Genomic DNA, 57,671 nt, shown 5'->3' with positions numbered 1-57,671 from the left:
TAAAAAAAGCTTAGGACAAAATTTTTTAATTGATACGAACATTTTACGAACCATAATTGAACAAGCAGGAATAGATCAAGATAGTGGCGTAATCGAAATAGGTCCTGGAATTGGGTCATTGACGGAACAATTGGCGATCCATGCAAATCATGTTATTGCTTATGAAATTGATCAACGTTTAGTACCTATTTTGCAAGATACTTTACAGGCGTACGATAATAAAACAATTATTCATGATGATATTTTAAAAGCTGATGTTGGCGATGCGATAAGCGCTCATTTTAGCGAGAGCCAGTCCATTCATATAGTTGCTAATCTGCCCTATTATATTACAACACCAATTTTAATGAAGCTACTGCAAGACCGACTACCGATTGATCGTTTAACTGTCATGCTCCAAAAGGAAGTAGCTGACCGGATGGCAGCACGTCCGAATAGTAAAAGCTATGGCTCCTTATCGATTGCTGTGCAATATTATACAGAAGCAGAAGTAGTAATGAACGTACCGAGACAAGCGTTTATTCCACCACCAAATGTTACGTCTAGTGTGCTGAAACTAACGATGCGCAAACATCCGCCGGTTTCTGTAAATGATGAAGAACAATTTTTCTCAGTAGTACGTGCCTGTTTCGTTCACCGAAGAAAAACGTTAGTAAACAATTTATCTAATTACGATAAGGAAAAAAGCAAGCAAGAGCTGATAGCTATTCTTGACCGAATTGAAATCTCTCCGAATCGCCGTGGAGAGTCATTGTCAATGGAAGAATTTGCTCGGCTTGCGAACGCACTTTCTGATTCATCTCCGCAAACATAAACGAATTTCATAACGGGTACGACTCGGTTTAACGGTGAAATGACAGCGGTTATTTATTGTGATACGTAACGCTAAATAACGTATAGGCAATCAAATAACCGTTCCTCTTTTTTTATAAACGGTATGCATCGTCAAAACAAGTTCCCTACCCTAAATCATCTCAAAATACACACGATTAAATTCAATAAGTAAAAGGCACAATTTCGCCCATGCTGACATAGTCTATGTTAAGGTGCAACTCCAGCTAATGAGGACGGTGTCGAGGTGGAAGCTGTGAAAGGGGATTACGTCACGCGAAAATCGTACGGTCACGATTTATTATTTACAGTTGTGGAAATAAAAGAGGAGCAAGCGATCATACATGGTGTTCATATTCGATTACAAGCGGATGCGCCAATGGATGACCTTGTTCGAGTAGAGGACCAAGAGCTTCGCAAAATAAAACAAAAGGTAAAAAAACAAGAAGACGTTTCGTATCGATTGTTTTTACAGGATTATCGTTTGTTAAAGGAGAAACGAAATTACGAAGCTACGGATGGGTATACTGAAAAAGCTGCTTGTTTTCAACTTCCTACAAAGGTTTTGCACCTCGATGGAGATCAATCGTATTTACGTAAATGCATGGAACTATATGAGAAGATGGGATTACAGGTGCACAGTGTCCATTTACATGAAAAGGAAATGCCGTATGAAATCGCTGCATTATTAAAAAGTATTCAGCCACAAATTGTAGTTATTACAGGACATGATTCGTATTCAAGAAAAAAAGGCATGAAAAAAGAGCTTCGAGCATATCGGAATTCTAAGTATTTTGTGGATACCGTTCGGGAAGCAAGAAATATAACCCCGAACTTAGATGATTTAGTTATATTCGCAGGTGCATGTCAATCCCATTTTGAATCGCTTATTCGCGCAGGTGCTAACTTTGCGAGCTCGCCATCAAGAATAAATATACATGCGCTTGATCCTGTGTATATAGCGGCAAGAATTGCATATACATCGTTTATGGAAAAAGTAAACGTATGGGATGCACTACGAAACACATTTACGGGAGAAAAAGGGATGGGCGGAGTAGAAACAAGAGGGTTGTTGCGGGTAGGAATGCCATATAAGGAAGATTTAGCCGAGGAGTAACAAGAAGGTATAATTAAATATCACTTTTGCGTATATGGCAACATCGTTAGCTTTTAGATAGCAGTATCCCATTTGTCCACTTTACGGCCTTTTTATTTAAGTTTTGAGTGCAAGCGTACGATGGTATATACGCACGTGTAGGAGTAGAACAGGAATGGAGGTTATGGAAATAACTAGCAGCTATTTTGTCCGTTCCTTTTTATTTTACTGTAAATATGAAAGGGAAACTTTTTGTGCATAATTTGTAAAAAATATGAAAAGATAAGACGAGTGCAAAAAAAGATATTGACATATTTAAAGAGTTATTGGTATAATATTATGTTTTATTTGACGTTTGAACGAGCATGTGGTATAGTAATTACAGTGAGGTGGAGTGCTGGTGAAAACAATAACGGAAATTAAAAGAGGTCTTGAAGGTCAAATCGGTCAACGTTTAAAATTAACTGCCAATGGCGGAAGAAGGAAAACGGTTATTAGATCTGGAGTATTGTCTGAGACCTACCCTTCTGTTTTCGTAGTTGAGCTTGACCAGGATGAAAATGCATTTGAACGTGTGTCATATAGTTATGCGGATGTTTTAACTGAAGCAGTAGAGATAAGCTTTGTAGATGAAAGCAATCAGGCAGTAGCAGTAGAGCGGTGAACATAGTTTACTGCTTTTTATTTTGCTGTTAAACAGGACAAAGATCTTTTCTAGCTAAGACAACGATGAAGTACGAGAATGTTACAATAAATTCACTTTTTCCTACATATAACAGGTGTATTTTAGGCCGAGTATGCAAAAAATATACATGTCGTAATTACTTTAAGCTGGAAAGGAGCTGTCTTTCATGGGTCGTGGTATTATGTCAGACCAGTTGAAAGAAGAGATTGCCAAGGAGTTAGGTTTTTACGACACGGTACAAAAAGAAGGTTGGGGCGGCATCAGAGCGAAAGATGCTGGTAATATGGTAAAGCGAGCAATTGAAAAGGCTGAGCAAAGTATACAACCGCCAATCGATCGTTCATAACCCAACCAATTACGAGCTGCTTCTCGTTTACAGAGAAGCAGCTCGTTTCATTTAGGCAGAAAAAGGGTTCTGCATTGGTTTTTGATCGTTGTTTTAATCTTTGTTCAAAGAAATGTGTAAATCTGTTACTATTAAAAAGAGGATACAATTATTGGAGGTAGTACAGTGAAGCATCGTAATATATCGTTTGGAAAAGGAACGCGTTTCTTTATAGGGTTTTTCTTCTTATTATTAATTGTTGGTTTTATTGTATTTCAGTGGCTAACAGACTATATCTGGATGGAAACATTAGGATATGAAAGTGTATTTATGACGATTTTTACAAGTAAAGTTGCTCTTGGTGTAACCGGGTTTATTTTGTTTTTCATCTGTACATATATTACATTGTTTTGGATCCGCTATTCCTACACAAGTCACTTTGGTCGAGAGCAACTTCCGCCAATTATGCTACACCGAAAGTCCCTCACTTTGATCATGCTAGGAATTGCTACCGTCGTCGGCTTTATTGGCAGTAGTATTATTCAAGGTGTTGGTTGGGAGCCCGCATTAAAGCTGTTAAATCATACGGAATTCGGTATAAAGGATCCATTTTTTAATATGGACGTCTCGTTTTATGTATTTATCCTGCCTTTTGTTGAGTTTATTGCTTATGTGCTGTTTGGACTGACATTTTTCTTTTTAGTTGTGCTCATTAGTGCATACTCTGTCTTTCATATATACCGAATGAATCGTTCGGCACAAATTCATTTAGGCGTAACGATTGGCGCTTTAGGCATTTTACAAGCGGGTATGCATCTGCTGGAGCCGTATGGAACGCTTTTAACGAATCAAGTAAATATATTTCAAAAAAGCGCTGTCTATGGACTTAGCTATACGGATAAATTAATTAATATTCCAAAGGCATACGTACTAGCAGCCGTTGCACTCGTTGCGACAGTATGGATTATTGTTGCACTTAGCCGGAATAAGCTACGTTCTATCATTACACCGGTTGTTATTTATGCCGTTGTGCTCGTTGCAGGTCAAGGAGCGTCAGTTATTGTGCAAAACTTTATCGTTTCCCCTAACGAGTTTTCAAAAGAAAGTCCGTACTTGGAGCATAACCTTTCCTTTACAAGAGCCGCCTACGATTTGGATAAAATTAAGGAAGAGGAACATCCAGGTGACTTTACTTTAACTAGAGATATGGTGGAAAGAAATGAGCTTACAATTAATAACGTTCGATTAAATGATTCTAGACCATTGCTTGATATTTATAATCAGCTGCAAACGTTCCGAACGTACTATAAGTTTAACGATATGGATATTGACCGGTATAAAATTAACGGTAATTATGAGCAAGTCTTTATTGGAGCTAGAGAGCTTAGCACAGCCGATCTACCCTCACAAGCACAAACATGGGTAAATCGAACGTTAAGGTATACACATGGGTATGGCGTTGCAGTGAGTCACGTAAATAAAGTGACAAGTCAGGGACAACCCGAGTACATGATGAAAAATTTGCCTGCTCAAGGTGAATTTGACATTAGTCGAGAGCAAATATACTTTGGGGAAGAACCGTACCCGAACGTTATTGTTAACTCTAAAGTAGACGAATTTGATTATCCGACAGGTGATCAAAACGAGACGAACCGATATGAGGAGCGTACGGGCATCCCTCTTAAAGGATTTAACCGCTTTTTATTCGCTTTAAGTGAAGGGTCGTTTCGAATGCTTGTCTCGGATCAAATTACGAGCGATAGCCAGTTGCTGGACACACGTAATATTATGGATCGAGTGAAAAGGATCGCTCCGTTTTTCCGTTACGATCAGGACCCTTATATCTTTATTCGAGATGATGGAACGTTAGCATGGATGATGGATGCTTACTTAAGCGCAGAAAACTATCCATATTCTGAAGCGTATAAAGGAAATGAAAATTACATTCGTAATTCCGTCAAAGTTGTTTTGGACGCGTATTCGGGCGAGGTTGATTTCTATGTTGCGAATCCGGACGATCCACTGCTTCAAACTTATAAAAATATGTTCCCACAGCTATTTAAAGAGGAAATGCCTGAGGATGTAAAAGCACATATCCGTTACCCGGAAATGCTCTTTAAAATTCAAGCATCAATGTATGGGACGTATCATATGTCTAATCTAGAAGTGTTTTATAACCGAGAGGATTTTTGGCAGTTCCCGACAGAAAAGTACTTTAACAAAGATATTGAAATGGAACCGTACTATATTACAATGAAAATGCCAGAAGAGGCTGAGGAAGAGTTCATTCTAATGATGCCATATACACCAAAAAACCGGCAAAACATGATTTCTTGGATTGGTGTTCGCAACGATGGAGAGCATTACGGAGATATGTTTATTTATCGCTTCCCGAAACAGAAAAACATTTATGGACCACAACAAATTGAAAATCGAATTAATCAGGATAGTTATATATCACAGCAGCTCAATTTATGGTCCCAAGGTGGTTCAGAAGTAATCCGCGGTAATTTATTGGCGATTCCGATTGAGGATACAGTCTTGTATGTCGAACCGATTTACATTGAATCATCCAATGAAACGTCGTTACCGGAAGTAAAGCAAGTTATTATGGCTTATGAAGACCATATTGTTATGGAAGAAACATTTGAAAAAGCGCTCGATAAAATATTAAATCTTATCGATCCAGATAAGGTAGATCAAAAAACAGAGGAAGATAAGGAAGCGCCAGAGCAAAGTGAACAAAAGCCGATCATAGGCGCAGAAGCAATGCTACAGGAATTTGCAAGTCTGTTTGATGCGTATCGCACTGCATTAGCTGAAGGGGATTGGGAAAAAGCAGGCGAAATAATGAAAGAAATTGAAACAAAATTAAATACAGTTGATTAATGAAAAACGAAGCGTTTCTTCCAAGGAGTTTTCCTCTACGGAAGAAACGTCTTTTTGTGTAGCAATTGCTTTAAAAAAAAGGCTCTAAAATATATGTTGGGGTATAGGAAAAATTCAGCAAAATAAAAGCACGCAAACTCCAAAATTTGTTAGACTTGTTTTAACGACAAAACAAACACAAAAGGAGTTGCGTGTAAGTGAATTTTAACATTTCTTTACCAGGTTTAGAAGCATTTCACATCAAAAGTATGTGTCAAGTTATTCTCGGTCGTATTTTAACACCGCTATTCTTGGCACTCCAATTTTGTACGCTTTTTCGACTACCGCGCTATCGCTTGCTGACCCGGTTGTTTCGTTAGGTTCTAAAAAACAAGAACCTAACGAAACAATCGGGATAAAAGGGGATGAACTGGATCCCTTTGGGATCATTTCTTTCTACTTTCCAGTTTTCCGCCTGTTTTTGTTTTTTGATGACCTCGTTTACTTTATTAAATACTTCCCCGACTAAACTGGTGAATGTATCGTACATCAATAGCTGTACCTGTTCTTCAAATTCGATTAAGTTGTTTGTTTCCTTTAATAATTCGTAAATTCTTGTTATAATATATTCCATGAGAAGGCCTCTTTCTAAATGTATTTGCCTGCGAAGCATACATTTTATGATAGAGTGCCTTCTCTTTTTTGGCTAGTAAAATATACCAAAATACCCCCGAGTAAAATTTTACACATATACATCAAAAAATCTATTGAAAATGATGGTGTTTTTCAAATTCACGTGGAACTGGATGTCACTTCGCATCACTGTCCATCGTGTAACTCTCATACAAAGAAAGTGCACGACTATCGCATTCAAAAGATACAACATACGAAATTATTTGTAAGAGAAACACTTATATTTTACCGCAAACGCCGTTATTCATGTCAGCAGCACGGATGTGAAAAACGTTTCTATGAGAATAATTCTTTAGTAGAACGCTATCAAAGACAATCTAAGGAATTGAAAAAGGCTATTGCATTGGAGCTTATTCATGGGAAGAACTTTCAAGATATTGCCTCTAGGTTTAATACTTCTGCGACAACTGTGATGCGTAGGTTTGATGAAGTAGGTTCGACCTTGTTGGAGAAGGCGAAAGAGTTGCCTTCTATAATCGCTATTGATGAATATAAGGGAGACACTAACGGAGAAAAATACCAAACCATTATTGCCGATCCGGTGAATCGGAGACCACTTGAGATTCTGCCAGATCGAAGGAAGGAAACGGTAAAGACGTACTTAGAAAATCACGGGCAGAAAGTTAAAATAGTGGTAATGGATATGAGTCCCTCATTCAAAGCAGCCGTAGATCAAGCATTAGGGAAACCAATTATAGTAGCAGATCGCTTTCATTTTTGCCGGTATATGTATTGGGCCCTTGAGCGCGTTAGAAGAAAAGAACAAAAGCAATTTAGTGACTATGATCGCAAAAAGTGTAAGCGAATGAAGCATGTATTTAATAAAAAGCATGAAACATTAACAGAGAAGCAACGCTGGTATTTAGATCGCTATTTAAAAATGTCGGATACGTTGCAAAGAGCATACCAGTTAAAAGAAGCATATCGGTATTGGTTTGAAGAAGCAAAGGCCCTAGGGCCTTCCAATTTAACGGCGGTCAAGAACGTTTATACGAATTTTACAGTTTAGTAAAAGCATCTGGCCTTGATAAATTCAAAAAGGCAGTAGAACTTTTCAGAAATGGCAGAAGGAAATTTTGAATAGTTTCGCCTTTAATTTGCATAATGGTTATGACGAGGGTATTAATAACCAAACAAAAGTGATAAAGAGAAACGCATTTGGCTACTGGCGCTTTGATCGCTTTCGTTTAAGATTGGCTTGTGGCTGATAATCTAGTGAATTGTAAATTCGAGGCACCTAAACCCAATCAAGCGTAGTTAACAGATGTCACTGTTTAAGGTGAGAGATGCCATACTATATCTATCAGCTGTTTTAGATGTCCTTAATATCGAAGGTTATCAGGCATTCGATTTCACGAAATCCTAATTTCAAACTCGTTCAGAAGTCATTAGAAAAAGCCTTTAAACAAGGATATGTCAAAAGCCAGAGGGTCGATGTACAAATCGTAGTCTATTCAGATCAAGGGTGGTTATATCAAATCAAAAGCTTTGAGCGATTACTCACCCTTTTACAAGATGAGACAAAGCATGTCGCGTAAAGAAAACTGTTTGGATAATGCGCTTATGGGAGGTTCTTCAGCATATTGAAAAATAGAATGTATTTATACCACTTCTTTTTCTTCTGTCGATGATGAGATTGATCAAGTAAATCAATATATTGTATTCTTATCAAGAACGTATTAAAGAAAAACTGGATGGAAAAAGTCCGATTGATTTTAGAAGAACATATGAATTAGCACGAAAATCAACATAAATAAATGTACAACTTTTATGGTTCATGTCACTATTCCGGCTGGAGTCGCCGCCTTCCACTATAATCAATTTGGAGCTACTATTCTCGAAAACTATTAAGCCCATCAAAAGTCAAATATTCAAAGCAGCATGAGCTTAGTCTATAGGGTAAAATTGCCAAACTCAAGGCAGCAGTTAGCTTAACGCAAGGGTGTCTATGGTGACGTGGAATCTGAATGAAGCGAGCGGCAAACGTCCGGCCTACGATTTGATACTAATTCTAAAGAAAGCGCATCTTGAAGGTAAATTAGAGACAAGATTGAAGCATTATTTCAAAGTATAAATTATTACTCATCATCGATGAGATAGGGTATTTACCAATTGATGAAGCTGATGCCAAACTATTTTTTCAATTAATCGATATGCGATATGAGAGAAAAAGCACTATATTTACAACAAACTCTAACTTTAAATCATGGAGTGAAATATTTCAAGATCCTAAAATAGCTAACGCTATTTTAGTTAGAGTATTACATCATGCGTCAGTAATAAATATAGTAGGTGAATCTTATCGTTTAAAAAACCACATTCAAAAGGATGACAAGTCTGAGTCAAGTAATCGATTTTAACCAGCAAGATTATTTTCAACACTTCGAACTAAACTGTACATTCTTAGACAATCGAAATTGTACATACTTATCTTGACATTTATCGGCATTAAAAACCCTGGTATGAAACTAATCCTATCAGGGTTTTTAATGCCGATAATATTACTTATCATACATCTGTCTATCCCTAAGTGTAAGGTTATTTATCATTTAAATCCCATCCTTATCAAAGCAGATAAACCAATTAGTCAACTTATTTTTCAGAATAACTTGATTTATTAGATTTATTAGATTATAATGAATTCAACTTTCCTTAACAAATGTCAAATTTTTAATTAACACTTGTGAATAGGCTTGTTCTCTTTGTTGAAAGCGCTGTTATTTAGGGGGTATTAAATTTGAACTTATCTAATTAATTAACAATATAGGAAAGGAGGGCAAATAAGTTGCTGAAAATTATTTTGACTTAAAAACTTACTTAAGGAGTAGTGATAGGGATGGATTTTAGTAAAAGCGAAGTTCAATATCATGTGCAATTAAAAAAAGGTGATGTAGGAAGATATGTTTTTTTACCGGGTGATCCTGGAAGGGTAGAGCTCATAGCGAGTTTATTTGATGAATCATGGCTAGTTGCAGAGAATAGAGAATACAAAACATATACGGGATATATAGATGGTACTAAAGTATCGGTTTGTTCTACAGGTATAGGGGCTCCTTCATCTGCCATAGCTGTAGAAGAATTGAGTAAAGTTGGGGCAGATACTTTTATTCGTATAGGAACTGCTGGCCCCATGCAAGAATTTATAAATAAGGGAGATGTTGTAATAGGAACTGCTGCAATTAGAGATGAAGGAACAACAGGACAATACATGCCAATTGAATTTCCAGCAGTTGCAGATATTGATGTTACAAGTGCCCTCTGTAAAGCAGCATCAAATCTTAATAAGATTTTTCATAAAGGTGTTATTCAATCAAAAGATTCTTTTTATGGGGAAGTCCTACCCGAGATAATGCCGGTGAGGGATTTGTTAAAATTAAGGTGGCAAGCCTGGATAGAAGGCGGTGCACTTGCCTCAGAAATGGAGGCCGCTGCAATTTATATAGTATCATCTATTAGAAACTTAAGAGCTTCTTGCATTCTGAATATGGAGGGCTCAATGGAAGAAACGATAAAAGTCGGCTTAGAAGCTATAAGAATATTAGAGAATAATAGTTGATTGATAAGGAGGTGTAACTTTGGCAACCCCAATAATTGAATTTTCAGGTTTCTCATACTACTATCCTAATTACGAAAATGCCGCTTTAAATAATATAACTGTTACGATTGAGAGTGGAGATTTCATAGGATTGATTGGGCGAAATAAGGCTGGTAAATCTACTGCATGTCTATCTATGATGGGGTTGGCCCCTCATATCATAGGTGGAGATTGGATTGGTGAGATAAAGGTAAATGGAAATGTTTTATCCGCAGAAAATGCTTCAGACATGACCAAAGTTGCTGGAATAGTATTTCAGGATGCTGAGAGCCAATTTACCCAAGAAACTGTTGAGGATGAAATAGCCTTTTCTATGTGTAACTTAGGCTTAGAAAGAAGTGAAATAATAAAGAGAATAGAAGAAGTTATGGATAGTTGCTATTTACATGAACTTTCAGGAAGATCCCCTTTCCACTTGTCGGGGGGGCAACAACAGAGGCTTGCTGTTGCTTGTTTATTAGCTTTACGCCCAGATATAATTATCTTGGATGAATCGACATCTCAATTAGATCCCATAGGAAGAGATGAAATATTTAATCTTGTATCTAGATTACACCAAGAGGGTAAAACAATAATTATGGCGGATCATAACATAGAAAAAATAGCTGAGTATACTGATAAAGTGATGGTTCTTCATGATGGCGAATTAAAACTGTTTGGAGAAACAAAATATATATTTCAAAAAAAGGAAGAGTTAAATGGGTATGATATCCGATTACCACAAGTAACAGATGCTGTTTTTAAATTGAAAGATATATACAATTTTAAGGAATTGCCTATAAATTTAAATGAAGCAGAACAATTATTTACACATCTTGAGAATAATAAGAGGCGAAATAAATAATGAAACCAATAATAGAAGTAAGTAACCTAGTGTACAGGTATAAAAGAGGAAAACAGGCATTAAATGATGTCAACTTAAAAATTTATGATTCAGAGTTAATTAGTATTGTTGGACAGAATGGTAGTGGTAAGACTACCTTAGTTAAACATTTCAATGGATTATTGAAGCCGACTGAAGGAGTAGTTAAAATAGAGCAGGAATCCACTGCAGAAAAAAGTGTAGGCTATCTATCTGGAAAGGTTGGATATGTATTTCAGAACCCTAACCATCAATTCTTTACTAAAACAGTAGAGGAAGAATTAATGACAGGGCCAAAAAACTTCAAGTTAAGCCATAAAGAAACAAAGGAAAACCTTGATTATGTTATAGAGTTATTAAGAATAGACGACATATTAAAAGAGCATCCAATGAATTTAGATTATACTAGTAAAAAAATAGTTTCTATTGCCTCAGTGCTAACCTTTAATCCAAAGGTTTTTATAATGGATGAACCAACTGGAGGATTAGATGAGGTAGGAAGGCAATTGCTCATAAAAACAATGAATTTACTTCACAAACAAGGGAAGACCGTTATAATCATATCTCATGACATGGATTTTGTGGCCGAAAATTCCAATCGTATAATAGTCATGGCTAACGGTAATATATTACGTGATGGTGATGGTACGTCAGTATTCAACGATAATGATTCTTTGCAAAAAGCATGGATTGAACCACCACAAATAACTCAACTGGGCAAACGATTAAACTTCCAGGAGGAGGTATTTGTTAGCGTAGACCAATTTGTAAATAGTTTTACAAATAAAAAGGAGGATGCTCAAAGTGGGTGAAAAAAAATTAAGACAAACGGCTTCAATTAGTTCAAAAACAAAAACAACATACGCATTAATTCTTATTCCTATAGGAATTGCTATCAATATAGTTGCTGGTATGATTGCTGGTCAATTAAAGTTACCATTTTTTATGGATTCAATTGGTACCGTAATTATGGCGGTGATTATGGGGCCGCTTGTTGGGGGAGCTACAGGGCTATTAACAAACGTAGTAAGTGGATTACTCAGCGGTGACGTTTTGAGTATGGCGTTTGGTTTAGCAAATATGTCATCTGGTATAATAATTGGATTTATGGCGAAGTATAAAAAATTCAGAACATGGCTTCATTTAATTATTGGGGCTATTTTAATAACACTTTCAAATTCGATTATAGGAGCTATAGTAGTTGTTTTGTTATACGGTGGAGTTAATGGTTCAGGCGTAGACTTTGTAGTAGCTGCTACTTTGGCAGCCGGGCAAGATATATTTTCATCAGCATTTATAGGGCGAATACCTGTTAATATTGTTGATAAAGGTATAGCTATTATAATTGCATTTATAATCTTAAAAAGATTACCTGATAATATGAAAAACTTAATACCTGAAACAAAGAAAAAGAATTAATAATTGTATTAAACAGTAAAAATAAGGTTTGAATAAGGATATGATTATATGTTAGATATAAATGATAAAAGTACATTTTTTAGTAAAGTTTATCCTATGACAAAAATATGGCTAGGATTAGGAATAACCATAGGAGTCTTTTGTTTTTCAAATTACTATATTTCAATAATAATTTTTGCTTTATCGTTTATAATAATACTGGAGCATAAAATGCTTAAAGAGTTTGGCATAGTTTTTTTGGCAGTTCTTATTTTAGGGATCAGCCTGTTTTTAATCCAAGGTATATTAAATCCAGAAAACCAAACAGTAGTGTGGCAAATTATACCTGGAACAAGCATTGCTTTTTACGAAGAAGGTTTACTAAAAGCGACGAATGTATATGCTAGAATTGTTCCGATAGTAGCAGTTCTCTTTCTTTTAGTAAGAACAATGAATATAACAGAATTAGGTGTTGCTTTAAATAAAGCAGGTATTAGCTATAGGGCGAGTTTTGTGCTATCATCAACATTTCAAGTTATCCCCGTTTTTAATCGTGAAATGAAAACTATAATAGAGGCACAAAAATCTAGGGGTCTAGATACAGAAGGTGATTTTTTTAGTAGAATAAAGGCGTTTGTTCCTATTATCTTTCCTTTAATATCAAATTCTATAATGAAAGTACAAAGCCAAGTAATTGCATTAGAAAGTAGAGGTTTTAACTCAAGTGCCAAAAAAACATATTACAGGAATCCCAGTAAAACCAAGTATGATCCATTTCTAACAATAGTAGCAATAATATTTGCAAGTTTAGGGGTAGCTTATAGAACATATATAATTATATCCTAACATAGGGTCAGGGTATATTATCATTCAATTAGATTTAGATGGAACATTATCAGTTGTTATGATATTGTTCCATTTAAATTTAAATTCCCCCTTAACAAAAGGAGTTTAATTAAATGGACAAAATGGACAAAATGAACAAAATGGACAGATTGGTTAAAGTGGCAAAGTTATACTATCAATTAAATTATAGTCAACAAAAAATAGCAACGGAGTTAGGCGTTTCTCGATCCCTTGTAGCCAGGCTATTAAAAGAGGCTAAAGAAAAAAAAGTGGTAGAAATAAAAATAAATGATTTTCGCCAACAAAAGGAAAATCACGCAAAATATATTAAAGAGCATTTTGGTTTAAAAAAACTTATGGTTGTAAATGTTCCTAAAAACGATAATACAGTAATTAAAAGATACTTAGGTGAAAAATGTGCTAATTATATAGACGGCCTTGTTAGGGAAGGGGATGTTTTAGGTACAACTTGGGGTACAACCATATACGAAATAGCAAAAAGAATACCCAAAAAGCAAATTCAAGATATAAAGATAGTTCAATTGAATGGAGGAATACCTCATATAGATAGTAATACTTTTGCTTCTGATATATTTAATAGTTTTGGAAGGGCCTATAATACTTCTCCTTACTTTCTTCCACTACCTGCAATTTTTGAGCGTTCAGAAATAAGAGATATGGTGATGTCTGATCGTCATATTTCTTATGTTATTAACTTGGCTATTAAAACAAATATAGCTTTATTTACAGTAGGAGATATACGAAAGAATTCTACATTATTAAAGGCTGGCTATTTAAATGAATATGATATGGAAGTTTTAAAAGAGAATAAAGCAGTAGGTGACATTTGTTCTCGCTTCATAGATATTGACGGAGAAATTTGTAGTGAGGAACTGGATGTTAGAACAATAGGCATTAATTTGCATCATTTAAGAGAAAAAGAGACATCAATATTAGTCGCTGGAGGGGAAAAAAAGACCCAGAGTATAATAGGAGCTTTAAATGGTGGGTATGCAAATGTTTTTATAACGGACCAATTCACATTAGAATCAGTGTTTCAAAGTATTTACAATATATAAACCTTTCCTTGATATAAATATCCTATTATCCAAAAAATAAGATAGTAGGTTTGTTTGTCATGTCCTGATCATGAACTATGCATGAAAACTAAAAGTGGAAGAAACATTCAACGCTGGAGCTTGAGGATATTCTCGAAGAATTTAAAAAAGAGACCAAAGCAAATAATGAATTCTATAAAAAACGGCCGTAAATTGTGGAGGCTCCTTTTGGGACAAATAAGTGATCCTTCGGTTATACTAATTTTTTGCGGCGAGGGTTGGATTCTGTAAAGGCAGAGGCAGCTCTAAAAGTGCTGCCTATAATTTCAAAAGATTATTATGCTTGTTTTTATATTTAAGATTAATCGTCAAGCCAATTATAATAAAAACTAGTACCTCATTTTCCGTCTTTTTCAAGTAATGCTTCAAGCTGTAAATAATTTTGCTTTTGATCTTGGATGGCTTCACTCCCCTCTTTAGAGGATAACTTTTACTGATAAGTAACCAATCATGTTCTTTTCTACTTCATTATGAATTTCACGTAATAAGTTTAATTGTTTTTCGTTGGCGCTGGCTGATGCTAGAAAATTTCTCCTTGTCCATTATTTTCATAAAACCCATCGTATGTTACCTTTTGCTTAAACGATTACGCTTTCCTTCTATTTATTTAACGATTAGATATGATACAATGCTCATACAATAGGTGATTAACCGAAAAAGAACAAATGCTTTTTAGTTAAGTAGGTGACCGAATGGGTGTATTAGAAAAAGCGCCAGCAAAAATAAATTTATCACTAGACGTCTTGGGAAAGCGGGACGACGGCTATCATGAAGTAGAAATGATTATGACAACAATTGATTTATACGACCGTATTGAATTGGAGTCACTTGCGAATGATACGATTCATGTGTCTTTAGCGAGCAGATATGTACCTAGCGATGAGCGTAATTTGGCATATAAGGCAGCACAAGTGCTAAAGGATCACTGTAACATAAATAACGGGGTACATATACGTATGGACAAGAATATTCCTGTTTCAGCAGGTCTCGGTGGCGGAAGCAGTGATGCTGCTGCAGTATTAAGAGGGTTGAATCGTTTGTGGAAGCTAGAATTACCACTAGAGGAGCTTGCTCATATTGGTTCGGCTATCGGTTCGGATGTTCCGTTTTGTGTATATAATAATACTGCATTAGTAAAAGGTCGTGGCGAAAAGGTTTTTCCGTTACCTAAGCCGCCTCCTTGCTGGGTAATTTTAGCTAAGCCAGATATCGGAGTTTCTACTAGTAAAATCTTTCAGCTGCTTAATACGGAAGATGTTGTCCATTTGCGAACAGAAGAAATAGTGAATGCGTTAATAGCCAAGGACTTTCAAAAACTATGCACCTATTCTGCAAATGTCTTAGAAAAGGTCACACTGGAACGATATCCTGAAGTATTGGAATTAAAGAAGAAGATGACAGGGGCAGGCGCACTAGGGGTGCTAATGAGCGGTAGTGGTCCTACAATCTATGGTCTTGTGCAACAAGAGAAAAAGGGAATAAGTATATACAATGGATTACGTGGCTTTTGTGATGAAGTGTACCTCGTTCGGATGTTAGGCTAACTTGAGCACGTTCAATGGCGAAAATAACGCAGCTTTTTCGAATCAAAATATAGACGCTAGAAAAGTAGTTAATGTTGAAGACCTTTTAATTAAGGGTCTTTTTTCATGTTCCAGAAAGATCTGCTCTACAATTCAAACGTTTAATTCCACGCCTGCAATAAAGTGTGTATAATCGTTGTGAGATAACATATTAGGAACTTTTTATTGTACTTTACTTTATTTTATTAAGCTGTTCTTCCTAACCTTCACGTTTATTCCCCCCGATATTAGCTAATGGATATACAAGCCTCTAGTTCATCAATACGTAAGTGAGCGGAGTATATGTCAATGGTGCTAAGCGCAGCACATTAAAGAATTAGAATAACCGATGCAAAAAGCGTTTTTCAAGATTGTAAATATCCGCCCACAAAAACGTAACGTTACCATGCCAAAAGGTATGAGTAAAATGTTTGTTGGGGAACAGATGCACGAATCTAACTAGATAATATGTGATCAACTTTACTTCGAACGATATACACATGAATAACACCGTTGATTTTCACTGCCCACGGAAAGCGTAGTGTATATCTACTGCGGTCGGTAGGAATCAATACTAAAATTGACGAATACAAAGAGAGGTTTTTTAACTTCTTAAAATAACACCCACAAATACGTGACGCAATCTGCTAAAAGGTAGCTATTGCGTAAAACCGTATGAAAATGGTATATTAAGAAGTAAATATTCGGTTTTGGGGTGTAATAATGAAAAGAAGCAACCGGTTAATCGCCTTAACGAACCATTTTCTTGATAATCCAAGAGAACATATTCAATTGCCGTATTTTTCCAATAAATTTAGTGCTTCCAAATCTTCCATAAGCGAAGACTTAGACATAGTCGATGAAATGTTTCAGCATGAAGGAATCGGACACTTGGAAAGAGTATATGGTGCGTCTGGAGGCGTAAAATATATACCAAACTACTCAGAGAAAAATGCACAAGCTTTTATAGATGCATTATGCAACATGTTAGAGGATCCACTCCGTATTTTACCAGGAGGTTATCTCTATATGAGCGATATTTTAGGAGATCCCCATATGGTAAAGCAAATAGGTCGGATTTTTGCCTCTAAATTTTCAGATTTAAATATTGATATAGTAGTGACGGTAGCTACTAAAGGTATCCCACTCGCATATGCAGTAGCTACGCACTTAAATGTGCCCGTTGTTATCGTAAGAAGAGATCCGAAAGTTACAGAAGGGTCTTCTGTAAGCATTAATTATGTTTCGGGTTCTTCAAAAAAAATCCAGACGATGGTGTTGCCAAAACGAAGTCTCCCAGATGGTTCCAATGTTTGTATAATTGACGACTTTATGAAAGCAGGTGGGACAATAACAGGGATGCGCAGTTTATTGGCAGAGTTTCAAGCAAATGTCCAGGCAGTTGGGGTGCTAGCTGAAGCGGACGACGAAGAAGATGAACGAGTTGTAGATGAATATGTTTCCTTACTTAAAATAACGGATGTGGATATTAAGAAAAACTGTATTCATGTACAACCGGGAAATATTTGGGGACCAAGAAAAGGTTAAAAGCGTTCGTAATCTAGCAATAAACAGCTCTATTTTCTAGATATTTCACAGTTTATTGTAAAAATTAAGTATATTTTAAAACTTTTTTATTAAATAAGCAGGACTTTTTTCCTTTTTGTTGAACTATTGTAACTAAGTTCAAATTGGAAAAAGGTGGTGAAACATCATGGAAGTAACTGACGTTAGATTGCGCCGCGTCAATACAGAAGGTAGAATGCGAGCGATTGCATCGATTACTTTTGACCAGGAATTTGTCGTACATGATATTCGTGTAATTGACGGTAACAATGGATTGTTTGTTGCTATGCCTTCAAAACGAACTCCTGATGGCGAATTTCGAGACATAGCACATCCGATAAACTCGACTACACGCGCAAAGATTCAGGAAGCAGTTTTAGAAGAGTATCAGCGAGTTGGTGAAGCAGAGACAGAATCAGAAGTGAATTTTGAAGGAGCAGGAGCTTCTTAAAACTAAATATAAAGATTGCCGGGCTATATGATAGCGAGCCCTTAAAAGTAAAAATGGTTCTAATCATCATACACTGATGATCGGGCCATTTTTTGTTTTTTAAAGGAGTAGAGAATATGCTTACACTGGTAATTAGCTCTAAAGAAAACAATTTTGAATGACGCTTTTAAAAAATACGAACTTTTTATTTTTTTTACAAATGTTTCGCCGAGCCCATGTTTCGAAAATTGTGTGAAGCTAACGAATGGATACGGCATAGGTGCACATTATATTTGTTGAAATGCTGATTCGTTTAAGCTATTATTTTATAATGGGGATAAAAGAATGGAGGGAACTTCATGACTAAGCGTTATGCAATCATTTTGGCTGCAGGCCAAGGGACTCGAATGAAGTCGAAGCTTTATAAAGTGCTTCATCCAATTCTTGGACGTCCAATGATTCAGCACGTCATTGGAAATTTACGACCGTTACAGTTAGATAAACAAATTACAATTGTTGGATTTGGTGCAGATAAAGTTATGGAGGAAGTCGGAAATAAAAGCGACTTTGTTGTTCAAGAAGAACAACTAGGCACTGCGCACGCTGTTCAGCAAGCGGAGCGCCTACTAAAGGATAAAAAGGGTACGACGATCGTTGTTTGTGGTGATACACCTTTAATTACGACAGAAACGTATGAAGAACTGTTTGCTTATCATGAAGCAAACAATGCAAAAGCGACTATTTTGACTACAGAAGTGGAAAATCCTGCTGGCTACGGAAGGATTATTCGCAATGAGAATGGAAAAGTAGAGCGTATTGTAGAACATAAAGACGCAGATAAGAATGAGCTTCTCGTAAAGGAAGTAAATACAGGTACATATTGTTTTGATAACAAGGCATTATTTGCTGCTTTGCAAGAAGTGTCGAATGACAATGCACAGGGTGAATATTACTTGCCAGACGTTATTGAAATTCTACAAAAGTCTGCCGAAAGAGTAGAAGCATTTATGACGACAGATGCAGAAGAAACAATGGGTATAAACGATCGTGTTGCTCTGGCTCAAGCAGAAGCAGCAATGAAACAGCGCATTAATGAGCTGCATATGCAAAATGGTGTTACAATTATGGATCCTGCCAATACGTATATTGGTGCTGAAGTAACCATTGAACCAGACGTCGTTATTTTCCCTGGTTCCGTAATTACAGGGAAGACTGTGATCAAAAGCGATTCTGTAATCGGTCCGCATACGGAAATAACGAACTGTACAATTGGGGAAGGCACCGTTATAAAACAAAGTGTAGTAACGGACAGTGAAATAGGGAATCGAGTTAATATCGGGCCCTTTGCTCATATTCGACCAGCTTCTACAATTGGCAATAACGTCAAGATTGGGAACTTCGTGGAAGTGAAAAAAGCTGTGTTTGGGGATGATAGTAAAGCATCCCACTTAAGTTACATTGGAGATGCAAATGTAGGGAGAAATGTGAACATCGGTTGCGGTACGATTACTGTAAATTATGATGGAAAAAACAAACATTTGACAACCATTGAGGACGATTCATTTATCGGCTGTAATTCAAATCTAGTTGCCCCGGTAACAATCGGGAAAGGCACGTATGTAGCTGCTGGGTCTACAATTACGATGGATGTTCCTGAAGATTCATTAGCAATTGCACGAGCAAGGCAAGAAAATAAAGACGGTTACGCAGCAAAAATTAGAAATCGAAAATAATATTTAATGGAGGGCTTCATTTATGTCATCTGGCTACAAGGATGGAGAGTTAAAGGTTTTTACACTGAATTCCAATCGTGTATTGGCTGAGGAAATTGCAAGCCATATGGGGATTTCACTTGGGAAATGTGCAGTAACAAAATTCAGTGATGGCGAAATTCAAATTAATATTGAAGAAAGTGTTCGAGGTTGCGATGTCTATGTCGTCCAGTCAACATCGGATCCGATTAATGATCACTTAATGGAGCTTCTAATTATGATTGACGCTTTAAAGCGTGCATCGGCTACTTCAATTAATATTGTTATGCCTTATTATGGTTATGCACGACAAGATCGAAAGGCGCGCTCCAGAGAGCCAATAACTGCTAAGCTGGTGGCGAATCTATTAGAAACAGCCGGTGCGGATCGCGTAATTACATTAGATTTGCATGCTCCACAAATCCAAGGCTTTTTCGACAAGCCGATTGATCATTTACAAGGAGTGCCGATTCTGTCTGATTATTTTGAAGGAAAAGACTTACAAGACATTGTCATTGTTTCACCAGATCATGGTGGCGTTACACGAGCACGGAGAATGGCAGACCGCTTAAAAGCTCCTATCGGTATTATTGATAAACGAAGACCTCGTCCAAATGTAGCAGAAGTGATGAACATCATCGGAAATATTGAAGGAAGAACGGCCATTATTATTGACGATATAATTGATACAGCTGGTACGATTACACTTGCGGCCAATGCTTTAATTGACCACGGCGCGACCGGAGTTTATGCTTGCTGTACACATCCAGTCTTGTCAGGTCCGGCAATTGAGCGAATTCAAAATTCAAAAATTAAAGAACTTGTTGTGACGAACTCAATCCGACTTCCAGAAGAAAAACATATAGATAAAATTACGCAGTTGTCTGTAGCACCTCTTATTGGAGAGGCAATTGTTCGTGTGCATGAGTATCAATCGGTAAGTATATTATTTGATTAAATACGCAATATCTTATAGTTATGGAGAAAGTTGCGTTATACTAAAATTAGATAGATGATTTATAAAAAATGGAGGGCAACAAAAATGGCAATTTTATTAAAAGCAGCAAAACGTGAAGATCTTTCAGGTTCTGCAACAAAAAAGATTAGAAAATCAGGTCATGTTCCAGCAGTAGTATATGGTAAAGGGAAAGAAAACAGAACCGTTTCGGTTGATAGTGTTGAACTATTAAAAACGGTTCGTGATGAAGGTCGAAATGCGATTATCACTTTAGATATCGAAGACAGTGCATCTGCAGATGTTATGCTTCATGAATATCAAATGGACCCTGTAAAAGGGGAGCTCGTACACGTTGACTTTTATGTTGTTGATATGTCCGAAGAGATGGATGTAGAAGTGACACTTCGCCTTGAGGGAGACGCAGAAGGGACGAAAGAAGGCGGAATTCTTCAGCAGCCGCTTTTCGAATTGCAAGTACGTGCAAAGCCAGCAGATATTCCGGAAGAGATTTCTGTCGATGTATCAGCGTTACAAATTGGCGACAGTCTTACTGTTATGGACTTACCTACGTCTGATAAATATTCAATTATAGATGAGGACGAAACGACAATAGCTGTTGTTTTACCTCCTGAAGAAGAAAAAGAAGAGACAGAAGCTGCAGATCCAAGTGCAGAACCAGAGCTCGTTGGTGCTGATGAGGATGAAAAAGAAGCATAACATATATGCTTCGAATAAAAAGTAGTTTAAAAGCTGAATGCTTAAAAAAGAGGTATTCGGTTTCGCTTGTGGAAAACCAGAGATGGTCTCCGACACGAACGCATGGAAGGCGCTAGACACTAGCGGGAAGAAAGAGCTCGGTGAGGCTCCACAGTTCACGAGTACAAGAAGGCTCACCACTTTCCCCGTGGAAAGCGAATGTATTTCATGAGAGATAATGACTAGGGAAATTCTCCTTAGCCATCATTTTACGAATATCCTAAAAAAATAACCCTCCTTTAAGAAACACAGCTGTTTCATTTCTTATTAGGAGGGATTATTGTATGCTTAAAAAATTGTCTTTCTACTATTTCATAGCGATGGTTCATATTATTGGATAAAGGGAGAAAAAAATGAAATGTATCGTTGGTTTAGGAAATCCCGGTAAAAAGTATGAAAAAACACGTCATAATATCGGATTTATTACAATAGATGAAATACTCCGACGGCAACAATGGGGGCCTTTAAAAAAAGATAAGTTCGATTCCATGCACACGATCGTACATCATAAAGGAGAAAAGATTTTATTCGTACAACCCCAAACATACATGAACCTGTCGGGAAAAGCTGTTCGCTCAATTATCGATTTTTATGGAGTGAACAGTGAAGATGTAGTAGTCATATATGATGATCTTGATCTCCCCGTCGGAAAAATCCGTTTACGTCAAAAAGGTGGTCACGGAGGTCATAATGGAATTCGCTCAATTATCGACCATCTCGGTACGAAGGAATTTAAACGGCTACGGATAGGAATTGGCAGACCTGCAGAAGCCGTTCCAATTGTTGACTATGTCTTAAACCCTTTCGCAAAAAAAGAACTTGAAGCGGTTTGTAAGAGTGTTACACAAGCTGCACAAGCGTGTGAAGCTTGGATTGAACAACCATTTAACGATGTAATGAATCAGTATAATACAAAAGATTAGAAACATGTTTCAGCAGACCCCGTATAAGAACCCTTTTTTCGGATAAACTTTTAGTATGGCACGTTTATTTGAGGAGGGTTTAGATGTCTATTATTTATACGTGTAGACATTGTGGACATGAGATCGGAAAACTCGATCGAAAAGTAGTGGACACATCAATGCTTGGATGGGATAATTTATCGAATCAGGATAAGAAGGAAATGATTACGTATAAAACGAATGGCGATGTTCATATAAAAACAATCTGTGAAAACTGTGAAACGTCACTCGGGCAGCTTCCACAATACCACGAACTTGATTTTTTTATACAGTGAATACGTTGTACAGGAGCAACGTTGCAAGCAATTCAATCTACTCCTGCAATAAAATAAGCAAGCTAAGCTTTGGTTAATGTACCAAAGCATTTTTGCGCTTATCTTCTAGCGGACATAATCTTGTATATTACATGCGTACAATTTAGCGAGTGACGAAGAACGATCTTTGTTGAGGGAAGTAAAATCGTCTCGCTTTCACATATATATGGGGGTTAAATGATGGATGGAATAAACGAATATTTAAGATCAAAAGAAGATGTGCAATCAATTATAAATGGAGTATCACACGGAATGAAGGAGCAGCTCGTTGCCGGGCTGTCTGGTTCAGCAAGAGGGTTGCTTATCTCCATTATGAGTGAAGCGATAAATAAACGGACATTAGTTGTGACCCACCAACTAATCCAAGCCCAGCAATTGTATGATGATTTATCCGATTTTATCGGCAATGAACGCGTCTTTTTGTACCCTGTAAATGAACTAATTGCTTCTGAAATGGCCTTTGCTAGTCCAGAGCTGAAAAGTCAGCGCATTGAAGCTCTTACAAATTGGCTAAAACTAGACTCAGGCATTTTAATTGCTCCTGTAGCGGCCTTAAAACGTATACTTCCACCGCTTTCCTACTGGGAAAAATACCAGCTGCCATTTAAAGTTGGAGACTCCATTCAAATGGATATGTATTTACAAGCTTTCGTAGATATGGGGTATGAACGAGTTGAAATGGTGACTGCCCCAGGTGAATTTAGTATACGAGGCGGTATTATTGATGTATATCCTGTAACAGAAAAATATCCATTACGTATCGAGCTCTTTGATGATGAGGTCGATTCGATTCGTTACTTTGATGCAGATACACAGCGTTCAAAGGACAAAAGAGCAACAATTGTTGTTGGACCGGCAACGGAGCTGCTTTTGACAAAGGAAGATATGATGTCTGGTGCAGAACGGCTAGAAGCAGCATTGATACACTCGCTGAAAAAAATGAAAGCTTCTGAAGCGAAGGAAAAGCTAATGGAAGTAATGGAATACGATATTAGTCGATTAAAAGAGCTTGAACAATTTCAAGAATTATATAAATACGTTGATTATCTATATGAATCACCTGCTAGTTTATTAGATTATGTGCCTAATAACGGTTTTATTATATTAGACGAAATGAGCCGTATTCAAGAAGCCGCAGCAAATCTAGATACGGAGGAAGCGGAATGGTATAGTAGCTTACTCATATCGAACGAGATGGTGAAAGATAGCCGTTTCTCTTATGATTGGGCAACTATTTGGGATAAAATAACCGATTATTCCCGAATTTATATGTCGGTCTTTTTACGACATATTCCGAACACCCAACCACAAAATATTGTTAACCTATCATCAAGACCGATGCAAGAGTTTCACGGACAGATGAACCTTCTTAAAAATGAATTAGATCGCTGGGAAAAAAGCGACTACTCGGTTATCGTATTCGCACCAAACGAACAACGCGCAAAAAAGATTCATTCCATTTTTACAGATTATCAAATCGAAGCAACGATAGCCGGTCGACTAAGCTTGCCGATAAATACACCTACAATAACAATTGGGAACATTAGTAGTGGAATAGAACTTCCTATGCATAAACTTGTACTCATAACAGAAAACGAGCTTTTTAAGAAGAAAACGAAGCGTGTACGTAAAAAGCAGAATATTTCAAATGCAGAGCGGATTAAGAATTATCAAGAGCTAAAAATCGGGGATTATGTCGTTCATGCAAATCATGGTATTGGTAAATATGTTGGAATTGAAACGTTAAAAGTAAATAAGCTGCATAAAGATTATTTAGTAATTAAATACTCCGGCGATGATACATTGTATGTTCCAATTGACCAAATAGATCTTGTTCAGAAGTTTGTCGGATCGGAAGGAAAAGAACCACGGCTTTATAAGTTAGGCGGGTCGGAATGGGCAAAGGTAAAAAGAAAGGTTCAATCATCGGTTGAGGACATTGCAGATGACTTAATTAAGCTTTATGCAGAAAGGCAAGCGCAAAAAGGACATGCGTTTCAAAAGGATACCGAGCTGCAAGATGAGTTTGAGCATGCGTTCTCTTATCAGGAAACAGAAGATCAATTGCGATGTATAGAGGAAATAAAGCAAGATATGGAAAGAGAACGTCCAATGGATCGATTGCTCTGTGGCGATGTCGGATACGGGAAAACAGAGGTAGCAATCCGAGCGGCTTTCAAAGCAGTCGCTGAAGGGAAGCAGGTTGCTATCCTAGTTCCAACAACAATTCTAGCCCAACAGCACTTTCAAACAATTGAAGAACGTTTCCAGGACCATGCGGTAAGCATCGGGCTATTAAGCAGATTTCGTACAAAAACGCAGCAAAAAGCAACTATTGAAGGGCTTGCAAAAGGTCAAGTAGATATCGTTATAGGAACGCATCGTCTTTTATCAAACGATGTAAAATATCGAGATTTAGGTCTGTTAATCGTAGATGAGGAGCAACGATTCGGTGTTAAACATAAAGAAAAAATTAAGCAATTGAAAACAAATGTGGATGTACTAACCTTAACAGCGACACCGATACCACGGACGCTGCATATGTCTATGCTCGGTGTTCGCGATTTATCCGTAATTGAAACGCCACCCGAAAATCGCTTTCCAATTCAAACATATGTTGTTGAGCACAATCCAATCGTTATTCGCGAGGCGATTGAAAGGGAGATGGCTCGTGGCGGGCAAGTGTTTTTATTATTTAATCGTGTAGAAAACATTGAAAAAGTAGCACGAGATGTAAGTATGCTCGTAGATGATGTTCGTATTGCCGTTGCCCATGGTCGTATGAATGAGACAGAGCTAGAAAATGTTATGTTCGGCTTCCTAGAAGGCGAGTATGATGTATTAGTGAGTACGACAATTATTGAAACAGGTGTAGACATCCCTAATGTGAACACACTTATTGTATATGATGCAGATCGTATGGGGTTAAGCCAGCTCTATCAGCTTAGAGGTAGAGTAGGACGATCAAATCGTGTCGCTTATGCGTATTTTACGTACCAAAAGGATAAAGTATTAACAGAAGTAGCAGAGAAACGATTACAAGCGATAAAAGAGTTTACCGAATTAGGTTCAGGGTTTAAGATTGCCATGCGTGATCTATCGATACGCGGAGCCGGAAACTTACTAGGTGCGCAGCAGCACGGATTTATCGATTCTGTCGGATTTGATATGTATTCACAAATGTTGAAAGAAGCGATCGATGCCCGAAAAGAAGGAAAAGATATTACGGCTACAACACCATTTGAACCAGAGCTCCACTTATCTATTGATGCCTATATTCCTGGCACATACATAAGTGATGAGAAACAAAAAATAGATATGTATAAGCAATTCCAAGCGTTGGAGTCACAGGAAGATGTCGAAGCTTTACGGGAAGAACTAATTGACCGCTTTGGCGACTATCCAGAACAGGTTGAAAATTTATTTGCTGTATCACGATTAAAGAAGCTTGCAAAGAATGAAAAGGTTGAATCGATTACAGAGCAAGCGAGACGAATGGAATTGCTCATAGAAGAAAAAAGAAGCCAAAAAATTGATGGTGCAAAGCTATTTGAACTAGCTAATAATTATCGAAACAGCATTACCTTAGGCACATCTGGCAATAAATTAAAAGTAATTTATAAATGGCGAAAAGAAGATGATGCGAAACGCTACAACGTAATTGCCGAGTTCATTGAAAAGCTGGCCACTGTAAACGAAGCCGAGTAAAAATAACGGACAAGTGAATAGATCTGTTGAGATAGAATCATACTAAAACCAGCACTGGTGATTTTTACAAATCTAGAGAAAGCTCACACCATTTTCTAGGACGTGCTGACGTAAAAAACACACCATAAGAAAATCATCATACGAAAGTGAGGTTTTAACGAAGATGAAAGCAACAGGAATTGTCCGTCGAATTGATGATTTAGGCAGAGTAGTTGTTCCAAAAGAAATTAGACGAACATTACGCATTCGTGAAGGGGATCCTTTAGAAATCTTTGTAGCAAGGGAAGGAGAAGTAATTTTAAAAAAATACTCTCCTATTAATGAACTTGGAAACTTTGCACAAGAATATGCAGAAGCAATTTTCGATTCCTTTCAGTATCCTGTTTTTATTTGTGATCGTGATGAAATTATAGCTATCGCAGGGGAATCAAAAAAAGATTATTTAAACAAAAGTATTGGTACAGAGCTTGAACATACAATAGAGGATCGGACATTAAAGCTTGAACAAGAGAAGCGGACCGTAGAAATTATTAGCGGAAAAGAAGAAGATTTGGATGCGTATTGCATAAGCCCAATTATTGCGAACGGGGATCCTATTGGGTGTGTCATGATGGTATCAAAAAATGGAGATAAATTAAACGATGCGGAGCAAAAAGTTATTGAAACGGCCTCCAGTTTCCTCGCCAAGCAAATGGAATAAAAACGAGAATTGCTCGGGCAAAACACAAGCGTTGTTTTGCCCGATTTTTCATTTACTGAACCAGTTTCGCTTTTGACGGGCAAGAGTATGAGTAACATGTTTGTGGGGGAACAGATGCACGAATCTAACTAGATAATATGTGATCAATTTTACTTCGAACGATATACACATGAATAACACCGTTGATTTTCACTACAGGTGGATGCTTTCCGCGGGCACGGCTTCAGCCTCCACGGAAAGCGTAGTGTATATCTACTGCGGTCGGTAGGAATCAATACTAAAATTAACGAATACAAAGAGAGGTTTTTTAACTTCTTAAAATAACACCCACAAATACGTGACTCAATCCGGGCAAGAATGCGTTTTTTCAAGGAAATAGCCATATGTTATACTACATGTATTACCTCTTTAAGAAAGGCATTATGATGAACGGGAAATTTATAAAGGGCGCTTTTTTGTTAACTGCTGCCGGCCTTATTAGTAAAATATTAAGTGCTGGTTACCGAATCCCATTGCAAAATTTAACTGGGGATATCGGTTTTTATATTTATCAACAAGTTTATCCTATTTTAGGTATTATACTAATCTTATCTTTATATGGATTTCCATCCGCAATTTCAAGAATTATCGTTGATTTAAAAGATCGCAAAACAGCTTTAACGTGGAACTCACTTTACCTTCCAATTCTACTGCTTACCTTTTGTTTGAACGGTATTTTCTTTATCGCTTTGTATTTTGCTGCACCGTATTTAGCATGGGTCATAGGAGATTTTAACTTAATTACCGTCTATCAAACAGCAGCTGTAGCATTCTTATTTGTGCCTGTATTAGCTTTGTTCCGTGGTGTATTTCAAGGATCCGGGGAAATGAAGTACACGGCATATTCACAAGTAGGGGAGCAAACAGTACGGGTAATCCTAATTATAACGGTTGCATATTTCGTCGCGTATAAAGGGTTAGATGTTTATAAAATAGGTACAGGAGCAACGTTTGCTTCTATTTTAGGAGCAAGTGCAGCTACCTGTATCGTTGCAATTCCTTTTATAAAGAAAAGGCATATCGTTAAAACAACAAATCCTATTCCATGGCGGTACTATGCACAAACGCTTGTTGCATTTGGAGTTGTAGCTTCAATGAATCATATGGTATTGTTATTGCTACAACTTGTAGACGTTCTCACACTTGTCCCACAATTAATAAAACATGGATTGACCTCGATGGAAGCAATGGCTGCAAAAGGTATTTTAGATCGAGGACAACCGTTAATACAGCTTGGAACGGTGTTGGGGTCTTCATTTGCATTGGCAAGTATTCCGGTAATTACACGAAAGAAATTAACAGAAAATCGCCGCGATGTGTATGACCATATTGAAACGGCATTAAAGTACAGCTTTTACTTAGCTGCTGGAGCAGCAGTTGGACTAATTGTTCTTTTTCCGGAAACAAATGCACTTTTGTATGAAAACGAAAAAGGAACGTCTAGCTTGCAAGTTCTTGTTGGCACGATCCTTTTCAGCTCAATGTGTGTGACGATTTTAGCGATACTTCAAGGGCTAGGCTATATGAAGCGAACAGCCGCATTTATTCTAATTGTAGTATTTGTTAAAGGTTTTCTTAATTACACGTTCGTGCCTTTGTACGGAATATATGGAAGTGCTCTAGCAACTACATTAAGTATGACGGTCTTATTTTTATTTGTTTATATCGAGCTAAAAAGAAAGCTAGCTAAGCTGACGGTTTTTCGCAATATTACTTGGACTGTTTTTTTACGAGCCATTCTTAGTATGATTATTTATTTATATGTTGGTAAATGTATTGCTTTTTCTTTTTTAGAGATGACACGTTTCGCTCTGCTTATTTATGTGTTATTTATGGTTCTTTCTGGTGGGGGCCTTTATCTTTTATTATTATTAAGAGGAAAGGCTTTTACAGAAAAAGAGCTATCCGTTTTGCCTTTTGCCTCTGTATTTATACGTATACATAAAGGAAGGGATTAAAGATGACAGCTTATATTAAAATTGTCGGACTCGGTGCAGGGGAAATTGATCAACTGCCCTTAGGCATTTACAAGCTTTTAACGGGGGAACAAGACAAAATATTTGTCCGAACATGCCTACACCCTGTAGTAAGTACGTTACAGCAAGAAGGCATCTCGTTTGAGTCGTTTGATTCGTATTACGAAGCAGAAACGGACTTTGCGAACGTTTATGAAAAAATAGTAGAAACGCTAGTAAAAGAGGCGAAAAGCCGTCCTATTATTTATGCCGTTCCCGGACATCCAATGCTTGCCGAACAAACCGTTCAACTATTGTTAGACGAGCCCGACGTAGAGGTCGATGTAGTTGGAGGGCATAGTTATTTAGATGCTTTATTTACCGCGTTAAAAATCGATCCGATCGACGGATTTCAATTTATAGATGGCGCGTCCTTTCACCGAAGTGAGTTGAATTATAAACAGCATACTGTATTTTGCCAAGTGTATGATCGCATGATTGCCTCCGAAGTGAAATTAGTATTATTGGAGGACCTGCCTGCAGATTACGAAGTAACTATCGTCGAAGCAGCTGGGACAAATGAGGAGAAGCTAATTCCAATCCCTTTAAAGGAGCTGGATCATCATGTACAAATGAGTAATTTAACAAGCTTATATGTGCCCCCTGTCCCTGATGAGCTACTCACACATACATTCCATCACTTGCGCAATACAATAGCAACCTTGCGTGGTCCAGAGGGCTGTTCATGGGATAAACAACAAACTCACGAGTCGTTGCGTACATATGTTATAGAAGAAGTGTATGAGTTAATTGATGCTATAAACAACGAAGATGACGAAGGTATTGTTGAAGAATTAGGCGATGTGTTGCTGCAAGTTATGCTACATAGTCAAATTGGGGAGGACGACGGATACTTTACCGTTGACGATGTTATAAAAGGGATAACGGAAAAAATGATTCACCGTCATCCTCATGTTTTTAAAAAGGACCATTTGCAAAATGGAGTGGATTTACATGCAAGCTGGGAAGCGTTAAAGCAAGAAGAAAAGGGGAAGAAGCGGGCCTCTCTCTTGGATTCCGTTCCGAATAGCTTGCCACCATTAGCTAAAGCAGCTAAATTACAAAAACAAGCGGCAAAAGCAGGCTTCGATTGGCCGGATACAGCAGAAGTATGGGCTAAGTTGGATGAAGAAATCGAAGAAGTAAAAAAGGCAATCGATGAAGATGATCCACTTGAAATTGAAAAGGAAATCGGTGATGTCTTATTTGTTATTGCAAATTTAGCGCGTCACTACAAAGTCAATCCAGCTTCTGCGTTATCGAGATCAAATCAAAAGTTTCTATCTCGTTTTGCATATGTTGAAAAAAAAGTGCAAGAATCAGGTAGAGATATGACAGAATCTACCCTAGAAGAGATGGATACGTATTGGGATGAAGCAAAAGGAAAGGAGTAACAATATATGCGCTTAGATAAATTTTTAAAAAATGCCCGATTAATTAAACGCCGCCCATTGGCAAAGCAAATTGCTGATCAGGGGCGCATCAAACTGAATGGAAATGTAGCAAAGGCCGCAACTACCGTAAGTCCGAACGATGAACTGGAGATTCAATACGGACAGCGCATTGTAACAGTTAAGGTGCTAGAAATAAAGGAGCATGTTACAAAAGAAGCGGCAACAGACCTATATCAAATCGTAAAAGAGGAAAAAATTAATCAAGCTTGAAGTTCTATACTTGTCCCTTCCTTCATAGATTATGGATAAGAAGGAAGGTGATCGTTGTGAACTATTATCATAGAGAAGAAATAACACGGACGCAACAGGAACACCACGTAAAGATTAATAACCGTAAGGAAATGGAAATTAATGGTGTGAAGGAAATTGACAGCTTTGATAATGAGGAATTTCTTCTGGAGACAGTAATGGGCTATTTAATTGTGAGAGGACAAAACTTACAATTAAAAAATCTTGATGTGGACGAGGGGATCGTATCGATAAAAGGAAAAGTGTATGATCTCTCATATGTTGACGAACACCATCAGGAGAAAGCTAAAGGCTTCTTTAGCAAGCTATTTAGATGACGCTCGATGTTCAATTTCTAACGATGCTTGCTATGACAATTGGTGGCATTTATTTAGGGTTCGCCCTTGATACGTTCCGCAGGCTTACAGCAGCGTTAGCAAAGAAAACGGTATTCTATTATGTATTAGAGGTTAGTTTTTGGTTTCTGCAAACCGTGCTCTTATTTTATTTATTATTTCAAGTAAATGGTGGAGAACTTCGATTTTATGTTTTTTTAGCTTGTCTTTTTGGGTATTCTATTTATCAAGTAATGTTTTCTGCAATTTTCAAAAAAGCACTGGAACACATTCTTTTAATTGTAGAGACGCTCTTCCGTTGGATAAAGGCTCTTGTAAATCGCTTGCTAATTCAGCCTATTCGATGGCTCGTAAGGATACTTTTTATTGTAATGCTCGCACTTGTTCAAGGCTTTATTACCATTTTGCTTTGGCTATTAAAGTTGATCTATGTTCCGTTAACGTGGGTACTAAGCGCTATTTATCGGATTCTGCCGAAAAGCATCAAAAAGATTATTTACCAATTTGTACAAATTTATAGTACAATATTAAGTAAATGCAAAGCTTTCGTAGATGCGATTTATTTCAAAAGGAGGTAGTAGCCAGTGCCCCGACCTAAAACGATTGCGAAAATAAAGTCAAACTATATGCAGCAATATGATGTTTATATGGAAAGACAAAAAAAGAAAAAGCAGCGACTTATTCGTAGATTAGCGTTGTTTTTCATCGTTGCCGTACTAGCTATAAGTATGTTGGCTACATACCATGTGAAGCAACGTATCCTTCATGCTGAAAAGAAAGAGCAATATGAACAGTTAGAAGAAGAGCTCGCTGCCTTGAAAAAAGAGGAGAAGAATTTGCAGGAAGAGATTGATCTATTAAATGATGAAGAATATGTATTAGAAATTGCTCGGACAAACTATTTCTTTTCTAAAAAAGGCGAACTTATTTTTAAAATCACAAATGAGGACGGCTCTTATTGACACACTTTCATCTATTTAGCTATACTATAAATAGAACGATTAAAATATCCAAGGAGGAGCATTTTTTTTATGTCAATTGAAGTAGGCAGCAAATTGCAAGGAAAGGTAACAGGTATCACTAACTTTGGAGCATTTGTAGAGCTCGATAAAGGAACAACGGGCCTCGTCCACATTAGTGAGGTTGCCGACAATTACGTGAAGGACATTAATGAGCACTTAAGTGTTGGCGAGGAAATTAAAGTTAAAGTCATTAATGTTGAAAAAGATGGTAAAATTGGCCTGTCTATTAAAAAGGCTAAAGAGAAACCGGTACGTCAACGCAATCCGCGTGAACGCGTGGAGAATTTCGAATCAAAAATGAACCGTTTCTTAAAAGATTCGGAAGACCGTTTAGCCTCTTTAAAGAAGCACACGGAATCAAGACGCGGAGGTCGAGGTGCTAAAAGAGGATAGCAGTTTGCTGTCTATGAATAGAATGCTCTATTATATGAATTCATAAATAAAAAAAGCAGAAAGTCATTTTTAAAAATGGCTTTCTGCTTTTTTCGTAATCAAATATTGATATAGCGGCGGAGGGGATCGAACCCCCGACCTCACGGGTATGAACCGTGCGCTCTCGCCAGCTGAGCTACACCGCCAAAAATGGAACAACAGAAAATATCATACAACAAAGGATGACTTGTGTCAAACAAATTTCTTATTTGGATGGAGTTACGTATTTGTAGATCTTTACAATCTTGAAAAACATCCGTTTTGTATAAGTTATTTTATCTTTTTAGGCTCTTTGTCAGATTCGTTTCGTTAACGACGTAGGAAATACCCGCAGACTCCGTGGAGAACAGAACGAGTCCGAAGATTCCTGTAACGACTCAGAGACGAGGAGCCATAGAAGCTGAGACGGTAACCCCGGAAAGCAAGGATAATGCCAAACGTTTTTGAATCAAATAAATACGTGACTAAACGTAAACTTTGTCGGTAAGCATAAATTTACGTGATAAAGTTACAAACTATGCATAAAAAGAAAACGTTGCCGAATACGAGTGGCATAATGGTTGGGTTGATTATTAGTCCTTTGATGACTATTCTTTCGTTCATCCAAGGCTGTTAAAACGTGTAGAACAGTGTTTGTCCCATTCTAATCAAGTCGAACGATTTATAGAGCTCGCCCCCTTGTTTTGACAAAAAAGAGACTATCTATGTGATTTAATTACGAAGAAGAGAGGGAGGCCGGGTTAATATGATGAATTCCGTACCTGAATTAAAGAAAAAGCCGTTTGCTATGGAGAGGAGTCTGTCGTCCAAGCTACGTAAATGGATGTACATGCAGCTCAAGGCTGTTTTACTAGAAAGAGGTTGGCTTTTTTATATTGTAGGCTTTTTGTTAGGACGAGCGGTCATTTTGTCCGTAGTTTCTCCGTTTGCGGTAGCCTTACTTGCAACGATCTGGGTTGTACATAAAAAAAGAGCAGCAAAAGTTGTACTTGCAATTTTAGCAGGTGCGTTTACCTATTCCATACATCAAGGTATTTTCCTAGGGCTGGCAATCGTTGTTTACTTATTCCTCGCAAAGTTATTTCAAAATGTGAACAACAATCAAGTAAAAATTCCTTTGTTTGTATTTCTATCCACATTGGCGCCGAGGCTCTTTTTGTATTCTGTTAATCGTCCGCTTTCCTCCTACGATTGGATGCTTATTTTAGTCGAGGGTGTCTTGGGTGCTGTTCTCGTATTAATATTTATGCAAAGTATTCCGCTAATATCACCACGAAAATACAAACGTACATTAAAAAATGAAGAAATTGTTTGTGTTATTATTTTAATTGCTTCGATCTTGACCGGAACAATTGGTTGGGAAATATATGGCGCATCATTGGAACAAGTTTTCTCCCGTTACTTCGTCCTATTATTGTCTTTTGTAGGTGGTGCAGCCATCGGATCAACAGTAGGTGTAGTGACTGGTTTAATCTTATCACTTGCGAACGTAGCGAATTTATATCAGATGAGTTTACTCGCTTTCTCGGGGCTGTTAGGTGGATTGTTAAAAGAAGGGAAAAAAATAGGTGTAAGTGTCGGGTTATTAGTAGGGACATTTCTAGTCGGCATATATGGGGATGCGTCGGCTTTAACCGCCTCAATAATTGAATCATTTACGGCAATCGTTCTATTTTTTTCAACTCCTGCAAGCTGGTTTAATCGAATAGCTAGATATATTCCAGGTACAGAGGAATATTCCAATGAACAGGAGCAATATTTGCAAAAGGTTCGAAATGTGACAGCTAAACGAGTAGTGCAGTTTTCAAATGTATTTGAAGCGTTATCGAAAAGCTTTCAAACAACTGAAAGTGATGCAATGCAAGCAGAGCTAAGTGCGCGAAAGGAAACAGATTATTTTTTAAGTCAAGTAACAGAACGGACGTGTCAAAAATGTTTTATGAAGGAACGTTGTTGGCAGAAGCAATTCGATCAAACCTATTCAATTATGGAAAGCTTAAAGGATAGTATGACAGACGGTAACGAGCCTGGTCATAAGCTTGTACGAGAGTTTGGAAATTATTGTGTGAAATCTACAAAAGTAATGGAAGCAATGAAAGAGGAAATGTCGTTTTTTGATGCAAATCAAAAATTAAAAAAACAAGTTACGGAGAGCAAACGACTCGTAGCGGATCAGCTTCAAGGTGTTTCAGAAGTGATGGATGATTTTGCTAAAGAGATATTAAAAGAAAGAGAGCAGCATGAGCAACAGGAAACGGAAATTGTAAGCGCATTAAAAAGCATGGGAATCTATTTAGAAAAGATTGATATTTATCAGTTAGAAAAAGGCGATGTCGACATCGAAATGACGGTTCAGTTTGAGGAGTATCGCGGGGAAGGTGCGAAGCTAATTGCTCCTGTTTTGTCCGACATTTTAAGCGAAATGATTATTGTAAAAGAGGAAGAGATTTCTCCTTATCCAAATGGCCCTTGCTTTTTATCGTTCGGCTCAGCAAAAGAATATGTTATTGAGACAGGTGTTTCCCATGCCGCGAAGGGAGGAGGTCTCGTATCAGGGGATAGCTATACAACGATGGAAATTGGTGAAGGAAAATATGCGCTTGCAATTAGTGATGGAATGGGGAATGGAAAGAGAGCAAGAGAAGAGAGTGAGGAAACATTACGACTGCTTCAGCAAATTTTACAAACTGGAATCCCAGAAAAGGTAGCGATTAAGTCGATTAATTCGATATTAACATTACGTACAACGGATGAAATGTTTGCTACGTTAGATTTGGCGGTAATTAACTTACATAACGCTGCGGTACGTTGTTTAAAAATAGGATCAACGCCTAGCTTTATAAAGCGCGGTGAGAAGATTAAAACGATTGAATCGGGAAATTTACCGATGGGGATTATTCGAGAATTTGATGTTGACATTGTTGGAGAGCAGTTAAAAGCGGGAGACTTTTTAATTATGATGAGTGACGGTATTTTTGAAGCTCCGAAGCATATCGAAAATACGGATATTTGGTTAAAACGCAAAATTAGAGAGATGAAAACGAACGAACCACAGGAAATTGCAGATTTGTTATTAGAAGAAGTGATCCGTACGAAGAGCGGTGCAATTGAAGACGATATGACTGTACTCGTAGCAAAGGTTGAAAAAAACACTCCGAAGTGGGCAACAATTCCACAGTATACACACGGCGAAGCGCTATGATGACCGAGAATACCTCTTGTTTCCATGTATACATTTTCCCCAGTTTGGTGATGATGATGCTAGTGGAAGCTAGGAGGGTTTTAAATGAAAAAAGGAACATTACGACAAATTTTATTAATTACAGATGGTTGCTCGAATAAGGGAGAGGATCCGGCAGTAACAGCAGCAATTGCGTATGAGCAAGGAATTACTGTCAATGTAATTGGTATTTTAGACGATGAATCAGAAGAACCAGAAGGTCTGCAAGAAGTAGAGGAAATCGCGCTTTCAGGTGGGGGCGTAAGTCAAATTGTATATAAGGAGTCTTTAGCAGAAACGGTGCAAATGGTAACGAAGCAAGCAATGACACAAACGATTCAAGGATTCGTGAATAAGGAGCTGCGTCAAATACTTGGTCAAGAACAGGAATTAACCGATCTTGAGCCGGAAAAACGCGGTGAGGTAATGGAAGTTGTAGAAGATATGGGTGAAACGTGTAATTTAGAAGTGCTCGTACTTGTGGATACAAGTGCAAGTATGCATGACAAGCTTGAAACGGTAAGGGAAGCATTAATTGACTTGTCAATCAGTTTAAATGCGCGCATAGGGAGAAATAAATTCTCTATATTTCGTTTTCCAGGCAAAAGAAAAGACGTAGAAAAGGTATTGAACTGGTCACCGAAGCTTGATGCCATTTCAACCTTATTTCCAAAGCTGTCTAGTGGAGGAATTACGCCAACGGGCCCTGCAATCAAAGAAGCAATGTTTCAGTTCGGTAAGAAGAGCTTGCTAAGGAGTTTTAAAGATGACGAAGAAGCCGAAGTGGAAGAATCGTGGTATTGATGTTCCATCTGGTACGAAAATAACCGGAAAATGGTATCATAAAACGTATAAAATAAAAAGAAAACTAGGTACGGGAGCAATCGGTTCCGTCTACTTATGCACGATAAACGGAATGAAGGCAGCGCTAAAGATTAGTGAACAAGGAACTTCGATGACCGTAGAAGTAAATGTACTGAAATCGCTGCAGAAGGTCCGAGATACGCATCTAGGGCCTTTTTTATTGGATGTGGATGATTGGGTGGCGCCGTGGGGGAGAACCTACTCTTTTTATGTTATGGAGTATATAGAGGGCGAGCGGTTGGATCGTTATATTGAAAAAAATGGCGAACAGTGGATCGGCGTATTTATGCTTCAACTACTAGAAAGTCTAGAACGGCTGCACCAAGCTGGGTGGGTTTTCGGAGATTTGAAGCTCGACAATATTTTAATAGATAACATTCCTCACAAAGCACGATTTGTCGATGTAGGTGGAACAACACAAATAGGCAGGTCAATTAAAGAGTTTACAGAGTTCTATGATCGTGGGTACTGGAATCTAGGTTCACGAAAAGCAGAGCCAAGCTATGATTTGTTTTCGTTTGCTATGGTGTTTATTGCTATTTTTTATCCGAATCTTTTTCAGAAAACACGTACACCTCAGCAAACTTTATTTTCTAAAATCGATCGTGTAAAAGCACTCGTGCCATATCGGTATGTATTGAAAAATGCTATTGTAGGAAAATATACGTCGAGTGCAGAGATGAAGCACGAATTGGCGACAATGATCGTTCAACGGAAAAAAAGGTCTACACAAGCTGTAGCCGATGGAGAGAAAAGCATTTTAATTGAATCATTCCTTGTAACCCTCATTGCTGCCGGCTATTATGTATCTTCTCTTCTACTACCATAATAGCGACATATATTATAGAATAGTATTAACTAGTATTGTGCATATTTCCATTAGTGAGAAGGGTATATAATGAGACAAGACGTACGAGCTTTTATGGAGAAACATCAGTTACTACATAGAAACGCAACGGTTCTCCTCGGTGTTTCTGGAGGACCGGATTCAATGGCGCTTTTACACTTCTATTATTCTATTCAAACGGAGTGGAACATACATATTATTGCTATATCTGTTGACCATCAATTAAGAGGGGAGGAATCGAAGCAGGACTTAATATACGTTGAACGAATGTGCAAGCAATGGGAAATACCATTCGAGAAAGCCTCCGTTGACGTTCAGTCGTATAAGAAAAAGTACAAAGTGAGCACGCAAGTAGCGGCAAGGAATTTACGCTACCCTATTTTTAAGCAAAAAATGGAACAATTCAATGCCGATTTTTTAGTGCTAGGACATCATGCCGATGATCAAGTAGAAACAATGTTAATGGAGTGGATGCGTTCAGCAGGCTCAAACTCCGTTTTAGGGATACCGATAAAGCGACCGTTTGGAGCCGGCCACATTGTACGACCGTTTTTGTGTATTACGAAAGATGCTATTTTACAGTATTGTAAGAAAAACGCAATTTTCCCACGTATCGATCCATCAAATGAGGATACTGCATATACGAGAAATTATTTACGAAAGCGTGTTATACCGTTAATTAAGGAGCGTAACCCGAACATACACCAAACGATACAACGGCTAAGCGAAACGCTTCAAATGGACGAATCCTTTTTGCAAAAGGAAGCAAAAAAACTTGTAGAAGAAGCTGTGGTATTTAACGAAAATTACGCACACGCAAATTTTCCAATTGAGTCATTTAAAAAGTATGACCGTTCTTTACAAAGGAGAGCCTTTCATCTAATATTAAACTATCTATACAGTGAAGTGCCAGCTCATTTATCCTATGTACATGAAGACATATTTTTCACGCTGCTGGAGACAAAGGAAAGCAATGTAGAGCTGGATTTCCCCCGTCGATTAAAAATCGAGAAAGTGTACGAGCAAATTGTCTTTTACTTTTCAAAAACAAGCCAAACATTTGCATCTACCCCCTACGTAAAGGAGCTACGCGTACCCGGAGATGTTGTATTACCAAATGGAGAAAAGCTGTCGACTCGATTTACGAATCGGCGAGAGGAAAAAGGCAACAATACATATATATGCAGTGCGGCTGCAATTCAGCTGCCATTAATTGTTCGTACAAGAAAGGCTGGGGATCGGCTGCGATTACGAGGCTTAAACGGCAGTAAGAAGCTAAAGGATTTATTTATTGATCGAAAAATCCCTCGTAAAGAACGCGATCGTCAGATGTTAGTAACAGATGCCGCAGATGAGATTTTATGGGTCGTTGGCTTACAGAAAGCGGATCCAAATGCAAAAGTCGAAAATTCGCCATATATTGAAGTGGTAGTTACAGAAAGTAAGTAAACATAGGAGGATTCAAAATGCATAACGATATAGAAAAGGTGTTATTTTCTGAAGAAGCGATTCGTGCAAAATGTGCAGAAATTGGCGAGCAATTGACAAAAGAATACGAAGGTAAATTTCCGTTGGCAATCGGAGTTCTTAAAGGTGCAATGCCTTTTATGTCTGACGTACTCCGCTACATAAATACGCATTTGGAAATGGACTTTATGGATGTGTCCAGCTACGGCAGTGGCACACGTTCATCTGGTGAAGTTAAAATAGTTAAAGATTTAGACACAAAGGTTGAAGGACGTGACTTGTTAATTATAGAAGATATAATTGACAGTGGGTTAACTTTAGAGTATTTGGTTGATCTGTTTAAATACCGGAAAGCCAATTCTGTTAAAATAGTTACGCTATTGGATAAGCCAGAGGGACGAACGGCTAATATTAAAGCAGACCTTGTAGGATTTCAAGTGCCTAATGAATTTGTCGTCGGCTATGGACTGGATTATAACCAAAAGTACCGTAATTTACCGTATATCGGTATTTTAAAACCTGAAATATATGGAGGAGAAGAATCGTAATTTCGTTTAAAATGGGAAAATATCTAACAAATTTTAATCGTTTATCGCATAAAGTTATACAAGAGGAAAAGAAAAGCTTTTTATTAAGTGAAATTAGTTGTATTAACGGTTTTTACTATGGTACTATTGGTTGTAGTTTTTCTCGCTTGAGAGGAGGTAGGCAATGAATCGGACGTTTCGAAATATCGTCTTTTACACACTTGTCTTTTTAGTTCTGATTGGTGTAATTCAATTATTTAAAGGACAAAATGATCAAGCAGAAGAATTTAACGTGAAGGAATTTATGCAAGCGTTAAATAACGGTGAAATTGCAGAAATGACAATGGAACCAAAAAATAAAATAATTCGTATTACTGGTACGTTAGAAAAGGATAAGCAGCCTTTTATTACACAGGTTCCAGAAAACACAGACATTGTTGCTTCGATTTATAATCAGGCGACAGAACAAAGTGTATTAAAAGTTGCACAGGAAGAACAACCTAGTGCATTTGTCAACTTCCTTACTATGATGCTTCCGTTTTTAATTATCGGGTTAATTTTCTTTTTTATTTTCACTCGTGCCCAAGGCGGTGGCGGTGGTGGCCGCGTAATGAATTTTGGGAAAAGCAAAGCGAAATTATATAATGATGAAAAGGAAAAGGTTCGCTTTGACGATGTCGCTGGTGCAGATGAAGAGAAGCAAGAGCTTGTGGAAGTTGTTGAATTTTTAAAAGATCCACGCAAATTTTCTAAGGTTGGTGCCCGTATTCCGAAGGGTGTCCTACTTGTAGGGCCTCCAGGTACAGGTAAAACATTGCTTGCCCGTGCAGTTGCCGGTGAAGCAGGCACACCGTTTTTCTCGATTAGTGGATCTGATTTTGTTGAAATGTTTGTAGGTGTTGGTGCATCACGTGTACGTGATTTATTTGAAAACGCCAAGAAAAACGCCCCATGTATCATATTTATTGATGAGATAGATGCTGTTGGTAGACAGCGAGGCGCAGGCTTAGGTGGCGGTCACGATGAGCGTGAACAAACGCTAAACCAGTTGCTTGTGGAGATGGATGGGTTTGGTGAAAATGAAGGAATCATAATGATTGCTGCAACGAACCGTCCCGACATTCTTGACCCTGCCTTATTGCGACCAGGTCGTTTTGATCGACAAATTACCGTTGATCGACCGGATGTTAAAGGTAGAGAGGCTGTTTTAAACGTACATGCTCGAAACAAACCACTCGCAGAAGATGTAAATATTAAAACAATTGCAATGCGTACACCAGGATTTTCTGGTGCAGATTTAGAAAACTTATTAAATGAAGCTGCACTTGTAGCAGCTCGTCATGATAAAAAAGTAATAACGATGCTTGAAGTTGACGAAGCAATTGACCGTGTAATCGCAGGTCCAGCAAAGAAAAGCAGAGTGATTTCCGAAAAAGAAAGACAGATTGTAGCTTATCACGAAAGTGGGCACACTGTAATTGGTATGGTTTTAGACGATGCAGATACGGTACATAAAGTTACGATCGTCCCACGTGGTCAGGCTGGTGGGTATGCGGTTATGCTACCGAAAGAAGACCGTTACATTGTTACGAAGCCTGAACTATTTGATAAGATTACCGGATTATTAGGCGGGCGTGTAGCTGAAGAGTTGATCTTTGGAGAAGGTAATGTAAGTACTGGAGCGTCAAATGATTTTCAGCGTGCTACGAACATCGCCAATAAAATGGTTACAGAATTCGGTATGAGTAAAAAGATTGGCCCAACGCAATTTAGCGGTGGCGGTGGAGATCCGTTCTTAGGAAGAGATCTTCATAGTGAACAAAATTATAGCGATGCAATTGCACACGAAATTGATCAAGAAATGCAAAGCATTGTTAATTATTGTTACGACCGCGCCAAGCAGATTCTAACAGATAATAAGGATAAGTTAGAATTGATTGCGAAAACTTTGCTTGAAGTAGAAACACTCGATGCTGAACAAATTAAATCTTTGTTTGATAAAGGGATAATGCCCGTACAGTCTGTTTCGGAGGATACTAGCGAGACTACGTCAGAAGACGCGTCCCAAGAAGCAGAAAGTGATGTTAAAGTAAACATTAATTCTAAAGAAGAAGCTGAAAACAAAGCAAATCCAAAATCGTATGAAGAAGTAAAACAAAAAGCAGAAGACGACTATAAAAGTAAGCATGATGATGATGCATCCGAGCAAGAGCCGGAAGCAGATGATAAAAAAGAATAAGTATCGGTATTAATTGAAACAGCCTCCAAGAGTTTGAACGGAGGCTGTTTTTTCGGTTCTTTGTCAAATGACGTTGGTGAAATGTATTAAGTCCATGAATACCTAATCATGAAGTAGAACTAAACATGGAAGCTTGCGCTCTGATTTAGCTGACTTGCACTACAACCGACAGGCTTTCCGCGGTTACTGTCTTAGCTTCTGTAGCTCCTCTATCCGAGTCGTTACAGTGATCTTCGGACACGTGTTATTTCCGCAGGAGTCCGTCGACTTTTCGTTCCAGTCAGCTTAAAGGGGGCTAATAGCCTTAGTGCACACACTTCAGTGCTGGACCCATAAGCGACGCTATATATTGTACAACCGTTTTTCTGTCTTTAGTTTTGTTAGCGATTATGATTCGCATTGAGCGACATATCAGTTCTACAGCACTGTTGCTAGGTCTTTCTTATTTCGTTCCTTAACCGAGTTATGTATTAACAGTCATGTACCGGTTTTTTATATACCTAACCAATCCAAAAGAGTGTAAAAAAAGACGTGATTCCTATAAACAGAATCACATCTTTTTTAAAATGTTTGCTATGAATTAATTGATGCAAAATCTACTTTTTAATAAACACTCTTTTTCGATTCAATAAGAATAACAGCCCGCCAATCATCGAGAGAATCAATCCGGTTAACATAATGTTTGCCATGGAAGTTGATGTATTAGGTAGCTTACCTTCCTGGTCATCTTTGTTGCTATTATCATCTTTTGTTGATTGTGTAATCGTTTGTTCATTATCCTCCGTCAAGTCACTTTTCTCTTCCTGAGTACTTTCCTCATTCGAAGAAGTGGTATCTTTATCCGCATAAATAATAGAGTAAGTAGAAAACTCATCCGTTTCGAATGTTATCGTCTTGTCATTAGTATTAATGTCTTTTAGAACTTGTAACTTCCCGTCATGAACCTTCACAATCATAAACTCACGATTGGTGGAGCTTCCTTCTGACAGCATGTATTCAGGGATGTCGATCGTTATCTGGATCATATTACTCACTTTAGTAACTGAGATCGGGTTGTCGTTTCCAATGAGCTTAAATAAAGAGATATCTAAGTATTGTGCAACTTTATAACCATTTAAAGCATTTTCGATTAATTGTTTTTCCTCTTTACTAATTGTATTGTCAATATCAGATATCATGAGCTGGATTTTGACATCTTCACTGTTTTTCATTCTTTCTTTTTCTTGATCTGTTAACAATATATTCTTTAATTGATCCGTATCATTATTTAATTTTATTTTTGGTGCACCATCAGCATTTTTTGCCTCTTTCGATATATGTCCGTTATCAACGGTTGGGATGTCTTCATAAATAGCCGTAATTTCAACCGCTTCTTCCGGCATGATAAAGCTTGTCATCGCTGACTGGCTATTTTCCAATGCAACTGTTCCGCTGATTACAATCCATCCTTTAAACTGCTTACCTTCTGGCGCTTGGTCTGCTTCAATGGTGACGTTTTTCCCTGCTTCATACGCACCGTTTTCCGATCCGTTGTTAACCGTCACTTTATAAGTCGGTAGTGGGATGTCTTCATAAATAGCTGTAATTTCAACCGCTTCTTCCGGCATGATAAAGCTCGTCGTCGCAGATTGACTGTTTTCCAATGCAACTGTTTCGCTCATTACAATCCATCTTTTAAACTGCTTTCCTTCTGGTGCTTGGTTTGCTTCAATGGTGATGTTTTTCCCTGCTTCATACGCGCCCGCGCCACTTCCGCTATTTACTGTCAATGGATAAACAGCAGGCTCTGGAACAGGTACTACCGTAACTTCAATTGGAGAACGTTCACTCTGTATCCCATTTTTTACTAAAGTATAGTAATACTTTTTTCCATCTGTATTCATTGCTGCATCAATCAAGAAGCTATTTCCTGAATGAATTGATTTTACATCATTTTCGTTTTCATAAAAGACGTACGATCCTGGCTCTGGAGTCACCTCATATGCTGAATTATGATCCTTTGTTACTTGTAAAGGTGAAGGAGCATTCGGCTTCGTTTCTTGTTTGTAATGTTCATTTGGTTCTAAGCCACGATCACTGTATGAACTGTCAAACAAAACACCACGTATTTCATGCTTTGAATATGCCCATCCTGTCGAAGCTGAAAAACCAACAAATACATCTGAAACCGATCCAAATACTTCGCCTAAGTTTACATTATAAGATAATGCGGTTTGCGTAGGCTTGTTTGCATTTCCCGTCTCATCTTCGGCAAAATATACATCCATTTTATTTCCATTATAATCAATCCAAACGGAATATGTTTTATTTGTGTAATCTAATAATATGTTTTCATCACTGTAAAGATCCTTGAGAGCTAAATGTTCTTTATAGTCGCCATTTAGTGTAATTGCGATGTGACTAGAGTTATCTCCAGATTTATATGGATCATTTGCACTTGAATTATAATACGTATCTATTTCAACTGCTAAACTAGGCGATATTCCACTGTACCCTAACCCTTCGCCATACCCTCCAGCAGTATTACTGTTTGTTTGCATAACAAATGCTAATCCGTCACCACCAGTGTTACCGGTGTTATTAATTTTAAAGGAAAATTTAGTATTAAAGGATAAGTTCTCTTGTAAATGAAGGCTATCTTTAAAATACATATATCCTTTTTTTCCTCCGGATGCGGGTGTCAATATGCCCCCTGAGCTGTTCATCACAGCATCATCGCCAACACTCCAAAACGATTGGTCAAACCCATTGTTAAATCCTAAACTTGTATCTCCTTGTGCAATAGAAATTGGCTGTACTGCTGCTGCCTCCGTTTTCTTAGGTGGCATAAACGAAAAGAGCAAACAAATAGCCATGATAACGCTTAGTTGTTTATGAACGAGCTTAATTTTAGATTCTTTTAACGACATAAAGCTTTCACTCTCCTTGTATGGTGTTTTTATTACATAATATTTCCAAAAATGACAAACATCGACGACCTGTTAAAAAGTATAATATACACCGCTGAACAGTTACTGAACATAACAAAGCATTATTGCAAAAAATCTGAAAAGTGACTGAAAAGGTTGCGGTGAAATAGCTTATGTAAGGTTCTTTCAATAATTTAAATTTGTCATTTTAGGTTTGTGCTGCTCTATGCGAGTAGAAGCTTTAATTAAGCGTCTTTCATTTATCGCGCAACTTAATAGAAATAAAAACGCTCTGTTATATAGAGGAGTAAGTAAATCGTCGATTAAACAAAAAAACTCCGATCGCTCATCTATTTAGATGGAATGATCGGAGCATGTGAAAGCTTAACGGCTGTATTTCCATGTTTGATACCAATTTTCTATTTCAGCATTTTTAGGTACGTTTAACTCATCATTATATACATTATTAATTGTTTGATATAATTTTTCGATAGCTTGCGTATTGTTTTGTTGTTTATATAAATCAAACAGAGTAATTACAGTTTTATCATCGTATGAAAGCTTGTATATGAACGGTTCATATAAAGCTATTGCCTCTTCATACCGCTTTAGATCTATTAAACAGGTTGCTATTTTAAATACGTGCTTCTCGTACAATGTACTTAAATGTGCTTGTTCTACTTCTGACCATATAAAATCTAAGTTTTCCAAGTAACGGCCACGATATATCTTTAGTTTATTAATGCACGATTCCACGTTATGCTCATTCACGTTTGGATTCTCTTTTAAATGCTGAAGCCAAATATCAACATCGACATCAACCGTTTCACTAAGTTTAACTTGGTAAGCGTTGTTTTGATAAATTATTTTAATATCGAGCTGATGTTGATAGATTAACTGTCTAAGCCGGTAGATCGTTGTATGTAAATGTGTCGCAGCCTTTTTATCAGAAAATGCGTACCAGAGTAAGTCAATAATTTCATATTTTGAAATGAAGCGATTTCTATATTGCATTAATAATGAAAATAACTCCTTTAACTTACCCGATCGCCACTTGATTTCCAATAATTCGCCTTGCTGATTATAAATATCCAAATTACCGAATAAACAAATTTTTGTTTTTAATGGTATTTGACTTTCATCTGAATGTTTATTTACGCGTTTTATGATGCGCGCTAATGTTTTTAATAGACGATTTGGTCTAACAGGTTTCAATAAATAGTCTAACGCATGTAATTCAAATGCTTCAATTGCATATTCTTGAAAAGCTGTTACAAATACTATTTCTATTTCTGGCTGTTGTTCTTTCATCTTTTCCGCAACGACTAATCCGTTTAGCTCTGCCATTTCAATATCAAGAAAAGCGACGTCTATCTGATGTTTTGAAGTAAATTGTAATGCTTCTGACGGTGAAGTGTATTCGTGAATGTTTTCCTTATGTATTCCTTGGTGATTTTTTAATATGTTTTTTAAATTTTGAACGGCTAATCGCTCATCATCAACTATTAGCACGTGCATCTCGTTTGTCATTCCTTTCTGGGATTAACATTCGGAAAACGGTCCCCTTACCTATTTCGCTCTCTATTTCTAACGCACATCCGAATAACCGTTTTAATCTACCTTGTATGTTTTGTATACCAATACCTTGTTTTTTGGAAACATATTGTTCATTTAATAGGCGATTGACTTTCGTTTTGGACATTCCTATGCCATCGTCTGAAACCGTAATTCGATATCCTTTGTGTTCTTTTTTTATTATTATTTTTACAGTGCCGCCTTCTTTATTTTTATTTACCCCGTGGCGAACAGCATTTTCAACTAAGGGCTGAATAAGAAACGGTGGTATTTCAAAATCTAAATGCTCATCGAGTTCATACTGTATAGTAAGTCGCTCTTCAAATCTTGCTTTTTCAATGATTAAATAAGACTGTAAAAAATCCATTTCATCATCAATATGAATCCATTTATCGCGATTATGAAAGTCAAATTTGGCACGCATATAATCTGCCAGAGATAACAACAGATCGTTTGCTTTTAATGGTTCAGTTGCAATGACGGAAGAAATAATATTTAAAGCATTAAATAAAAAATGTGGTTTGATTTGTGCTTGTAAGGATAATACCTCGGAATCTAACGCCTGTTCAACCGAATTCTTCAATTCTAGTAATGTCTGCACCCGCGCTTTCATTTCTTGTGAGTAAAATGGTTTGGTTATATAATCATTCGCTCCAGCTTCAAAGCCAGCCAAGAAATCCTCCGTTCGGTTATTAACAGTAATAAGCAGTATTGGCAGCTCAACTAATGAATAACTTTGACGTATTCTTTTTGTCACTTCATACCCGGATATCCCGGGCATCATTACGTCTAATATTATTAAATCTAAATCTTTGCGATTCATAATAATTTGTAACGCTTCGTCTCCATTTCGTGCTTTAATTAATTTATAAGGCGCACTGCTAAACATATGATCTATAACTTGCAAATTGATAGGTTCATCGTCTACAACTAATAGTGTATAGGTTGTGTGTAATTGCCTTTTATCGTAGTTTTTGTTTATGTTGATGGATTGTGAATCAAACGGGTGTCTGGTTGTCTCGAGTATTGCCTTATTCGCTTCTTCAATATTACGAATAGGCAAAGTAAAGCGGACAATTGTTCCTTTATTAACTTGTGATTCAATCGTTATCTTCCCGCCGTGCAGGTCAATTATTTGTTTAGCTATTCCAATCCCAAGCCCCGATCCTTGCTTGTTTAATGCATAATGGACATGTGCTTGTTCATACCGATCAAAGATTGTAGAGAGCTTATCTTCTGGAATTCCTTGCCCTGTGTCTATTATTTCGACTACGATAAAGGGCCGTTCTTTGTGAACCTTAATCGTAACCGTACCGGTAATCGTGAATTTGAAGGCATTACCAATTAAGTTATATAAAACTTGCAGGATACGCGCTTCGTCAACATTTACTTTTGGGAGGTTCGGCTCTATTTCTACATTCAGTTTTACACGGTCATCATATTTTAATGCGTGAAGTATATCGAGATTTGTTGTCACAATCTTTGTCAAATCAGTTACTTTTTTATTAAGCTTTAGCCGCCCTTGATTAAATCGATCGAAATCCAAAATATCCTGTACAAGGTTTGACATTTGTCGAGCGACAGAAGTAACCAATTTTAGATGTTGCTTTTGTTTGCTTGTTAAGTTCGTATTATCCTCTAGTAGGGAATCGCTTATATTAATTATTCCGTGGAGAGGTGTTTTCAGTTCATGTGCTGTATTTGATAGGAAGGTATCCTTCTCTTTATCTGCTAGCAGCAACTGTTCTGTAGCCTTCTCCATATCGTGATAGACTGTTGAAAACCGGCGTGCAATCAAAACAGCTTGAAAAAAAATTAACGTAAACATACCGAGTGGCACAATTTGTCTATTAAAAATTTGTAACCAATTTAAATTGTATAAAACGTCATGAATCATCGTAATGCCAAACGTTAAAATTGCTATGAGCTGTATCCCCGAACCATCCCGTTTGTGGCGAACGGTTTTAAATATATTATGCAGTAGAACGAAGAGCACAATTATTAGTACAAAGTGATACCCATAAATAAATTGAGTAAAGACATGAACAGGTAATACAATTGTAGTCAATACAAAAAGTGAGCTAACTACCGTTACAATTTTAATAAAGCGTAAGGAGAATTCCTTTGGGTATAACAAATAAAAATACATTAGAAGCAAGGGAATGCCTGCATAATATGTCAAGTATTCAAAAAATACGAACCACCAAACATTGACGCCTGATAAAATATCAACGAGATAGACGTGTTCAATTATCAGCATTCGAATTGCAACGAATAAAGAGCCTAATCCGAATAACAAATATTCTTTTTGCTTGATTCGCATAGTGAATAGTATTAAATGATAAATACTAATGATTAAAACACTACCTAATATAAATAAATCCGTACTTTTTTCGTTTGCATATATTTGGGCTAGTTGATTCGCAGTACCAAAATCGAGTGCGTACCACATGCCACCTCTAGCGTACAAATAGTTCGAGATATGAATAATTAAATCAAATTCCGTATCTTTTACCTCAAACAACACGAGGCCGCTTTTATACTGGGCGGATGTTTGTTCAGCATTTGTTCCTGCTACGCCACTTTGATAAATCAGCTGATCGTCAATATACACACTCGATGCTGTTGACAAAGTGGGGATTTTAATACCATACATCCCCGGGTTTTCGACGAATATTTTCAAATGATATGTACCATGCCCGAAACCAGGCAGTCTTTTTCCATTATGTGTATAGCGTGTCCATACATCTGGCACACTTACTATATTTGAATTATTGTCACCTGAGGCAATTTGTGCATCACTTAATTGTTGATCCCAATAAAACGTCCACTCTCCACTTAAAGTAACTTGCCCGTTAGAAGAAAGCATTTCGTTCGTAAGTATAACTTGGCCTTCTTTTAAGTGTATGTCATCTTGGAGCAATGACCGAGGATGTGAATAAGAAAATAATATAAAAATGATAAACCAAATGAAGAATAATCCAAATAATACCCAATTACTTTTTCGGTTTTTCATAGAGAGGAAGCCTTTCCAGTTGAGATTAATGCAATCCATCTAGTTATTTATAGTTAATAAGAACTAATTATACTTGAATATAGGAAATAGTTAAACAACTTTTTAGAGATCTAATCGTCTTTAAATAATCGTAGATCGATTAATTATGTAGGAAATCAATCCGTCATGCATTACAGCAATCCAATTAGCCAAGCTTTCTATATTAAATTAAATTGTGGTATATTTATGAAGTATATATGGTAGATTAAGGTGAGGAAGGTCTGGTAATCATGATATTTGTACTTGATACTGGTAATACAAATACCGTACTCGGTGTTTTTGAACATGGAGAGTTAACGCATGAATGGCGCATTAAAACGGATCGATATAAGACGGAAGATGAGTTCGGCATATTAATTAAGTCTTTGTTTGAGCATCGTGGCATTGAATTATCTGCTATAAAAGGAATTATCATCTCATCAGTTGTACCGCCGATTATGCTCGCTTTAGAAAAAATGTGTGCATTGTACTTTGGAATACAGCCGTTAATCATTGGAAAGAAAGACGTAAAATCATCTTTAGAAATGAAGTATCCGAATCCAGACGAAATAGGCGCAGACCGAATTGTTAATGCGGTTGGCGCAATAGATAAGTATGGCGCTCCTTTAATTATAATTGATTTTGGAACGGCAACTACGTATTGCTCCATTAATGAAGAAGGAGAATACTGTGGGGGGATTATTTCACCTGGTATAAAAATTTCGATGGAAGCAATGTATCAAAAAGCTTCCAAGCTACCAAAAATTGAAATACAAAAACCAGACCATGTCGTGGGAACTTCAACTGTGGAAGCGATGCAATCGGGTGTTTTTTACGGGTATGTATCGCAAGTGGATGGGATTGTAACGCGAGTTAAAAAACAGATGGGCAATCAACCAAAAGTCATAGCGACAGGCGGACTTGCTGCTTTGATTGCGAATGAAGCCGAAACAGTGGATGTTGTTGATCCTCATCTAACGTTAAAGGGATTGTATTTAATTTATGAAAAAAACATGCAAAAATAAAGGAGTATATAGATGATAGATTACTTAATTAAAACTACGGCTTATGCAGGTATGGTACGGGCATATGCATGTGTCTCAACACAAATGGTAAAAGAAGCGCAAAGAAGACAAGATACGTGGGCAACTGCTTCAGCTGCCTTAGGACGTACGTTAACAATATCTGCGCTAATGGGAGCAATGCTAAAGAACGAGCATTCACTGACGATAAAGGTAGAAGGGAACGGACCGATTGGAGCAATCATTTCAGAGGCCAATGCGAAAGGCGAAGTACGGGGTTATGTGATCAATCCGCATGTTGACTTTGAATTAAACGAAAAAGGTAAGCTAGATGTTCGACGTGCAGTCGGCACAGAAGGATATATAAGTGTTGTAAAGGATTTAGGCTTAAAGGATTACTTTACTGGCCAAGTACCGATCGTTTCAGGTGAAATTAGCGAAGACTTTACGTATTACTTTGCAAATTCCGAGCAAGTACCCTCGGCAGTTGGTGCAGGTGTGCTCGTAAATCCGGATCATACTGTCTTGGCTGCGGGTGGTTTTATTGTTCAATTAATGCCTGGGGCAACCGATGATGTTATTACAAGCTTGGAAAAGCAAATTGAACAATTCCCAGCTATCTCTACATTAATAGAAAAAGGATATACACCCGAACAAATGTTGGAGCTTCTATTTAAAGACGAAGAAGTGATCGTTCACGAACAAGCTCCTGTTGTTTTTCGCTGTAAATGCTCAAAAGAGAGAGTTGAGAATGCGATTATCGGTCTTGGCGCAGCAGAGATAGAGAAAATGATAAAAGAAGATCATGGTGCGGAAGCGACGTGTCACTTTTGTAATGAAGTATATCAGCTTACAGAAAAGGAACTAGAAGCGTTGAAGCATAATTAAATAAACTAGGTTGCCCGAGGGGAAGCGAGCGTATGCCTAAAAAATTACTGTTAAGTATCGTTCTAATATTAATTGTATTAAACATTGTTACACTATTGCTTTGGAAAAAAAGCGAAAACATTACGTTGGAAAATACAGAAAAAACAATTACACGGAAAGATACAGTAGCAACGATCGGAAAAGATCGTATTACCTATGAACAATGGATGGAAGGACTACGGAATAGTTATGGGAAAATGGAATTAAAAAAACTAATTAACCATTCTATTGTTCATCAATTAGCTAACGAAAGCAATATTAAAATCGACCGTAAAATCATTGATCGTGAATTAGCGAATATAATGACAACGCAAGGTGTGTTAACAAATAAAGAAAGAGAAGCTGCTGAAAAAAAGTGGCATGCAGACATCGTATACCGTTATGAGCTAGAGGCTTTATTAGCAAAGGACTACGCGCGCATACCTGAAAAGGAAGTAAGAGCGTATTATGAGCAATATGCAAACCAATACAACTTTCCAGAATCTGCACAGCTTTCTCATATTGTACTCGATAATATGGAAATTGCTGAGCAAGTTCATGATGAGCTAGAGCAAGGCGCTTCCTTTCCTTTGCTAGCTTTGGAGTTTTCTAATGATGCAGATACGAAAACGAACGGGGGATATATGGGTTATATTGATGTTTCAAGCATACATCTCCCCGCAAGCTACAAAGAGGAAATAGAAAAAATAAAAGAAAACACATATAGCTCACCAATTTCGCTAGGAACCGAAGCAGCAATTATTTATCTGCACCGGCACATTTCTGAAATATCGTTTACTTATGAAGAAATTGCCCCGTATATTCAAAATGAATTAGCTTTAAAGAAACAGGGACAAACATTGGATGCTGCTCCTTTATGGGATGCGTTTGAAGTGGATTGGGTATATGAATAATAAAAACAAGATGTGGTATGGATAATCATAACCGATCTTGTTTTTTATTTTAGAAAAAACATTGACAAAATGAAAAAAACAGCGTACATTAATAATTAATAAATCCTATAAGTTTACTAGGAATTGGAGGCGTGTTTACATTGAAGGTAACAAATAATGTTGCACAATTAATTGGGCAGACACCGATTGTTAAGCTAAATCATACGGGTGATTCGGAAAGTGCGGATATTTATGTGAAATTAGAATTTATGAATCCGGGAAGCTCTGTAAAAGACCGCATTGCACTAGCGATGATTGAAGCGGCAGAGGAAGCGGGCGATTTGACGGAAGGCGATACAATTGTGGAGCCTACTAGCGGGAATACAGGAATTGGATTAGCAATGGTATCTGCCGCTAAAGGATATAAGCTGATTGTTACAATGCCAGAAACGATGAGTAAAGAACGCCGGAACTTACTTCGTGCCTATGGTGCAGAAATCGTTCTAACACCTGGTTCGGAAGGAATGAAAGGCGCTGTTGATAAAGCAGTGGAGCTTAAAGAAACACACGGCTATTTTATGCCACAGCAATTTAACAACGAAGCAAACCCTAAAATGCACGAGCGTACGACCGGTAAAGAAATTATTGAGCAAATGAAGGATGGACTTGATGGGTTTGTAGCTGGCATCGGTACAGGAGGAACGATTACAGGGGCTGGAAAAGTGCTTAAGTCGCATTTTAAAGACATAACCATTTTTGCAGTTGAACCAGAGGATTCAGCAATTTTGTCCGGCAAGAAGCCTGGCCCACATAAAATTCAAGGAATTGGGGCTAATTTTATACCAAAAGTATTAGACACAGAAATATACGATGAAATATTACCGATTTCCAATGAAGAAGCATTTACAACTTCCAGAGAAGTCGCTAGAGCAGAAGGGATATTAGGTGGTATTTCAGCAGGGGCAGCAATTGCTGCAGCAAAAAAGGCGGCAAAAAAGCTAGGTAAAGGCAAAAAAGTGTTGGCGATTTTACCAGATAACGGAGAAAGATATTTGTCTACTCCACTTTATCAATTTGACGAAGAAGAATAATAGAAAAAACATGACGATAAAAAGATGTACTCCTCCATTAATAAACGGAAGCGTACATCTTTTTTATTATTAAGTTGTCCATCATGTAAGTTGGTCGTTGTAAAAGTTCGTTAGTATAGTAGAGAAAGCTTAATCGATACGAGTATCGATTAAGCTAGGGTAGCAAAAAAGGCATTTTCTTGCTCCATTTATGATACGATAGACAATAACATCTTTTACATATTACAGATTGGAAGAAGGGTTTTTCATGCAACTGAAAACACGAACGAAAACATTCAATCTACGTAGCAGAACCCATATTATGGGGATATTAAATGTAACGCCCGATTCTTTTTCGGATGGGGGCAGCTATGTAAACATAGATGATGCCGTGAAGCAAGCACGAAAGATGGAATCCCAAGGGGCAGACATTATTGATATCGGTGGCGAATCCACTCGTCCTGGTCATGAGAAAGTCACGGTGACTGAGGAATTAGCCCGGGTGCTACCTGTAATAGAAGCAGTCAAAAAGCAAGTCAATGTCCCGATTTCTATTGATACGTATAAGGCTGAAACAGCTCGGCATGCAATTGAAGCGGGTGCGGACATAATTAATGATATATGGGGAGCGAAAGCTGACCCTGAAATGGCTGCAGTTGCTGCAACGTATGAAGTTCCTATTATTTTAATGCACAATCGCATGGATCAAAAGTATGAATCGCTGCTTGGTGATATGCAAGCAGATTTGCAGCGCAGCATCCAAATGGCGATTGAGGCAGGTGTTAGGCGAGATAACATTATCCTTGATCCAGGTATCGGCTTTGCAAAAACGATGGAGCATAATTTACAAGTAATGAATGGCTTAGAGGAATTGGTGGCCCTCGGCTACCCACTTTTGCTTGGGACTTCACGCAAATCCTTTATTGGTCATGTATTGGATGTTCCAGCTGAAGCTCGTGATAACGGGACGGGTGCGACGACTTGTTTAGGAATTGCAAAAGGTGTGCACATTGTGCGCGTTCATAACGTTCAGATGCATTATGAACTAGCAAGAATGATGGATGCAATGTTGAAAGGAAAAGTGACAGATGGATAAAATTTATTTGAATCGTATGCAGTTTTATGGATACCACGGTTTATTCTCCGAGGAGAATAAATTAGGACAGCGATTCAACGTAGACGTTGTATTGCACGTTGACTTAAAAAAGGCTGGTACAACCGATAATATGAAGGATTCCATTGATTACGGACATGCGTTTGAAATTGTACAGCATATAGTGGAAGGTAAATCTTATCATTTAATTGAAGCAGTAGCGGAAGCGATCGCTGAGCAATTATTGAAGACGTTTGAATTATTAGACGCTTGTACCGTCAAGGTTATTAAACCAGATCCTCCAATTGTCGGACATTACGAGTCGGTAGCTGTTGAGATATTTAGGGGGAGAGAGAAATGAACGAAGCATTTATAGCACTTGGTACAAATATCGAGCCACGTGCTTCATACATTGACGAAGCAATCAATGCACTTTTAAATAATCGTACAATTCAATTAGAAAGAAAATCTTCTATTTATGAAACAGCCCCTGTCGGCTATTTAGATCAAGCCGATTTTTTAAACATGGTAATAAAGGTTACTACGGATTTGTCGCCGAATGAGTTATTGGATCAATGCCAAGCAATTGAACAACGGTTAGGAAGGAAACGAACGATTCGCAACGGGCCACGAACGATCGATCTCGATATCTTGCTTTACAATCAGGAAAAGACACAAGCCGAGCATTTAGTTATTCCACATCCCCGCATGCATGAACGTGCTTTTGTACTTGTCCCATTAAATGAAATTGCTGCCGATGCCATCGTTCCTGGCTTTAATATAGAAGTAAAGGCCTTATTGGAAAAAAATCCGCAAGAAGAAATAGATGGTATAGTGTTATGGGAAAAGAAAAGTTCAACAAAATAAATAATGATACGCATATTCAATCGATATTGTTTCGATAGCATGTTAAAATAATTCAGAAGCAATAAGTGGGTTCTAAAATAGAATATATTCGCAGCTCATTTTTACGCAATACGTCGAATAAAATGTTTGCAGTTAGGAAGCAGAGAGGAAGCCTTGTTTGGTCGTAGTTAAAGTAGTTTTTTGGTTGCCGAAGATGCTAAGGTGGGAATTTACCGAACATGATGAGATAGAGGCGAGCGGGAGGTCTTCAAAAGCAGCTATAGTCTATATTTTACCGATTACCCTATCTATACGATTAGGGGAAGGTTTGCGATTGTGAAAACAATTAACTTCTATTGTTGTAATGCCTTTTGTAGAAAGGGTAAAGCAGAATGTTTACAATCGGTTTTGTTTGATTATGCTAATGATTGGAAGCTGTAACAAACGTTCTAAAAGATGTAATCGTGGAAGCTGGATGGAATTCTAGTTCCTTTTTTGTGTATGATAGGAATATATTAGGACAAATAAATAACGGAGTGATGAGTAGTGTCAGAAGAATTAAATGAACATATGAGGGTGCGACGGGAGAAGTTGGCTGCACATAAAGAACAAGGTCTTGATCCGTTTGGCGGGAGATTTTTACGAACACACCTAGCAGCTGAATTGCACGAAGGGTATGAGGCGTTTTCTAAAGAGGAGCTGGCAGAAAAAGCGGTTCAAGCAACAATTGCTGGGAGAGTAATGACAAAGCGTGGAAAAGGGAAAGTCGGCTTTGCTCATATTCAAGATTCAAGCGGGCAGATTCAACTGTACGTAAGAAAGGATGAAATAGGCGAAGCAGCATACGAAATATTTAAAACAATTGATATTGGGGATATTGTTGGTGTTACAGGGCTCGTATTTAAAACAAATGTCGGTGAGCTTTCAGTCCAAGTGAACGAATTTGAATTACTAACCAAATCATTGCGCCCTTTACCAGAAAAGTACCATGGCTTGAAAGATATTGAGCAACGCTATCGTCAACGTTACCTTGACTTAATTACAAATCTAGATAGTCGAGAAACTTTTGTAATGCGAAGCAAGATTATTCAGTCGATGAGACGTTACTTGGATGATCAAGGTTTCCTAGAGGTAGAAACACCCATGATGCATGCGATACCAGGTGGCGCTTCTGCACGGCCTTTCGAAACGCACCATAATGCTTTGGACATCCCATTGTATATGCGAATCGCAATTGAATTGCACTTAAAGCGTCTAATTGTCGGCGGGCTGGAAAAAGTTTATGAAATCGGCAGAGTGTTTCGTAATGAAGGGGTATCTACTAGACACAATCCGGAATTCACAATGATTGAGCTGTATGAAGCATATGCAGACTTTAATGATATTATGGAGCTAACGGAAAATGTCATTGCCCACATTGCTAAAGAGGTAAGAGGCAAAACGACGATTACGTATGGCGATTATGAAGTGGATTTAGAACCAAGGTGGAAAAGATTGCATATGGTAGATGCGGTAAAAGAGCATACAGGTGTAGACTTTTGGAAGGATATTCAAGATGATGAGGCAAGAGCCTTAGCAAAAGAGCATGGGGTAGATATTACGGATACGATGACATTTGGTCATATTGTAAATGAGTTTTTCGAGCAAAAGGTAGAAGAAAAGCTGATCCAGCCAACATTTATTTATGGACATCCTGTCGAAATATCTCCGTTAGCTAAAATGAATAAAGAGGATCGTCGCTTTACAGATCGGTTTGAGCTATTCATTGTTGGCCGTGAGCACGCGAATGCATTTAGTGAATTAAATGACCCTATTGATCAGCGCGAACGGTTTGAAGCCCAGATGCAAGAAAGAGCAGAAGGTAATGATGAAGCGCATTTAATGGATGAAGACTTTCTGGAGTCTCTTGAATACGGAATGCCACCTACCGGGGGATTAGGAATAGGTATTGATCGTCTTGTTATGTTATTAACTAATGCACCGTCCATTCGTGATGTACTGTTATTCCCACAAATGAGAAATAAATAAAGAGAAAAAAGAAGACTGTAAGCCATTCAACGAGGCTTTGAAAAGTCTTCTTTTTTTATTTTAAATATTTAATGTATATTAATGTGAAATATAAAGATGATAATGGATAGATTCTTCATTGTTAAACGCACGAAAGACTATTGGTTTCCCTTTGGATCATTAGGTAGTTAAAAACATTTTCAAAAAAGTAAAAAGATCGTTGACTTTAACAAAATGCCGTGGTATAGTTAAAAACGTTGTTAAAAACAGCGCAAAACAGTTTGGAAACAATTTAAAAGTTTTTTAAAAAAGCTATTGACTTCCCATTCGGAAGTGTGCTATATTATAAAAGTCGCCATTTTGGTTGACGGAAAAATTTGCTCCTTGAAAACTGAACAAAACAACTCGTATGTCAAGAGACGAAGAAACACCTCCGTGTTTCTTCGGAAGGTCAGCCTTTCTATTATGAAAGCTGACGATAAATGAAACAAGCTAAGACAATTGTATAAGATTAACGGTGTTAATCTTATTTCAAACTTACTTTTATGGAGAGTTTGATCTTGGCTCAGGACGAACGCTGGC

46 protein-coding genes, 1 tRNA gene and 2 pseudogenes (1 of these 49 running past the window's edge) are annotated in these 57,671 nt (G+C 37.6%); 44 read left to right on the top strand and 5 right to left on the bottom strand.

Annotated elements, in window-relative coordinates; all coding sequences use genetic code 11:
* The 5 genes from rsmA to ACLIBH_RS09715 form a co-directional block, all read left to right on the top strand.
* Nucleotides 1-814 carry the 3' portion of a 16S rRNA (adenine(1518)-N(6)/adenine(1519)-N(6))-dimethyltransferase RsmA gene (rsmA, locus tag ACLIBH_RS09735; protein ID WP_439316513.1) on the top strand. It extends 68 nt beyond the left edge of the window, so only the last 814 of its 882 coding nucleotides appear in the window; the start codon falls outside the window, past its left edge; its stop codon occupies nucleotides 812-814.
* 264 nt (nucleotides 815-1,078) lie between these two features.
* Entirely contained in the window at nucleotides 1,079-1,948 is an 870-nt protein-coding gene (yabG, locus tag ACLIBH_RS09730; protein ID WP_439316512.1) for a sporulation peptidase YabG, read from the top strand.
* Nucleotides 1,949-2,324: 376 nt separating this feature from the next.
* Entirely contained in the window at nucleotides 2,325-2,591 is a 267-nt protein-coding gene (gene veg / locus ACLIBH_RS09725) for a biofilm formation stimulator Veg (protein WP_439316524.1), read from the top strand.
* 187 nt (nucleotides 2,592-2,778) lie between these two features.
* Nucleotides 2,779-2,958 (top strand): small, acid-soluble spore protein, alpha/beta type, encoded by a 180-nt coding sequence (locus ACLIBH_RS09720; RefSeq protein ID WP_439316511.1) that lies wholly within the window; start codon nucleotides 2,779-2,781, stop codon nucleotides 2,956-2,958.
* 165 nt (nucleotides 2,959-3,123) lie between these two features.
* Nucleotides 3,124-5,826: a UPF0182 family membrane protein gene (locus ACLIBH_RS09715; protein WP_439316510.1), complete on the top strand. Its 2,703-nt coding sequence runs from the start codon at nucleotides 3,124-3,126 to the stop codon at nucleotides 5,824-5,826.
* A gap of 355 nt (nucleotides 5,827-6,181) precedes the next feature.
* Here the strand turns inward: ACLIBH_RS09715 and ACLIBH_RS09710 are convergent, their stop codons facing one another.
* Nucleotides 6,182-6,439: a hypothetical protein gene (locus tag ACLIBH_RS09710; protein WP_439316509.1), complete on the bottom strand. Its 258-nt coding sequence runs from the start codon at nucleotides 6,437-6,439 to the stop codon at nucleotides 6,182-6,184.
* 90 nt (nucleotides 6,440-6,529) lie between these two features.
* Between ACLIBH_RS09710 and ACLIBH_RS09705 the strand changes: the two are divergent.
* From ACLIBH_RS09705 to ACLIBH_RS09585, 25 genes and pseudogenes are all read left to right on the top strand, one after another.
* A pseudogene (locus ACLIBH_RS09705) lies at nucleotides 6,530-7,706 on the top strand (ISL3 family transposase).
* Between the two features lie 785 nt (nucleotides 7,707-8,491).
* Nucleotides 8,492-8,858: pseudogene (locus tag ACLIBH_RS09700) on the top strand (ATP-binding protein); the annotation flags it as partial.
* A 476-nt stretch (nucleotides 8,859-9,334) separates the two neighbouring features.
* Nucleotides 9,335-10,054, top strand: coding sequence for a nucleoside phosphorylase (locus tag ACLIBH_RS09695; RefSeq protein WP_439316508.1), 720 nt, complete (start codon nucleotides 9,335-9,337; stop codon nucleotides 10,052-10,054).
* Between the two features lie 19 nt (nucleotides 10,055-10,073).
* Nucleotides 10,074-10,937, top strand: coding sequence for an energy-coupling factor ABC transporter ATP-binding protein (locus tag ACLIBH_RS09690; protein WP_439316507.1), 864 nt, complete (start codon nucleotides 10,074-10,076; stop codon nucleotides 10,935-10,937).
* Nucleotides 10,937-11,767, top strand: coding sequence for an energy-coupling factor ABC transporter ATP-binding protein (locus ACLIBH_RS09685; protein ID WP_439316506.1), 831 nt, complete (start codon nucleotides 10,937-10,939; stop codon nucleotides 11,765-11,767). The genes ACLIBH_RS09690 and ACLIBH_RS09685 overlap by 1 nt, the downstream gene beginning before the upstream one ends.
* Nucleotides 11,760-12,374 (top strand): ECF transporter S component, encoded by a 615-nt coding sequence (locus tag ACLIBH_RS09680; protein ID WP_439316505.1) that lies wholly within the window; start codon nucleotides 11,760-11,762, stop codon nucleotides 12,372-12,374. The genes ACLIBH_RS09685 and ACLIBH_RS09680 overlap by 8 nt, the downstream gene beginning before the upstream one ends.
* 48 nt (nucleotides 12,375-12,422) lie before the next feature.
* The gene (locus ACLIBH_RS09675) at nucleotides 12,423-13,199 is read left to right on the top strand and encodes an energy-coupling factor transporter transmembrane component T family protein (protein ID WP_439316504.1); all 777 of its coding nucleotides are present in this window, start codon (nucleotides 12,423-12,425) and stop codon (nucleotides 13,197-13,199) included.
* Between the two features lie 113 nt (nucleotides 13,200-13,312).
* Nucleotides 13,313-14,278, top strand: coding sequence for a sugar-binding transcriptional regulator (locus ACLIBH_RS09670; RefSeq protein WP_439316503.1), 966 nt, complete (start codon nucleotides 13,313-13,315; stop codon nucleotides 14,276-14,278).
* Nucleotides 14,279-15,009: 731 nt separating this feature from the next.
* The gene (gene ispE, locus ACLIBH_RS09665) at nucleotides 15,010-15,861 is read left to right on the top strand and encodes a 4-(cytidine 5'-diphospho)-2-C-methyl-D-erythritol kinase (protein WP_439316502.1); all 852 of its coding nucleotides are present in this window, start codon (nucleotides 15,010-15,012) and stop codon (nucleotides 15,859-15,861) included.
* Between the two features lie 741 nt (nucleotides 15,862-16,602).
* Nucleotides 16,603-17,427, top strand: a complete 825-nt coding sequence (purR, locus tag ACLIBH_RS09660) for a pur operon repressor (RefSeq protein WP_439316501.1) — start codon at nucleotides 16,603-16,605, stop codon at nucleotides 17,425-17,427.
* Between the two features lie 166 nt (nucleotides 17,428-17,593).
* Nucleotides 17,594-17,896 carry a septation regulator SpoVG gene (gene spoVG, locus ACLIBH_RS09655; protein WP_439316500.1) on the top strand — a complete coding sequence of 101 codons (303 nt, stop codon included), beginning with the start codon at nucleotides 17,594-17,596 and terminating at the stop codon, nucleotides 17,894-17,896.
* Between the two features lie 338 nt (nucleotides 17,897-18,234).
* On the top strand, nucleotides 18,235-19,608 hold the full coding sequence (gene glmU, locus ACLIBH_RS09650) for a bifunctional UDP-N-acetylglucosamine diphosphorylase/glucosamine-1-phosphate N-acetyltransferase GlmU (RefSeq protein ID WP_439316499.1): 1,374 nt from the start codon (nucleotides 18,235-18,237) through the stop codon (nucleotides 19,606-19,608).
* Nucleotides 19,609-19,630: 22 nt separating this feature from the next.
* Nucleotides 19,631-20,584 (top strand): ribose-phosphate diphosphokinase, encoded by a 954-nt coding sequence (locus ACLIBH_RS09645; protein ID WP_439316498.1) that lies wholly within the window; start codon nucleotides 19,631-19,633, stop codon nucleotides 20,582-20,584.
* A gap of 84 nt (nucleotides 20,585-20,668) precedes the next feature.
* Nucleotides 20,669-21,301, top strand: a complete 633-nt coding sequence (locus tag ACLIBH_RS09640) for a 50S ribosomal protein L25/general stress protein Ctc (RefSeq protein ID WP_439316497.1) — start codon at nucleotides 20,669-20,671, stop codon at nucleotides 21,299-21,301.
* Between the two features lie 392 nt (nucleotides 21,302-21,693).
* Nucleotides 21,694-22,263, top strand: coding sequence for an aminoacyl-tRNA hydrolase (gene pth / locus ACLIBH_RS09635; protein WP_439316496.1), 570 nt, complete (start codon nucleotides 21,694-21,696; stop codon nucleotides 22,261-22,263).
* 83 nt (nucleotides 22,264-22,346) lie between these two features.
* Nucleotides 22,347-22,577: an anti-sigma-F factor Fin gene (locus ACLIBH_RS09630; RefSeq protein WP_439316495.1), complete on the top strand. Its 231-nt coding sequence runs from the start codon at nucleotides 22,347-22,349 to the stop codon at nucleotides 22,575-22,577.
* Between the two features lie 219 nt (nucleotides 22,578-22,796).
* Nucleotides 22,797-26,324, top strand: coding sequence for a transcription-repair coupling factor (gene mfd, locus ACLIBH_RS09625; RefSeq protein WP_439316523.1), 3,528 nt, complete (start codon nucleotides 22,797-22,799; stop codon nucleotides 26,322-26,324).
* Nucleotides 26,325-26,487: 163 nt separating this feature from the next.
* Nucleotides 26,488-27,024, top strand: coding sequence for a stage V sporulation protein T (gene spoVT, locus ACLIBH_RS09620; protein WP_439316494.1), 537 nt, complete (start codon nucleotides 26,488-26,490; stop codon nucleotides 27,022-27,024).
* 422 nt (nucleotides 27,025-27,446) lie between these two features.
* A complete protein-coding gene (locus tag ACLIBH_RS09615; RefSeq protein WP_439316493.1) occupies nucleotides 27,447-29,021 on the top strand; it encodes a putative polysaccharide biosynthesis protein in 1,575 nt (524 codons plus the stop codon).
* A 2-nt stretch (nucleotides 29,022-29,023) separates the two neighbouring features.
* A complete protein-coding gene (mazG, locus tag ACLIBH_RS09610) occupies nucleotides 29,024-30,472 on the top strand; it encodes a nucleoside triphosphate pyrophosphohydrolase (protein ID WP_439316492.1) in 1,449 nt (482 codons plus the stop codon).
* 6 nt (nucleotides 30,473-30,478) lie between these two features.
* Complete coding sequence (locus ACLIBH_RS09605) at nucleotides 30,479-30,742, top strand: RNA-binding S4 domain-containing protein (RefSeq protein ID WP_439316491.1); 264 nt, start codon at nucleotides 30,479-30,481, stop codon at nucleotides 30,740-30,742.
* A 56-nt stretch (nucleotides 30,743-30,798) separates the two neighbouring features.
* The gene (gene yabP, locus ACLIBH_RS09600; protein WP_439316490.1) at nucleotides 30,799-31,098 is read left to right on the top strand and encodes a sporulation protein YabP; all 300 of its coding nucleotides are present in this window, start codon (nucleotides 30,799-30,801) and stop codon (nucleotides 31,096-31,098) included.
* Entirely contained in the window at nucleotides 31,095-31,694 is a 600-nt protein-coding gene (gene yabQ / locus ACLIBH_RS09595) for a spore cortex biosynthesis protein YabQ (RefSeq protein ID WP_439316489.1), read from the top strand. The genes yabP and yabQ overlap by 4 nt, the downstream gene beginning before the upstream one ends.
* A gap of 48 nt (nucleotides 31,695-31,742) precedes the next feature.
* Nucleotides 31,743-32,078: an FtsB family cell division protein gene (locus ACLIBH_RS09590; protein WP_439316522.1), complete on the top strand. Its 336-nt coding sequence runs from the start codon at nucleotides 31,743-31,745 to the stop codon at nucleotides 32,076-32,078.
* A gap of 69 nt (nucleotides 32,079-32,147) precedes the next feature.
* Nucleotides 32,148-32,531 (top strand): S1 domain-containing RNA-binding protein, encoded by a 384-nt coding sequence (locus tag ACLIBH_RS09585; protein ID WP_439316488.1) that lies wholly within the window; start codon nucleotides 32,148-32,150, stop codon nucleotides 32,529-32,531.
* Between the two features lie 111 nt (nucleotides 32,532-32,642).
* Here ACLIBH_RS09585 and ACLIBH_RS09580 read toward each other — a convergent pair.
* Nucleotides 32,643-32,716 (bottom strand) — tRNA-Met (locus ACLIBH_RS09580).
* A gap of 599 nt (nucleotides 32,717-33,315) precedes the next feature.
* Between ACLIBH_RS09580 and spoIIE the strand changes: the two genes are divergently transcribed.
* From spoIIE to ftsH, 6 genes are all read left to right on the top strand, one after another.
* Entirely contained in the window at nucleotides 33,316-35,772 is a 2,457-nt protein-coding gene (gene spoIIE, locus ACLIBH_RS09575) for a stage II sporulation protein E (protein WP_439316487.1), read from the top strand.
* Between the two features lie 84 nt (nucleotides 35,773-35,856).
* Entirely contained in the window at nucleotides 35,857-36,594 is a 738-nt protein-coding gene (locus ACLIBH_RS09570) for a hypothetical protein (RefSeq protein WP_439316486.1), read from the top strand.
* On the top strand, nucleotides 36,557-37,483 hold the full coding sequence (locus ACLIBH_RS09565; RefSeq protein ID WP_439316485.1) for a protein kinase domain-containing protein: 927 nt from the start codon (nucleotides 36,557-36,559) through the stop codon (nucleotides 37,481-37,483). Before ACLIBH_RS09570 ends, ACLIBH_RS09565 begins: the two co-directional genes overlap by 38 nt.
* Nucleotides 37,484-37,552: 69 nt before the next feature.
* Nucleotides 37,553-38,950 carry a tRNA lysidine(34) synthetase TilS gene (tilS, locus tag ACLIBH_RS09560; protein ID WP_439316484.1) on the top strand — a complete coding sequence of 466 codons (1,398 nt, stop codon included), beginning with the start codon at nucleotides 37,553-37,555 and terminating at the stop codon, nucleotides 38,948-38,950.
* Between the two features lie 17 nt (nucleotides 38,951-38,967).
* Nucleotides 38,968-39,516 carry a hypoxanthine phosphoribosyltransferase gene (gene hpt / locus ACLIBH_RS09555; RefSeq protein ID WP_439316483.1) on the top strand — a complete coding sequence of 183 codons (549 nt, stop codon included), beginning with the start codon at nucleotides 38,968-38,970 and terminating at the stop codon, nucleotides 39,514-39,516.
* A gap of 163 nt (nucleotides 39,517-39,679) precedes the next feature.
* Nucleotides 39,680-41,734, top strand: coding sequence for an ATP-dependent zinc metalloprotease FtsH (gene ftsH / locus ACLIBH_RS09550; RefSeq protein ID WP_439316482.1), 2,055 nt, complete (start codon nucleotides 39,680-39,682; stop codon nucleotides 41,732-41,734).
* A gap of 596 nt (nucleotides 41,735-42,330) precedes the next feature.
* On the opposite strand, the gene ACLIBH_RS09545 is transcribed toward ftsH, so the two are convergent.
* The 3 genes from ACLIBH_RS09545 to ACLIBH_RS09535 form a co-directional block, all read right to left on the bottom strand.
* Nucleotides 42,331-44,643: a lectin-like domain-containing protein gene (locus ACLIBH_RS09545; RefSeq protein ID WP_439316481.1), complete on the bottom strand. Its 2,313-nt coding sequence runs from the start codon at nucleotides 44,641-44,643 to the stop codon at nucleotides 42,331-42,333.
* A 384-nt stretch (nucleotides 44,644-45,027) separates the two neighbouring features.
* Nucleotides 45,028-46,161, bottom strand: coding sequence for a response regulator (locus tag ACLIBH_RS09540; protein ID WP_439316480.1), 1,134 nt, complete (start codon nucleotides 46,159-46,161; stop codon nucleotides 45,028-45,030).
* A complete protein-coding gene (locus ACLIBH_RS09535; RefSeq protein WP_439316479.1) occupies nucleotides 46,142-49,234 on the bottom strand; it encodes an ATP-binding protein in 3,093 nt (1,030 codons plus the stop codon). Before ACLIBH_RS09535 ends, ACLIBH_RS09540 begins: the two co-directional genes overlap by 20 nt.
* A 269-nt stretch (nucleotides 49,235-49,503) precedes the next feature.
* On the opposite strand from ACLIBH_RS09535, the gene ACLIBH_RS09530 reads away from it, so the two are divergent.
* The 8 genes from ACLIBH_RS09530 to lysS all read left to right on the top strand — a co-directional run bounded on the left by ACLIBH_RS09530 (nucleotide 49,504) and on the right by lysS (nucleotide 57,110).
* Nucleotides 49,504-50,277 (top strand): type III pantothenate kinase, encoded by a 774-nt coding sequence (locus tag ACLIBH_RS09530; protein WP_439316478.1) that lies wholly within the window; start codon nucleotides 49,504-49,506, stop codon nucleotides 50,275-50,277.
* A gap of 12 nt (nucleotides 50,278-50,289) precedes the next feature.
* The gene (gene hslO / locus ACLIBH_RS09525) at nucleotides 50,290-51,162 is read left to right on the top strand and encodes an Hsp33 family molecular chaperone HslO (RefSeq protein WP_439316477.1); all 873 of its coding nucleotides are present in this window, start codon (nucleotides 50,290-50,292) and stop codon (nucleotides 51,160-51,162) included.
* Between the two features lie 32 nt (nucleotides 51,163-51,194).
* Complete coding sequence (locus ACLIBH_RS09520; RefSeq protein WP_439316476.1) at nucleotides 51,195-52,094, top strand: peptidylprolyl isomerase; 900 nt, start codon at nucleotides 51,195-51,197, stop codon at nucleotides 52,092-52,094.
* A 140-nt stretch (nucleotides 52,095-52,234) separates the two neighbouring features.
* On the top strand, nucleotides 52,235-53,164 hold the full coding sequence (cysK, locus tag ACLIBH_RS09515) for a cysteine synthase A (RefSeq protein WP_439316475.1): 930 nt from the start codon (nucleotides 52,235-52,237) through the stop codon (nucleotides 53,162-53,164).
* Between the two features lie 247 nt (nucleotides 53,165-53,411).
* Complete coding sequence (gene folP / locus ACLIBH_RS09510; protein WP_439316474.1) at nucleotides 53,412-54,239, top strand: dihydropteroate synthase; 828 nt, start codon at nucleotides 53,412-53,414, stop codon at nucleotides 54,237-54,239.
* On the top strand, nucleotides 54,232-54,597 hold the full coding sequence (gene folB, locus ACLIBH_RS09505) for a dihydroneopterin aldolase (protein WP_439316473.1): 366 nt from the start codon (nucleotides 54,232-54,234) through the stop codon (nucleotides 54,595-54,597). The genes folP and folB overlap by 8 nt, the downstream gene beginning before the upstream one ends.
* The gene (gene folK / locus ACLIBH_RS09500) at nucleotides 54,594-55,103 is read left to right on the top strand and encodes a 2-amino-4-hydroxy-6-hydroxymethyldihydropteridine diphosphokinase (RefSeq protein WP_439316472.1); all 510 of its coding nucleotides are present in this window, start codon (nucleotides 54,594-54,596) and stop codon (nucleotides 55,101-55,103) included. The genes folB and folK overlap by 4 nt, the downstream gene beginning before the upstream one ends.
* A 525-nt stretch (nucleotides 55,104-55,628) precedes the next feature.
* Nucleotides 55,629-57,110 carry a lysine--tRNA ligase gene (gene lysS / locus ACLIBH_RS09495; protein WP_439316471.1) on the top strand — a complete coding sequence of 494 codons (1,482 nt, stop codon included), beginning with the start codon at nucleotides 55,629-55,631 and terminating at the stop codon, nucleotides 57,108-57,110.
* The last annotated feature ends 561 nt before the right edge of the window (nucleotides 57,111-57,671 follow it).

It is taken from the genome of Virgibacillus sp. W0430, assembly GCF_051846935.1.
In the GTDB taxonomy this organism is placed as follows: Bacteria; Bacillota; Bacilli; order Bacillales; family Amphibacillaceae; genus JBPYCR01.
The sequence above is the reverse complement of the archived record's forward strand: the minus strand, read 5'-3'. Positions and strand labels throughout refer to the sequence as shown.

Bases quoted from the DNA above. Each gene is read 5' to 3' on its own strand.
- ACLIBH_RS09720 (WP_439316511.1), top strand. From the start codon at position 2,779: ATGGGTCGTGGTATTATGTCAGACCAGTTGAAAGAAGAGATTGCCAAG.
- ACLIBH_RS09710 (WP_439316509.1), bottom strand. From the start codon at position 6,439: ATGGAATATATTATAACAAGAATTTACGAATTATTAAAGGAAACAAAC.
- ACLIBH_RS09695 (WP_439316508.1), top strand. From the start codon at position 9,335: ATGGATTTTAGTAAAAGCGAAGTTCAATATCATGTGCAATTAAAAAAA.
- ACLIBH_RS09685 (WP_439316506.1), top strand. From the start codon at position 10,937: ATGAAACCAATAATAGAAGTAAGTAACCTAGTGTACAGGTATAAAAGA.
- ACLIBH_RS09675 (WP_439316504.1), top strand. From the start codon at position 12,423: ATGTTAGATATAAATGATAAAAGTACATTTTTTAGTAAAGTTTATCCT.
- ACLIBH_RS09670 (WP_439316503.1), top strand. From the start codon at position 13,313: ATGGACAAAATGGACAAAATGAACAAAATGGACAGATTGGTTAAAGTG.
- ispE (WP_439316502.1), top strand. From the start codon at position 15,010: ATGGGTGTATTAGAAAAAGCGCCAGCAAAAATAAATTTATCACTAGAC.
- purR (WP_439316501.1), top strand. From the start codon at position 16,603: ATGAAAAGAAGCAACCGGTTAATCGCCTTAACGAACCATTTTCTTGAT.
- spoVG (WP_439316500.1), top strand. From the start codon at position 17,594: ATGGAAGTAACTGACGTTAGATTGCGCCGCGTCAATACAGAAGGTAGA.
- glmU (WP_439316499.1), top strand. From the start codon at position 18,235: ATGACTAAGCGTTATGCAATCATTTTGGCTGCAGGCCAAGGGACTCGA.
- ACLIBH_RS09645 (WP_439316498.1), top strand. From the start codon at position 19,631: ATGTCATCTGGCTACAAGGATGGAGAGTTAAAGGTTTTTACACTGAAT.
- ACLIBH_RS09640 (WP_439316497.1), top strand. From the start codon at position 20,669: ATGGCAATTTTATTAAAAGCAGCAAAACGTGAAGATCTTTCAGGTTCT.
- pth (WP_439316496.1), top strand. From the start codon at position 21,694: ATGAAATGTATCGTTGGTTTAGGAAATCCCGGTAAAAAGTATGAAAAA.
- ACLIBH_RS09630 (WP_439316495.1), top strand. From the start codon at position 22,347: ATGTCTATTATTTATACGTGTAGACATTGTGGACATGAGATCGGAAAA.
- mfd (WP_439316523.1), top strand. From the start codon at position 22,797: ATGGATGGAATAAACGAATATTTAAGATCAAAAGAAGATGTGCAATCA.
- spoVT (WP_439316494.1), top strand. From the start codon at position 26,488: ATGAAAGCAACAGGAATTGTCCGTCGAATTGATGATTTAGGCAGAGTA.
- ACLIBH_RS09615 (WP_439316493.1), top strand. From the start codon at position 27,447: ATGATGAACGGGAAATTTATAAAGGGCGCTTTTTTGTTAACTGCTGCC.
- mazG (WP_439316492.1), top strand. From the start codon at position 29,024: ATGACAGCTTATATTAAAATTGTCGGACTCGGTGCAGGGGAAATTGAT.
- ACLIBH_RS09605 (WP_439316491.1), top strand. From the start codon at position 30,479: ATGCGCTTAGATAAATTTTTAAAAAATGCCCGATTAATTAAACGCCGC.
- yabQ (WP_439316489.1), top strand. From the start codon at position 31,095: ATGACGCTCGATGTTCAATTTCTAACGATGCTTGCTATGACAATTGGT.
- ACLIBH_RS09590 (WP_439316522.1), top strand. From the start codon at position 31,743: ATGCAGCAATATGATGTTTATATGGAAAGACAAAAAAAGAAAAAGCAG.
- ACLIBH_RS09585 (WP_439316488.1), top strand. From the start codon at position 32,148: ATGTCAATTGAAGTAGGCAGCAAATTGCAAGGAAAGGTAACAGGTATC.
- spoIIE (WP_439316487.1), top strand. From the start codon at position 33,316: ATGATGAATTCCGTACCTGAATTAAAGAAAAAGCCGTTTGCTATGGAG.
- ACLIBH_RS09570 (WP_439316486.1), top strand. From the start codon at position 35,857: ATGAAAAAAGGAACATTACGACAAATTTTATTAATTACAGATGGTTGC.
- ACLIBH_RS09565 (WP_439316485.1), top strand. From the start codon at position 36,557: ATGACGAAGAAGCCGAAGTGGAAGAATCGTGGTATTGATGTTCCATCT.
- tilS (WP_439316484.1), top strand. From the start codon at position 37,553: ATGAGACAAGACGTACGAGCTTTTATGGAGAAACATCAGTTACTACAT.
- hpt (WP_439316483.1), top strand. From the start codon at position 38,968: ATGCATAACGATATAGAAAAGGTGTTATTTTCTGAAGAAGCGATTCGT.
- ftsH (WP_439316482.1), top strand. From the start codon at position 39,680: ATGAATCGGACGTTTCGAAATATCGTCTTTTACACACTTGTCTTTTTA.
- ACLIBH_RS09545 (WP_439316481.1), bottom strand. From the start codon at position 44,643: ATGTCGTTAAAAGAATCTAAAATTAAGCTCGTTCATAAACAACTAAGC.
- ACLIBH_RS09540 (WP_439316480.1), bottom strand. From the start codon at position 46,161: ATGCACGTGCTAATAGTTGATGATGAGCGATTAGCCGTTCAAAATTTA.
- ACLIBH_RS09535 (WP_439316479.1), bottom strand. From the start codon at position 49,234: ATGAAAAACCGAAAAAGTAATTGGGTATTATTTGGATTATTCTTCATT.
- ACLIBH_RS09530 (WP_439316478.1), top strand. From the start codon at position 49,504: ATGATATTTGTACTTGATACTGGTAATACAAATACCGTACTCGGTGTT.
- hslO (WP_439316477.1), top strand. From the start codon at position 50,290: ATGATAGATTACTTAATTAAAACTACGGCTTATGCAGGTATGGTACGG.
- ACLIBH_RS09520 (WP_439316476.1), top strand. From the start codon at position 51,195: ATGCCTAAAAAATTACTGTTAAGTATCGTTCTAATATTAATTGTATTA.
- folP (WP_439316474.1), top strand. From the start codon at position 53,412: ATGCAACTGAAAACACGAACGAAAACATTCAATCTACGTAGCAGAACC.
- folB (WP_439316473.1), top strand. From the start codon at position 54,232: ATGGATAAAATTTATTTGAATCGTATGCAGTTTTATGGATACCACGGT.
- folK (WP_439316472.1), top strand. From the start codon at position 54,594: ATGAACGAAGCATTTATAGCACTTGGTACAAATATCGAGCCACGTGCT.